At 52.1% G+C, this 57235-nt stretch carries 56 protein-coding genes (2 of these 56 cut by a window edge); 35 read left to right on the forward strand and 21 right to left on the reverse strand.

Annotated features, from left to right (window positions below):
• Both SYC_RS07600 and SYC_RS07605 read left to right on the forward strand, forming a co-directional pair.
• A protein-coding gene (locus tag SYC_RS07600; protein ID WP_011243745.1) for a DegT/DnrJ/EryC1/StrS family aminotransferase crosses the window boundary here: on the forward strand, positions 1–1124 show its 3' portion. 76 nt of this gene lie to the left of the window's left edge; only the last 1124 of its 1200 coding nucleotides appear in the window; its start codon lies off the left edge, out of view; its stop codon occupies positions 1122–1124.
• A 1-nt stretch (position 1125) separates the two neighbouring features.
• Positions 1126–1686, forward strand: a complete 561-nt coding sequence (locus SYC_RS07605; RefSeq protein ID WP_011243746.1) for an Npun_F5749 family FMN-dependent PPOX-type flavoprotein — start codon at positions 1126–1128, stop codon at positions 1684–1686.
• A gap of 2 nt (positions 1687–1688) precedes the next feature.
• On the opposite strand, the gene SYC_RS07610 is transcribed toward SYC_RS07605, so the two are convergent.
• On the reverse strand, positions 1689–1985 hold the full coding sequence (locus tag SYC_RS07610; protein ID WP_011377428.1) for a hypothetical protein: 297 nt from the start codon (positions 1983–1985) through the stop codon (positions 1689–1691).
• Positions 1986–2119: 134 nt separating this feature from the next.
• On the opposite strand from SYC_RS07610, the gene SYC_RS07615 reads away from it, so the two are divergent.
• The 17 genes from SYC_RS07615 (at position 2120) to SYC_RS07695 (ending at position 18458) form a co-directional block, all read left to right on the forward strand.
• Positions 2120–3073: an ABC transporter ATP-binding protein gene (locus SYC_RS07615; RefSeq protein ID WP_011243747.1), complete on the forward strand. Its 954-nt coding sequence runs from the start codon at positions 2120–2122 to the stop codon at positions 3071–3073.
• A gap of 4 nt (positions 3074–3077) precedes the next feature.
• Positions 3078–3887, forward strand: a complete 810-nt coding sequence (locus SYC_RS07620; RefSeq protein WP_011243748.1) for an ABC transporter permease — start codon at positions 3078–3080, stop codon at positions 3885–3887.
• Between the two features lie 4 nt (positions 3888–3891).
• Positions 3892–5406: a GldG family protein gene (locus SYC_RS07625; protein ID WP_011243749.1), complete on the forward strand. Its 1515-nt coding sequence runs from the start codon at positions 3892–3894 to the stop codon at positions 5404–5406.
• Between the two features lie 116 nt (positions 5407–5522).
• Positions 5523–6077 (forward strand): translation initiation factor IF-3, encoded by a 555-nt coding sequence (gene infC, locus SYC_RS07630; protein ID WP_011243750.1) that lies wholly within the window; start codon positions 5523–5525, stop codon positions 6075–6077.
• A gap of 116 nt (positions 6078–6193) precedes the next feature.
• Positions 6194–6361, forward strand: a complete 168-nt coding sequence (locus SYC_RS13595; RefSeq protein ID WP_011377426.1) for a DUF2887 domain-containing protein — start codon at positions 6194–6196, stop codon at positions 6359–6361.
• Positions 6358–6798 (forward strand): protein-tyrosine phosphatase family protein, encoded by a 441-nt coding sequence (locus SYC_RS07635; protein WP_011243751.1) that lies wholly within the window; start codon positions 6358–6360, stop codon positions 6796–6798. The genes SYC_RS13595 and SYC_RS07635 overlap by 4 nt, the downstream gene beginning before the upstream one ends.
• Positions 6799–7821: 1023 nt before the next feature.
• Complete coding sequence (rfbF, locus tag SYC_RS07640; RefSeq protein ID WP_011243752.1) at positions 7822–8595, forward strand: glucose-1-phosphate cytidylyltransferase; 774 nt, start codon at positions 7822–7824, stop codon at positions 8593–8595.
• The gene (gene rfbG, locus SYC_RS07645) at positions 8592–9698 is read left to right on the forward strand and encodes a CDP-glucose 4,6-dehydratase (RefSeq protein ID WP_011243753.1); all 1107 of its coding nucleotides are present in this window, start codon (positions 8592–8594) and stop codon (positions 9696–9698) included. Before rfbF ends, rfbG begins: the two co-directional genes overlap by 4 nt.
• Positions 9699–9951: 253 nt before the next feature.
• Positions 9952–10197, forward strand: coding sequence for a hypothetical protein (locus tag SYC_RS07655; RefSeq protein ID WP_011377423.1), 246 nt, complete (start codon positions 9952–9954; stop codon positions 10195–10197).
• A gap of 20 nt (positions 10198–10217) precedes the next feature.
• A complete protein-coding gene (gene rfbC, locus SYC_RS07660) occupies positions 10218–10763 on the forward strand; it encodes a dTDP-4-dehydrorhamnose 3,5-epimerase (RefSeq protein ID WP_011243754.1) in 546 nt (181 codons plus the stop codon).
• 41 nt (positions 10764–10804) lie between these two features.
• The gene (locus SYC_RS07665; protein ID WP_231621369.1) at positions 10805–11992 is read left to right on the forward strand and encodes a class I SAM-dependent methyltransferase; all 1188 of its coding nucleotides are present in this window, start codon (positions 10805–10807) and stop codon (positions 11990–11992) included.
• Positions 11993–11995: 3 nt separating this feature from the next.
• The gene (locus SYC_RS07670; protein ID WP_011243756.1) at positions 11996–13123 is read left to right on the forward strand and encodes a DegT/DnrJ/EryC1/StrS family aminotransferase; all 1128 of its coding nucleotides are present in this window, start codon (positions 11996–11998) and stop codon (positions 13121–13123) included.
• Between the two features lie 217 nt (positions 13124–13340).
• Positions 13341–13841, forward strand: a complete 501-nt coding sequence (locus SYC_RS07675) for a GNAT family N-acetyltransferase (RefSeq protein WP_162010026.1) — start codon at positions 13341–13343, stop codon at positions 13839–13841.
• 32 nt (positions 13842–13873) lie between these two features.
• Positions 13874–14641 carry a cephalosporin hydroxylase family protein gene (locus SYC_RS07680; protein ID WP_011243757.1) on the forward strand — a complete coding sequence of 256 codons (768 nt, stop codon included), beginning with the start codon at positions 13874–13876 and terminating at the stop codon, positions 14639–14641.
• A 70-nt stretch (positions 14642–14711) separates the two neighbouring features.
• Positions 14712–15860 (forward strand): glycosyltransferase family 2 protein, encoded by a 1149-nt coding sequence (locus SYC_RS07685; protein ID WP_011243758.1) that lies wholly within the window; start codon positions 14712–14714, stop codon positions 15858–15860.
• A gap of 173 nt (positions 15861–16033) precedes the next feature.
• Complete coding sequence (locus tag SYC_RS07690) at positions 16034–16552, forward strand: class I SAM-dependent methyltransferase (protein ID WP_011243759.1); 519 nt, start codon at positions 16034–16036, stop codon at positions 16550–16552.
• A gap of 4 nt (positions 16553–16556) precedes the next feature.
• A complete protein-coding gene (locus SYC_RS07695; RefSeq protein ID WP_011377420.1) occupies positions 16557–18458 on the forward strand; it encodes a tetratricopeptide repeat protein in 1902 nt (633 codons plus the stop codon).
• On the opposite strand, the gene SYC_RS07700 is transcribed toward SYC_RS07695, so the two are convergent.
• Positions 18448–20994 carry a glycosyltransferase gene (locus SYC_RS07700; protein WP_011243761.1) on the reverse strand — a complete coding sequence of 849 codons (2547 nt, stop codon included), beginning with the start codon at positions 20992–20994 and terminating at the stop codon, positions 18448–18450. The two genes, SYC_RS07695 and SYC_RS07700, sit on opposite strands and share 11 nt — an antisense overlap.
• Before the next feature lie 85 nt (positions 20995–21079).
• On the opposite strand from SYC_RS07700, the gene SYC_RS07705 reads away from it, so the two are divergent.
• The gene (locus SYC_RS07705) at positions 21080–21514 is read left to right on the forward strand and encodes a type IV pilin protein (protein WP_050738287.1); all 435 of its coding nucleotides are present in this window, start codon (positions 21080–21082) and stop codon (positions 21512–21514) included.
• Between the two features lie 188 nt (positions 21515–21702).
• Complete coding sequence (locus SYC_RS07710) at positions 21703–22137, forward strand: type IV pilin protein (RefSeq protein WP_050738288.1); 435 nt, start codon at positions 21703–21705, stop codon at positions 22135–22137.
• A gap of 45 nt (positions 22138–22182) precedes the next feature.
• On the opposite strand, the gene SYC_RS07715 is transcribed toward SYC_RS07710, so the two are convergent.
• The 4 genes from SYC_RS07715 to SYC_RS07730 all read right to left on the reverse strand — a co-directional run bounded on the left by SYC_RS07715 (position 22183) and on the right by SYC_RS07730 (position 29569).
• Entirely contained in the window at positions 22183–24549 is a 2367-nt protein-coding gene (locus SYC_RS07715; protein ID WP_011243762.1) for an exostosin domain-containing protein, read from the reverse strand.
• 7 nt (positions 24550–24556) lie between these two features.
• Positions 24557–25900, reverse strand: a complete 1344-nt coding sequence (locus SYC_RS07720) for a class I SAM-dependent methyltransferase (RefSeq protein ID WP_011243763.1) — start codon at positions 25898–25900, stop codon at positions 24557–24559.
• 236 nt (positions 25901–26136) lie between these two features.
• Entirely contained in the window at positions 26137–27492 is a 1356-nt protein-coding gene (locus tag SYC_RS07725) for a tetratricopeptide repeat protein (protein ID WP_011243764.1), read from the reverse strand.
• 94 nt (positions 27493–27586) lie between these two features.
• Complete coding sequence (locus SYC_RS07730) at positions 27587–29569, reverse strand: FAD-dependent oxidoreductase (protein WP_011377415.1); 1983 nt, start codon at positions 29567–29569, stop codon at positions 27587–27589.
• Between SYC_RS07730 and SYC_RS07735 the strand changes: the two genes are divergently transcribed.
• Positions 29568–29933 (forward strand): hypothetical protein, encoded by a 366-nt coding sequence (locus SYC_RS07735; RefSeq protein ID WP_011243766.1) that lies wholly within the window; start codon positions 29568–29570, stop codon positions 29931–29933. The two genes, SYC_RS07730 and SYC_RS07735, sit on opposite strands and share 2 nt — an antisense overlap.
• A gap of 39 nt (positions 29934–29972) precedes the next feature.
• Positions 29973–30209 (forward strand): 50S ribosomal protein L28, encoded by a 237-nt coding sequence (rpmB, locus tag SYC_RS07740; protein ID WP_011243767.1) that lies wholly within the window; start codon positions 29973–29975, stop codon positions 30207–30209.
• Between the two features lie 109 nt (positions 30210–30318).
• Here rpmB and SYC_RS07745 read toward each other — a convergent pair whose 3' ends face one another.
• From SYC_RS07745 to SYC_RS07760, 4 genes are all read right to left on the reverse strand, one after another.
• Positions 30319–31623 (reverse strand): SLC13 family permease, encoded by a 1305-nt coding sequence (locus tag SYC_RS07745; protein WP_041677000.1) that lies wholly within the window; start codon positions 31621–31623, stop codon positions 30319–30321.
• 433 nt (positions 31624–32056) lie between these two features.
• On the reverse strand, positions 32057–32473 hold the full coding sequence (folB, locus tag SYC_RS07750; RefSeq protein WP_234701758.1) for a dihydroneopterin aldolase: 417 nt from the start codon (positions 32471–32473) through the stop codon (positions 32057–32059).
• A gap of 45 nt (positions 32474–32518) precedes the next feature.
• Positions 32519–33934: an NADP-dependent phosphogluconate dehydrogenase gene (gene gndA / locus SYC_RS07755; RefSeq protein ID WP_011243770.1), complete on the reverse strand. Its 1416-nt coding sequence runs from the start codon at positions 33932–33934 to the stop codon at positions 32519–32521.
• A gap of 174 nt (positions 33935–34108) precedes the next feature.
• Positions 34109–34585, reverse strand: a complete 477-nt coding sequence (locus SYC_RS07760) for an NUDIX hydrolase (RefSeq protein WP_011243771.1) — start codon at positions 34583–34585, stop codon at positions 34109–34111.
• Between the two features lie 152 nt (positions 34586–34737).
• Here SYC_RS07760 and SYC_RS07765 point away from each other — a divergent pair, with 152 nt between their 5' ends.
• Positions 34738–34941 carry a hypothetical protein gene (locus SYC_RS07765; protein WP_011377411.1) on the forward strand — a complete coding sequence of 68 codons (204 nt, stop codon included), beginning with the start codon at positions 34738–34740 and terminating at the stop codon, positions 34939–34941.
• Here SYC_RS07765 and SYC_RS07770 read toward each other — a convergent pair.
• Positions 34938–35690 carry a hypothetical protein gene (locus SYC_RS07770; protein ID WP_162010027.1) on the reverse strand — a complete coding sequence of 251 codons (753 nt, stop codon included), beginning with the start codon at positions 35688–35690 and terminating at the stop codon, positions 34938–34940. The two genes, SYC_RS07765 and SYC_RS07770, sit on opposite strands and share 4 nt — an antisense overlap.
• A 257-nt stretch (positions 35691–35947) precedes the next feature.
• On the opposite strand from SYC_RS07770, the gene SYC_RS07775 reads away from it, so the two are divergent.
• From SYC_RS07775 to SYC_RS07780, 3 genes are all read left to right on the forward strand, one after another.
• Positions 35948–36706: a hypothetical protein gene (locus tag SYC_RS07775; protein ID WP_011377409.1), complete on the forward strand. Its 759-nt coding sequence runs from the start codon at positions 35948–35950 to the stop codon at positions 36704–36706.
• A gap of 851 nt (positions 36707–37557) precedes the next feature.
• Entirely contained in the window at positions 37558–37890 is a 333-nt protein-coding gene (locus SYC_RS13600) for a nucleotidyltransferase family protein (RefSeq protein ID WP_011243774.1), read from the forward strand.
• Between the two features lie 34 nt (positions 37891–37924).
• Complete coding sequence (locus tag SYC_RS07780; protein WP_231621370.1) at positions 37925–38215, forward strand: HepT-like ribonuclease domain-containing protein; 291 nt, start codon at positions 37925–37927, stop codon at positions 38213–38215.
• A gap of 110 nt (positions 38216–38325) precedes the next feature.
• Here the strand turns inward: SYC_RS07780 and bioA are convergent, their stop codons facing one another.
• The 5 genes from bioA to SYC_RS07805 are packed head-to-tail and all read right to left on the reverse strand — an operon-like array spanning position 38326 to position 42880.
• Positions 38326–39600 carry an adenosylmethionine--8-amino-7-oxononanoate transaminase gene (gene bioA, locus SYC_RS07785; RefSeq protein WP_011243776.1) on the reverse strand — a complete coding sequence of 425 codons (1275 nt, stop codon included), beginning with the start codon at positions 39598–39600 and terminating at the stop codon, positions 38326–38328.
• Positions 39593–40225 carry a dethiobiotin synthase gene (gene bioD / locus SYC_RS07790; protein ID WP_011243777.1) on the reverse strand — a complete coding sequence of 211 codons (633 nt, stop codon included), beginning with the start codon at positions 40223–40225 and terminating at the stop codon, positions 39593–39595. Before bioD ends, bioA begins: the two co-directional genes overlap by 8 nt.
• Positions 40226–40230: 5 nt before the next feature.
• Entirely contained in the window at positions 40231–41052 is an 822-nt protein-coding gene (locus SYC_RS07795) for a methyltransferase domain-containing protein (RefSeq protein WP_011243778.1), read from the reverse strand.
• Positions 41049–41717: an alpha/beta hydrolase gene (locus tag SYC_RS07800; RefSeq protein ID WP_011377407.1), complete on the reverse strand. Its 669-nt coding sequence runs from the start codon at positions 41715–41717 to the stop codon at positions 41049–41051. The genes SYC_RS07795 and SYC_RS07800 overlap by 4 nt, the downstream gene beginning before the upstream one ends.
• Positions 41714–42880, reverse strand: a complete 1167-nt coding sequence (locus SYC_RS07805) for an aminotransferase class I/II-fold pyridoxal phosphate-dependent enzyme (protein WP_011243780.1) — start codon at positions 42878–42880, stop codon at positions 41714–41716. The genes SYC_RS07800 and SYC_RS07805 overlap by 4 nt, the downstream gene beginning before the upstream one ends.
• Positions 42881–43004: 124 nt before the next feature.
• Here SYC_RS07805 and SYC_RS07810 point away from each other — a divergent pair, with 124 nt between their 5' ends.
• The gene (locus SYC_RS07810) at positions 43005–43982 is read left to right on the forward strand and encodes an aldo/keto reductase (protein ID WP_011243781.1); all 978 of its coding nucleotides are present in this window, start codon (positions 43005–43007) and stop codon (positions 43980–43982) included.
• Here the strand turns inward: SYC_RS07810 and SYC_RS07815 are convergent.
• A complete protein-coding gene (locus SYC_RS07815; RefSeq protein WP_161565872.1) occupies positions 43942–45585 on the reverse strand; it encodes an alpha/beta hydrolase in 1644 nt (547 codons plus the stop codon). The two genes, SYC_RS07810 and SYC_RS07815, sit on opposite strands and share 41 nt — an antisense overlap.
• 107 nt (positions 45586–45692) lie before the next feature.
• Here SYC_RS07815 and SYC_RS07820 point away from each other — a divergent pair, with 107 nt between their 5' ends.
• From SYC_RS07820 to SYC_RS07835, 4 genes are read left to right on the forward strand one after another with little or no spacing between them, the layout of a single operon-like run.
• Positions 45693–46883, forward strand: a complete 1191-nt coding sequence (locus SYC_RS07820; protein WP_011243783.1) for a DUF4336 domain-containing protein — start codon at positions 45693–45695, stop codon at positions 46881–46883.
• A gap of 59 nt (positions 46884–46942) precedes the next feature.
• The gene (gene cax / locus SYC_RS07825) at positions 46943–48007 is read left to right on the forward strand and encodes a calcium/proton exchanger (RefSeq protein ID WP_011243784.1); all 1065 of its coding nucleotides are present in this window, start codon (positions 46943–46945) and stop codon (positions 48005–48007) included.
• 7 nt (positions 48008–48014) lie between these two features.
• Entirely contained in the window at positions 48015–49184 is a 1170-nt protein-coding gene (locus SYC_RS07830) for a pentapeptide repeat-containing protein (protein WP_011377404.1), read from the forward strand.
• Between the two features lie 5 nt (positions 49185–49189).
• On the forward strand, positions 49190–49930 hold the full coding sequence (locus tag SYC_RS07835; protein ID WP_011243786.1) for a cobalt-precorrin-6A reductase: 741 nt from the start codon (positions 49190–49192) through the stop codon (positions 49928–49930).
• A 41-nt stretch (positions 49931–49971) separates the two neighbouring features.
• On the opposite strand, the gene SYC_RS07840 is transcribed toward SYC_RS07835, so the two are convergent.
• Together SYC_RS07840 and sir are read right to left on the reverse strand one after the other, a co-directional pair.
• Positions 49972–50574, reverse strand: coding sequence for a hypothetical protein (locus tag SYC_RS07840; protein ID WP_011243787.1), 603 nt, complete (start codon positions 50572–50574; stop codon positions 49972–49974).
• A complete protein-coding gene (gene sir / locus SYC_RS07845; RefSeq protein WP_011377403.1) occupies positions 50575–52449 on the reverse strand; it encodes a sulfite reductase, ferredoxin dependent in 1875 nt (624 codons plus the stop codon).
• A gap of 222 nt (positions 52450–52671) precedes the next feature.
• Here sir and glyS point away from each other — a divergent pair, with 222 nt between their 5' ends.
• Entirely contained in the window at positions 52672–54858 is a 2187-nt protein-coding gene (gene glyS, locus SYC_RS07850) for a glycine--tRNA ligase subunit beta (RefSeq protein WP_011243789.1), read from the forward strand.
• 12 nt (positions 54859–54870) lie between these two features.
• On the forward strand, positions 54871–55434 hold the full coding sequence (locus SYC_RS07855) for a bifunctional 4-hydroxy-2-oxoglutarate aldolase/2-dehydro-3-deoxy-phosphogluconate aldolase (protein ID WP_011243790.1): 564 nt from the start codon (positions 54871–54873) through the stop codon (positions 55432–55434).
• A 25-nt stretch (positions 55435–55459) separates the two neighbouring features.
• On the opposite strand, the gene SYC_RS07860 is transcribed toward SYC_RS07855, so the two are convergent.
• Together SYC_RS07860 and SYC_RS07865 are read right to left on the reverse strand one after the other, a co-directional pair.
• On the reverse strand, positions 55460–56044 hold the full coding sequence (locus SYC_RS07860) for a hypothetical protein (RefSeq protein ID WP_011243791.1): 585 nt from the start codon (positions 56042–56044) through the stop codon (positions 55460–55462).
• Positions 56045–56435: 391 nt separating this feature from the next.
• Positions 56436–56639, reverse strand: a complete 204-nt coding sequence (locus SYC_RS07865; RefSeq protein WP_039755514.1) for a hypothetical protein — start codon at positions 56637–56639, stop codon at positions 56436–56438.
• 176 nt (positions 56640–56815) lie between these two features.
• Here SYC_RS07865 and SYC_RS07870 point away from each other — a divergent pair, with 176 nt between their 5' ends.
• A protein-coding gene (locus tag SYC_RS07870; protein ID WP_011243792.1) for a Fe2+-dependent dioxygenase crosses the window boundary here: on the forward strand, positions 56816–57235 show its 5' portion. Its footprint extends 252 nt past the window's final position; only the first 420 of its 672 coding nucleotides appear in the window; it begins with the start codon at positions 56816–56818; its stop codon lies off the right edge, out of view.

A 57235-nucleotide genomic window follows, 5' to 3' on the forward strand; every position in this document is an offset into this window, starting at 1 on the left:
CTGAGCTAGAAACTGCGACAGCCAAGGTCTTAGCCTCGGGGGGCTACATCGGCGGACAGACTGTTGCGGACTTTGAAGCGGCTTTTGCAGCGGCCATGGGTGTGACGGAAGCCGTGGGCTGCAATTCGGGCACCGATGCGCTGCATCTAGCACTGCGGGCATTAGACATCGGGCCTGGGGACGAAGTCATCACTTCGCCGTTTACCTTTTTTGCCTCTGCAGAAGCGATTAGTTTGGCGGGGGCCACACCCGTCCTAGTCGACATCGAACCCCAGTTCTTCAACCTCGACTATCGCCAGATCGAAGCAGCGATTACCCCGCGCACCAAGGCGATTATTCCCGTTCATCTGTTCGGCCATCCGGCGGCGATGTCGGAGATTATGGCGATTGCCCGAGCCCACAATCTGCGCGTGATTGAGGATTGTGCCCAAGCGACGGGAGCAACTTGGCAGGGTCAGCCGGTTGGCAGCTTTGGCGACTGTGGCTGCTTTAGCTTCTATCCGACCAAAAATTTGGGGGCCTGCGGCGATGGCGGCCTCGTCACAACCAAGAATCCTGAAGTGGCCGATCGCCTGCGATCGCTGCGTCAGCATGGCATGCGGGTGCGCTACTACCACGATGAGATCGGCCTGAATAGCCGTTTGGATGCGCTGCAGGCGGTGATTCTCTCGATTAAGCTGCGCTACTTGGATGAGTGGAATCAGCAGCGCCAAGCGATCGCGCAGCGCTATGGCGAAGCGATCGCCGCGATTCCCGGTCTGGTCGCCCCCAGCGTGCACGCCGATGCCGTCCATGTCTGGCACCAATACACGGTGCGGGTGCAGGCCTGTGGCGATCGCAGCCGCTGTGTCAGTCATCCCTGCGATCGCCAAGGACTTTGCCGCGACTGGCTGCAACAACAACTGCAAGCCCAAGGCATTGGCTCGATGATCTACTACCCCGTGCCTGTGCATCTGCAGCAGGCCTACAGCCAGTTAGGCTACAAGACTGGCGACTTCCCTGAAGCCGAGCGTGCCGCCCAAGAAGTCCTGTCGCTGCCGATGTTCCCGGAACTCAACGAGGATGATCAGGCTCGGGTGATCACGGCTCTGAAGGATCTGGCGATCGCAGCCGTCCAGTCCTAGCATGCTGGCTCCTTGGCGATCGCCCCTGGCGCGGGCGTTGCATCGCAATCGGGCTCAGCCCCAAAGCCGCTACTTTCAGCTAGCCACTGTGACAACTGAGGGCAAAGCTGCCAACCGCACCGTGGTCTTTCGGGGATTTCTGGAGCCAAATCGGCTGCAGCTGTTCACCGATGCGCGATCGGCCAAGCTGATGCAGTTAGCAGCGGGCTGTGAGATCTGCTGGTACTTCGCCAAGACCCGCGAGCAATTTCGAATTCAAGGTGAGATCGCCGCTGTGACTGCCGCAGATTCAGGCGATTTGCAAGCCGCCCGACAGCAACTCTGGCAGCGTTTGAGTCTGGCAGCGCGACAGCAGCTCTACTGGCCACAACCTGGAGCTGTGTGGGAAGAAGCCGCGATCGCCTCTGAAGTTGAGGATCTCGATCAGCTGCCAGAGAACTTTGTCTTGCTGGTAATTCGCCCGATCGCGGTCGATCATTTGCAACTGGCACCCGACCCCCAAGAACGCTGGTCTTACTGGCAGCACGAATCAGACTGGCGGCGGCAGCGCTTGAATCCCTAGCCTCAGGGAATTGAGTGAGGGCGCGGGGCAGTCAGTGTTTCGTAGGCGGCGATGCCTAGATCGGCGGGCATCCCGCAGGAGAGTGCTACTTCCCCCAAACAATCGAGGGGCGGTCGCTGCTGACTGCTGGCAAATTGTTGCAGGCGATCGCAGAACTGATAGCCCATCTGAATCAGCCGCTGGATTTCGCTGAGGGCGAGCAACGACTCCACCTCAGCTGCGCTAATCTGTTGCCCCACTTGTCGCAGGCGGGCATTGAGCACCCGTTCCACGAAGCGGCATTCCTGTTCCTGCGACATGTCAACCTGCCCCCGCCAGCAATTGGCGGTGATCGGTGCGCGTTCAGCTGCCTGAGAGGGGACTTCACAGCGCTACACTGGCCAGCGTCAGGGGCTCAGTGCTGACTGGCAGACCGATCCCCAGCGTCCTAGGCATGATTGAAGTCGAACAACTGACTCAGCAGTATGGTGCCCGCGCTGCCATCCAAGACCTTACTTTTCGGGTTGAAGCGGGCGAAATCTTGGGTTTTTTAGGCCCGAATGGCGCAGGTAAGACGACTACGCTACGCATTTTGGCGGCAGCACAACCCGCCAGCCGAGGCACAGCCCGCATTGCCGGCTGGGACGTGCATCGACAAGCGCAGGCAGTACGGCAACGGATCGGCTACCTGCCGGAAATTCCGCCGCTCTACCCTGAGATGACAGTGCAGGCTTACCTTAGCTTTGTGGCGCGACTCAAGGGTGTGGTAGCCGGCGATCGCCCGCAACGGTTAGCCGAGACCCTGCAGCGCTGTGGTCTCAACGATCGCGCTCAAACGCCGATTCGCAAGCTCTCCAAGGGCTATCGGCAACGGGTGGGCTTGGCTCAGGCGATCGTCCATGATCCGCCGGTGATTTTGCTAGATGAACCAACTGTTGGCCTCGACCCCCGCCAGTTGCAAGAGGTGCGATCGCTGATTCGCAGTTTGGCGGGCGAGAAGACCGTGATTTTCTCGAGCCATATCCTGTCTGAAGTCAGTCAAGTGAGCGATCGCGTCGTCATCCTCAACCAAGGGCGCCTAGTGACAACCACGGCAACACGGGAGCTGCTACAGCAAGGCGGCTGGCACTATCGCCTTGAAGTCAGTGGCGATCGCAATCCCTTGGCAGTTTTACAAAGTCTGGATGGGGTGCAGTCAGTCCAGATGCAAGCCCAAACTGGCGATCGCTGGATTATTAGCCTCACCAGTCAGGCCGACCAAGAGATTGGCGCAGCGATCGCAGCCACCATCCAGCAGCAGGGTGGGCAACTCTGGGAACTGCGGCGCGATCGCCCCAGTCTGGAAGAGATTTTCCTGCGGCTGACTGCCCCAGTCCCGCTGAACCCGTCCGAGGAACCGGCAGAATAACAGCATGCAACGCCTTCATCTGCTGCGCGATCGCGCCGGCGTCGTTCTCTACGAACGAGAGCTACGCAGTTATTTTGGATCGCCGTTTTTTTATGGCATTGCCGGCGCTTTTTGGCTGCTGGCAGGTTTTTTCTTCAACGTGCAACTGCAGAGCCTGCTCAGTCAGCTCGCTGCTTTTGACCAACAGGGCGGTGCCACTATCACCCAGCCGATCGATGCCCCTTATCTGCTGATTCAGAACTTCATGGGAGTGCTGGGCTTTCTGCTGCTGTTGCTGCTGCCGATGCTGTCGATGGGGCTCTACACCGAGGAACGCAAACGCACCACCTTGGAATTGCTACTGACGGCTCCCGTGCGGAATTGGACGGTGGCGATCGCCAAGCTCCTAGCAGTGTTGACGGCCGTTGTGGGCCTCCTGCTACCAATCGCCCTCTACGAAGCGATCGCCCTTGGATCCTCTAGCCCGGCGCTTTCGCCTTGGATCTTCCTCTCGGGCTATGTCGGCTTACTACTCCTCGCGGCGGCTGTTCTGTCCTTAGGCATGTTCCTGTCCTCGTTGACCGACAGCACGGTTTTGGCTGCCATTTTGAGCTTCCTGCTGGTGCTGGCGCTCTGGGCCCTGGATAGCTTGGGCGGCAGCGTGAGTGGCGCGATCGGGGATATCAGTCGTCATCTGTCACTGTTGCAGCAATACAGCCAGTGGGTGGAAGGGCAGGTGAGTAGCGCCAGCGTCATTCTCTTTGCCAGCGCGATCGGCTTGGGCTTGTTCCTAACAGCTCAATCCGTGGAACTGTTGCGCGTGCGGCGAGGTTAAATCCATGCAACTTTGGGGTCGCCGCCTACGGCACTGGGGGCCGGGACTGGGGATTGGGCTAGCTGTGGCGGCTCTTGGCTTTGCTTTCATCCGCGGCGTGCAGCCCGGCGCGATCGCCCTTTTTCTGCTTGGCAGCGCGATCGCCCTGTCTAGCTGGCTTTTCAGCCTGAATTGGCAGCAACGCAGTCTGCGATCGGGGGCAACCGCAGCGGGCACCACGGCCTTGATCCTACTGCTGCTCATCCTGCTCAATTGGGGGGCCGTACGTTGGGATCGCCGCCTTGATTTGACTGAAGCGCAGCTCAACAGCTTGGCGCCAGAATCCCAGCAAGTTGTCTCGCAACTGCAGCAACCACTGACGCTCTGGTTCTTCTCAGCACAACCCGATCCGAGTCTTCAAAAGCTGGTCCAGCTCTACCAGCGCCAAAGTCCACAACTGAAATTTGAACGGGTCGATCGCCAGCAACGACCCGATTTGGCTCAGCGGTTGGGGGTCAAAGATGAAGGTGACTTGATTCTGGAGCAGGGCGATCGCCGTCAGTTTCTGGTCAATCAAGCAGTTACGCCTCTGAGTGAAGCTCGTCTAACGACCGCGATCGCGAACCTCCAGCAAACCTCAATCACACCGCTCTACTGGTTGCAAGGCCACGGAGAACCCGCGCCGGAAGCCTTAGCTGCTGCCAAGCAAGCTTTGAGCGATCGCGGCTACACCGTGCGCCCGCTCAACCTCGCCAGTCAGCTCGCTACAGGACAGACTGAGATTCCTGAGGATGCAGCGTTGGTGGCAATCGTCGCACCAGAGCGGCCCTTACTCGCGACCGAAGTCGCTAGTCTGCAACGCTACATCGATCGCGGCGGGCGGTTAGCTGTGTTTGCACCGCCTGGCCCCGATAACGGTCTAGCACCGCTACTCCAACCCTGGGGACTGACGCTCGATCCGCGATCGGTAATCGACAGCAGTTCAGGTGCGATCGCCGGATTTGGTCCCGAAGCACCCTTGGTCGATCGCTATGGCAACCATCCAATCACCCAAGCTTTTGGCAATGGCGTTTCTTTCTTCCCCAAAGCAGGCGCGATTTTGATTGCAGAAAAACCCGAGATCCAAGTCGATCCGCTGCTGATTAGCAACGATCGCAGTTGGGCAGAGGCGGATTTGAGCGACACCGTCGGCTTTGATCCGGCCCGTGATCTCCGGGGACCGCTTGCCCTTGCTGCGGCTGCTAGTCGCAAGACAGGCAATCAAGAGGCGCGGATTGTGGTTTTTGGCAGCAGTCAATTCTTGCAAGATCGCCTATTCAATCAGCAGCTCAATGGCGATGTCTTCCTGAATAGCGTCGGCTGGTTGAGCGATCGTCAAGCCGAAACCTTGAGCATTCGTCCGCGCCAAAGTCGCGATCGCCGTCTGCTGCTGACGGGCTGGCGGGCCACGCTGGTGACTTGGCTTTCCTTAATCCTCGTGCCTCTCGCTGGTTGGGGGGCTGCGGGTTGGCTCACTTGGCAGCGGCGACGCGCTCTATGAATTCTTCCGCAATGTTTCTGACGTTCCTTCCGCTCCTCGGTAGAATTGGAGAGCGTTTCTTTACCTTGTTGAAGAATCGCGCGTTGCTTTCAACATTTCCCGTCTCCCGGTTCTGAATGGCTCTACCTCCCCAACCGAACAGCGCTCGCAACCTTCGCAATCTCCCCCAGATCAACGAACGCATTCGCTTCCCGAAAATTCGTGTCGTCGATACTGATGGGGCCCAACTCGGAATTTTGACCCCTGCAGAAGCGCTACGGATTGCCGAGGAGAAAGAACTCGATTTAGTACTGGTCAGTGATAAGGCCGACCCACCGGTTTGCCGGATTATGGATTACGGCAAGTATAAATTTGAGCAAGAAAAACGCGCTCGAGAAGCGCGCAAGAAGCAGCATAACGTCGAAGTTAAAGAAGTGAAGATGCGCTACAAGATCGACGAGCACGACTATCAAGTGCGCGTCAATCAGGCTCAGCGCTTCCTCAAAGCCGGCGACAAAGTCAAAGCCACGATTACTTTCCGGGGGCGTGAAATTCAGCACACGGACTTGGCTCAGCAGTTGTTGATGCGCCTTGCCAGCGATCTCAAGGAGCTGGGCGAAGTCCAGCAAGCACCGAAGAAAGAAGGCCGCAACATGATGATGATGCTCGGGCCGAAGAAAGCGGGTAGCTAGTCAATCTTGCGTCATTGAACTCAACAAAGAGTGAGTAGGAAGTGATTTCTACTCACTTTTGCTATGGCGCGATCGCCAGTCATCCCAAGCTTGCTTCCGATGTCTAGCCCGAGTTCATGAAAACCGACAAGCTGTTCTACGCGATCTTTGCGACTTTGCCGGATTTGGTAACGGAGCTAGTGGATGGCATTCCCCCTGCAGCTCGCTATCGCTTCGCTGCCCTGATAGTTAAGCTCGTCGGTCAAGCACCCCCTCCTCAACACAGCTCACCATTGACTGGGTGATTCCGGGACGACTGGCAATCGGCCCATTGCCCCACGAGCAGCAGCGATCGCAGTTTGAGCAGGAGAATATCCAGGCGGTTCTTTCCCTTTGCGCTCCCCAAGAAGGTCCTATCCCAGAATGGATTCAGATTCGGCAATGGCAGCGCTGCATCTTACCCGACAGTTATTGCAACAAGCTGATCAGTGTTGAGCAAATAACTACTGCCGTTGAGCAGCTCCATCAGTTAATCCTCACGAGCCCACCGGTCTACATTCACTGCATTGCCTCAATTGAGCGATCGCCTTTGATCACGCTGGCCTATCTCTGTCGCCATCGAGGATTGGAATTTTGGGAAGCCCTGAGTTATTTACAGCAAGTTCATCGAGCGACTCGGCCGACTGATACTCAGATAAGAGTGCTCCAGCAGTATCTTCGCCGTGGATCGGATCAGGCTTAGGACTGGGTTTGAGGGGGTAAAGTGCAAGGGCAATCGCGTTACCACTGAAACTGATGGCTGAGACCTGCTTTCACCCTGGACAGCCTATCTGGAGACTACCTAGGCCGCAGTGAGGGATCTAGGAACAGGCGGAGTGGAGCAATTAGAAAAAGAGTAGGATTGCTGTCGCATCTGTTAACAGTAATAGGCTGGCGACTGCGGAACACCGCCCGATCGCAAAAGCGAACGTTAGGCACTGAGGCGATCAGAGTAGATGTTGCGCCTTTAGCCAGCGCTACACTGTAGAGCTTTGAGCAGTCTGTAGATATCGAGGGCGGCGCTCATGATGCTGTTGTTGAGGAGAAGGTAGGAGTCAGAGTCACTGAGGCGATCGCTGACGACATAGTCGGCGAGGATGCGACTGGTGTCGAGACTGCTAGGGAACCAAACGAGGTTGGTTTACAACAATGTAGCGGTGCAGGTAACGAAGCCTTAGCTTTTGCTGCTTTGTTTGGTGCAGCGTTGGCGTTGCTTAAGCGTCAGGCTGAGTAGAGGTTCGAAGACGGTTTGCAGTTCCATGCAAAGCTCACGTAGTCGGTCGGGTTTCTCTGGAGTGAGAGGGGATGCTGGGGACATACATAGAATTACTTCGACTGTGTACAACTAGGCTATGGGAAGTTGCCGCGAACTACATCTGGGATAACAGAGGCGATGGGTATTGAGGTTGATGAAGCTAAAGCTTTAGGTTTTCTTTGAATTGGTGTGGCCGGGTATCGTTTGGGTATAGCTGGGTCATGTTTAAGGGTCGTTGGACAATGTTCGGAAGTAGCAGAGTGATTTTTTAGGGTGAGTGGATATGGTGCGAGAGCAACTAACTAGCCTTAAAGAGAGAAGCAGCGATTAAAAGGTGATTCCAAATACTGTCTTAGGTTGCAAAGTTAATGTTATTTAACAAAGCTATTACGTCAGATAGGTTTGTGTAAAACTTGTCGATGTGATACTTGTTAAGCTCATTAACTAGGCTGTTAATCATCACTTGTTGGAATGAAAGCTGTAATTTTGGCAGGTGGTCTTGGTACAAGACTAAGTGAAGAGACTCACCTAAGACCTAAGCCAATGGTAGAAGTTGGTGGCAAACCAATTCTTTGGCATATCCTTAAAATCTATAGTCATTTTGGCATTCAGGAATTTATTATTTGCTGTGGTTATAAGGGCTATTTAATTAAAGATTATTTTGCCAACTATTTTTTGTATACCAGTGATGTAACATTTCATATGGATATTGATAACCATATGGAAGTTCATCACCGAAAAAGCGAGCCGTGGAAAGTTACGCTTGTAGATACTGGCGAGATGAGTCAGACAGGAGGGCGGTTAGGCCGAGTTCGCCATTATCTAAATGACGAAACCTTCTGTTTTACCTATGGAGATGGTGTTGCAGATGTCAATATTCATGCACTTGTTCAACACCATCAAAAGGCAGAATGTCAGGCAACACTAACTGCTGTCCAGCCTCCTGGCCGTTACGGTGCCCTGAGTCTGGAAGGTGATACGGTATTGCAGTTCCAAGAGAAACCTGAGGGTGATAACGCTTGGATTAATGGTGGCTTCTTCGTACTTGAACCCAATGTTTTGGACTTGATTGCAGACGATAGCTGTAGCTGGGAGGGAGAAATTTTGCCTCAACTTGCTGCTGCTGGTCAGCTCTCTGCTTATCGGCACCGAGGTTTTTGGCAGCCAATGGATACCTTGAGAGACCGGACTCGTTTAGAGGAGCTATGGGCTAATAATCAGGCCCCCTGGAAGCTTTGGGAATGAACTCTAGCTTTTGGCGCGATCGCCAAGTGCTGATCACAGGGCATACGGGCTTTAAGGGAAGCTGGCTAACGCTTTGGTTATTGATGCAAGGGGCTGATGTTTGGGGGTATGCCCTACCTCCAGAATCCGAGCGATCGCTGTTTACAGCCTTGGACTTGGCGAACCAGCGGCAAGCGGGTTGGGGTTACTTTCAGTATCGGCTCGGAGAGATGAATGATGCTGAAGCTCTGAGGCAGTGGGTAGAACAAGCACAACCTGAGGTGGTGTTTCACCTAGCGGCTCAACCTTTAGTCCGTCGAAGCTATGCCGATCCCTTGGGAACTTGGCAAACGAATGTTCTCGGTAGCCTGCAACTGCTCGAAGCCCTAAAAAGTTTGCAGCACCCTTGCGCCATGGTGATGGTGACAACAGATAAGGTTTACGAAAATCGTGAGTGGGTCTACGGCTATCGGGAGACTGATTGCTTAGGAGGGCATGATCCCTACAGTGCCAGCAAAGCAGCGATGGAGTTAGCCGTGGCTAGTTGGCGATCGAGCTTTTGTGGGGATGCGGCTCATCAAACGCCGTATTTAGCGATCGCGACGGCGCGGGCAGGCAATGTGATTGGCGGGGGAGACTGGGCAGTCGATCGCATCGTGCCAGATGCGGTTCGGTCTCTATCAGCCGGTGCTGCTATTGCTGTTCGTAATTCCCACTCAACTCGACCTTGGCAGCATGTTTTGGAACCGCTAGGAGGATATCTACTGTTGGCGCAGCGACTGCTTGGACATCAGCAGTCTGCGGAGAAAACGGTGAATCCGTTTGCGCGAGCTTTTAACTTTGGCCCAGCAATAGAGTCCAATCGTTCTGTGAAAGAGCTGATTACGACAGTGCTTCAGCATTGGCCGGGACAGTGGTTCGACCAATCCGATCCAACAGCTCCGCACGAGGCTGGGCTATTGCATCTCGTCAGTGACCAAGCACGTCAGCTCCTGGGCTGGCAGCCTCGCTGGGATTTTGAAACAACCGTCAGCAGAACGATCCATTGGTATCGACCGGTCATGATGACAGGAGGCTCAGCATTGGAGGCTTGTCTTGAGGACCTTGCTACTTACGGGCAGTGATACTGATGGAGCTCACTCGCCATGCAATCGATAAATTAGAGACCTATGGCATTCAGGGTGATCGTTTTCAGAGTTGGTTAGCGGCGCTCCCAGCCGGTGAAGTCTTTCAAGATTTAACGAGTGGTGCCGTCGGATTAGTGGTTCGATGGGAAGAGCGACCTTGGATTGTGATTCTGAGTGAAGATAGAGCCAAAGTCGTGACAACGTACCCGACAGACGAGCGCGCAGTAACCAATCGTCGTGGAGGTGGTCGATGGATTTTTCTCAACAGCTGACAGAACAGATCAAGGGAATGGAGCGCTTGATTGATGCAGAGAGTGGAGCGATTTTATTCCGACATCCTAGTTTGAGAGGCATCCCCGATTTAGTGGTAGAGGGGGATGGATACCAGCTGGAGTTTATTGGGTCAACGCTACTGTGTCTTGATATTCAAGATCCTGTTGCGATCGCTCGTTTGCTAGCTGAGCCAGTAAAGTCACAGTTGCCTGTTGGCGTCTGACTCTTGGGATAGAACGGCTGATGCCAACTGAGTTACGAGCAACGGCGATCGCAGGCGTGCTGGAACTCATTAGTCAGCCTTTTCAGGATCATCGAGGTGCTTTTCTCAATGCTTTTCGGGAACAAGAGCCTGCGTTTGCAGAAGCTTGGGGAGACCGCAGGATTGCCCAAGTGAATCTGAGCCGAACTGACAGAGTTGGAGCGATTCGGGGGCTACATTTGCAAGCAGCACCTCACAGTGAAGCAAAGCTCGTTCGTTGTCTACGAGGACGGGTGTGGGATGTTGCAGTTGATCTGCGGCAGGATTCTGCAACCTATGGCCAATGGCAAGCAGTAGAACTATCTCCTGAGCAAGCTAATGCACTACTGATTCCTGAAGGCTGTGCTCATGGTTTCCAGGTGCTCGAAGCCAATAGCGAATTACTCTATCTGCATTCTGGGACTTGGGTACCAGAAGCCGAGACGGGCATTCGTTGGGACGATCCTCAACTGGCGATCGCTTGGCCGCTGCCGATGTCTGAACTAAGCGATCGCGATCGCGCTTTACCGTTTCTCTCGGGATTATGAGTCATTCCTGCCGCCACTGTGGATCGCTCCTCCAGCAAGAGGTGATCGATCTGGGGCACCAACCACCCAGCAATGCTTACCTAACGGCAGAGCAGTTGTTGTTGCCCGAGCTGACCTATCCGCTCAAGGTCTATGTTTGTACGGACTGTTGGCTTGTACAGTTACCGGCGCATGCGGCGGCTGAGGAACTCTTTACAGCTGACTATGCCTATTTTTCGAGTACGTCTGAGAGCTGGTGTGCCCATGCTCAGCGGTTTGTGGAGCAAGCAGTTGAGCAACTAGAGCTAGGACCCAAGAGTTTGGTAGTGGAGATAGCCAGTAATGATGGCTACCTACTGCAGTATGTGCAGCAGCGGGGGATTCCTTGCTTGGGTATTGAACCAACGCAAGCAACTGCCAATGCTGCTCGCAATCGGGGGATTGAAACGATTGAGCGCTTCTTTGGAACAGCACTGGCCGAGGAACTCACTGCCGAAGGCGCTCCGGTGAGTGGCGGGGCCGATTTGGTAGTAGCTAACAACGTCTTGGCGCATGTGCCCGACATTAATGACTTTATGGCGGGGATTGCAAAGCTGCTAAAACCTCAAGGCCGGGCTTCGCTGGAGTTTCCACACTTGCTGAGGCTGTTGGAAGGTAATCAGTTTGACACGATCTATCACGAGCATTACAGCTACCTAAGCCTAAAGGTTGTGCAGCAGATTGCTAATCTTGTAGGCCTAGTGATTGCAGATGTAGAGCAGCTAGCAACACATGGAGGGAGTTTACGAGTTTGGTTGGTCCATCAAGGAACCACAGAACCCAGCAGATCTGTTGAGGAATTACTGGCAATTGAGGCAATAAGCCAGCTCGAGCAGATTGAGACCTATACTGATTTTCAGAAGCGGGCAGAGGCTGCAAAAGACGATTTGTTAGGTTTTTTACTACAGGAAAAGCAAAATGGAAAATTTGTTTTAGGCTATGGCGCTGCAGCTAAAGGAAATACCTTGCTGAACTATGCAGGAGTCAAAGTAGATTTACTACCTGCTGTAGCGGATCGAGCGATGAGTAAGCAAGGAAAATTTCTACCAGGTAGCCATATTCCCGTCATCAGTCCAGAGGAACTTATCAAACAACAGGTTGATTGGCTGTTGGTATTGCCATGGAATCTTGTTCATGAAATTAGAAAACAGTTACCTGAATATCCATTGGTCACGGCAATTCCTGAATTAAAGACTTGGAGTTCTCAATAATTTATGGCTAAGCAATCCTATCGGAAAATTCCTTACACCAAGCCTTCAATTACTGAGCTGGAGATTCAATATGCAACTGATGCAGCCCGAAACGGCTGGGGTGAACATTGCTATGACTACATCATCCGCTTTGAAGAAGCATTTAAACAACACCTAGGTGTGCAATATGCCATTGCAACCAGTAGCTGTACTGGTGCTTTGCACATGGGTATGCATGCTTTAGGGATTGGTCCTGGTGATGAGGTGATACTGGCCGATACGAATTGGATAGCTACTGCAGCTCCAATTATTCATCTCGGGGCTATACCAGTCTTTGTGGATATTTTGCCGGATAGTTGGTGTTTAGATCCTGAGCAAGTTCAAGCTGCTATTACACCTAAGACAAAGGCAATCATAGCAGTGCATTTATATGGAAATCTTTGTGAGATGGATGCTTTGCTGGCAATCGGAGAGCGATACAGCATTCCTGTTATTGAAGATGCAGCCGAGGCAATTGGGTCGGTCTATCACGGTAAGCGGGCAGGTAGCATGGGTCGCTTCGGAGCATTCTCATCTCATGGTACCAAGACCATTACAACTGGTGAAGGCGGGATGTTTGTCACCAATGATCCGGAACTATATGAACATGTTCTAACGCTTTCTAATCATGGAAGAGCTCGCGGGCAGACTAAGCAATTTTGGCCTGACATGGTCGGCTTTAAGTACAAAATGAGTAATATCCAAGCTGCAATTGGCTATGCTCAAATGCAACGCATCGAGATTCTTATACATATGAAACGTAAAATCTTTTCGATGTATCAGAACTATCTTAAGGATCTCCCAGTTCAAATGAATCATGAGCCTAGAGGCTGTACGAATGGGTACTGGATGCCAACATTTGTGGTTAACGAAAAAGTTTCTTTTAATCGCAATAAGTTGATTAGCAAGCTGAAATCAAATGGGGTGGATGCTAGGGTGTTTTTCTGGCCTCTTAGCTCAACATCAACCGGAGGCCGTAAAGCCTTAGATAAGCCTTACCTTTCAGAAAGCATTCATCTACATGCACTAAATCTTCCTTCTCACTACCAACTTAGCAATGAAGAAAGTATGTTTATTTGCACTCTTATAAAGAATACATCCTTTTCTGGGTAATCTAGAGAATAGTTTACTGCATACTTGAAACAAAATGAATACAAACTGCATTAGGAATCTCATTCATGATCTCAAGTCAAGTGACCACACTAGCTTCTCGAAGATGAGAATACAAATACTCAATGATGATGGCGAAAGAGTTGGTTATCTTATACCAATAAATAAGCATCTGGCAAGTAATCCTTTTGTCATACAGAAACTGACTAAGTGGCGAAAGATGTTTAAAAAATACTTTCTAACTCAATTCACACCTACAGAAAACAGAACAAAAAGCTGGCTAGAATCTGTAGTTCTACCAAGCGGCAACAGAGTATTGTTTTTGATATATACATCTAGTAATGACATCATAGGTAATTTCGGAATTTGCGATTTAAGCGAAGAAAAAGCAGAACTGGATAACTTAATTCGCGGAGAGAAAGGAGGCCACCCACAGCTAATTTACTTTGCTGAACTATCTCTCCTAAGATGGCTTTTTTATGACCTTTGTATTCCCAAGGTGTGCTTGCATGTTTTCTCGAATAACTACAAAACAATTTCACTCCATGAGAGTGTAGGTTTTCGCACAACTGCGAGTTATTCCCTAGCTAAAGAAGAGCATTTAGATGAAATCAAGTATACTCCTTGTGAGGTTTTTGATAGTAATTTTAGCGAGTTCTCCTACTTAGAGATGACCCTTATTGCTTCGGAGTTCAAAAAAATCCATGAGTGTTTAAGATAAAGTGCTAATCGTTACAACCTCCCCATTACAGGATGAAAACTCCTCAAGAACTTGCATTTCAAGCTGAGAAGGCAACCTTAGTGGCACAGCAGGGCGAGAACCAAAAAGCTCGTGAGCTCGCCTTAGAATTTCTAAATGAAACTGGAAATACAAAATATGCCTACCACTTTTCTTGGATAAACAGGCCAATAGTACAGCTACCTCAAGACATTGTCGCTTTTCAAGAAATTGTTTCCTCTGTTCAGCCAGACATTATCATCGAAACAGGGGTTGCCCATGGTGGCTCCCTCGCTTTGTCGGCTTCACTGCTATGCCTGCTAGATGTTATGGAAGGCTTAAACCCGCGTCAGTCTAGCCGTAAAGTCATTGGTGTTGATATTGAGATTCGTCCCCACAATCGCAAGGCATTAGATGAGCATCCCTTACGATTCAAGATGGAGCTCATTGAAGGATCGTCGATCGATCCCAAAATTATTCAACAAGTAAAGAGTCATGTACAAAGCTCAGAACGGGTCTTAGTATCGCTCGACTCAAACCATACTCATGAGCATGTGATGGCTGAGCTAAATGCCTACGCTAGTTTAGTCACTGCAGGTAGCTATTGTATCGTTTTTGATACTGTAATTGAAGATTTACCAGCAGGCTCTTTTCCCGACCGGGCTTGGGATGTAGGCAATAATCCTAAAACTGCTGTGCACGAATGGCTGAAGAGTCATCCTGAATTTGCGATCGATAAAGATATTGATAACAAACTACTGATCAGTGTTGCTCCAGATGGATATCTAAAACGGATTTTTTGAACGTATGTAAAATTTAAATTTCTTGAAATATTAACTGTTAAACTCCTACAAGAACAACGAATGCAGTTAAATGACAAAATTTTCTATTATTATTCCCACACGAGAAAGGGTAGGAACCCTTCTCTATACTCTTCCTGCTTGCCTCAGAGTTGAGCGCGACGATATTGAGTTCGTCGTTTGTGATAACTATAGTCAAGATGGCACAGCAGATTATTTAAAGTCTATTCAAGACCATCGCGTCAGGATATATCGTACTAATCAACGACTTTCTATGAAAGATAACTTTGAGCATGGGCTTGCGCGTGCTCAAGGTGAATATATTTGTTTTATGGGCGATGACGATCTAATTATCCCAAGTCTTTTTCCACTTGTCGAAAAAGAACTAGAAAATGTAGAAACTGTTTGCTGGAATCGCTGGGTTTATTATTGGCCTGACTCCTATGAATCACCTAATATGCTGATAGTTAATAATAATAATTTTAGTGTTATCTTAAGCTCGTCAAGGGCTTTAGATTTTGCCCTGCGATACTTCTTAAACTATCAGAACTTACCATCTCTCTACAACTCATTTACCCATCGAAAAATCGTTCAAAGAGTTATTAATTATAACTGTCTAAACTTAGAAACTGAAAAATTTTATCCTCAAGATGCAATTTCTCCTGATGTATTTTCTGCTTTGCAAATACTCAAATTTACCAATAGTTTTGCTCATATAGGACTACCTTTAACAGTTTCAGGCATATCTAGTTCAAGTAATGGAGCAGGAGTTAGGAATAACTCTGAGGAATCAAAAAAGTTCATTCAAGAGTTAAAAGTCGAGAAGCTTAGTGATTTATTGCACGTTTCTTTGTCAGCATTATTAACCCAGAAGATATCATATTACATAACTAATTTAAGTGATTATATAAGCTTTATCATAAACTATATACCAGAAACCTTGCAAGAAGATATATTTCTTGATCTGATTGCATCTGGATGTAGAACATTATTTGATATCGGGGATATTGATGCCGATACAGCAACTCAGTTTATGGCTGGTTATGATATTTCCCCGTGGGTGGTAAATGGGAGGCTCAACTTGATGGATCAGGGATTTTATACCTTGTTTAGAGTTCCTATGTTCAATAGAGTAGTTATTAATGGTGATGAACATAGTCTTAGTAACTCTCTTAATGCATCAGTATTCTTAGATGATTATTTCAGCTCTTTAATATATTGAATAATTACCAACAGATTAGTTGGCACAAAATTCATCTTTTACTAATCTTTCATGGGTCGACATCATTAAATAAATGCATCAATTTTTAAGGTTATAGGGATTTTATTGTGGTTCGGTTGAAAGCATCTAATTGTGGAACAATATAAATAAATCTTTTTGGGAGTAGCTAAAAAATGAGATTACATATTGGTGGAAGAGAAAAGCATCCGGATTGGAAAATTTTTGATGCTCTAGAACGACCAGAAGTTAACTTTGTTGGTAATGCAGCTGATTTAAGCCAGTTTGCAGATGACTCGATCGAAGCAATTTATGCAAGCCATGTGCTAGAGCATTTTCATCATTCACTAGGAAATGAGCTAGTTTCAGTCTTGCTAGAGTGGAGACGGGTCCTACTACCAAATGGAAAGCTATATATTAGCGTACCAGATTTACAGACCTTAAGTTGGCTCTTTTTAAGCCCAATGGCCGGATTTCAGCACCGCCTACAGATTATGCGGATGATGTTTGGAGGACAGGTTGATCAATATGATGTTCATAAAGTTGGGTTTGACTGCGAGATTCTATTTACATATCTGCAAGCAGCTAAGTTTTCGGACTATGAGCGAGTTGAGAACTTTGAACTCTTCCAAGATTGTAGTAATTTAGTATTTTTGGGGTACCCAATTAGCCTTAACGTCGTTGCAGTTAAATGAATCTATGAGTACTCAGGACAACAGTTTGGCAGAAAATTATTACCAACAAGCGATCGAGCAATGGAAGTCTAGAGATCAGAAACAAGCACTTCAATTTTTTAAAAAAGCAGTGAGAGCAAAGCCAAGTAATGCTCATTATTGGTATGCACTGGCTGGAACATACCATATACAGAACAAGTTTCGTGCAGCTCGCTTTTGTTTTGAAAAGTCACTTAATTTAAATCCTAATCAAGATGAAATCAAAATTTTTCTGTGCGAAATATGTTATTTACTAACAGATTATAAATCTGTCGCTTATTATGCTGGACAAGTAGATTTGAGTAAAATTCAAAATTTAGAGATCTTATATAAAGTTGCGTGCTCTTTTAAAGAACTTGGTCAGCTGGAGAAAACTGGTCAAGTCTGCTCTCAAATTTTGTCATTAGATGATAACTTTTGGCAGGCAAAACTACTTGCTGCTGAGATACTAAGAATAAAGGGTTATTCAGGAGAAGCTAAAGTATTAGTTTTAGAATTAATAGACCAACAACCTACCGTCGGTAAATTTTGGAATGAACTCGGTATTAATGAAGTTGATCTAGCTCATGAAGATGAAGCTTTATCCGCATTTTCTAAAGCTGAGCAATACGTATCTGGACCGGAGAAACTAATTATAGGAAGTAATTATTTATTTGAATTTTCTAGTGGGCTTAGAACAGCTAAAGATATTTTAGATGCACATTTACTTTGGAATAAAAAATATTGTAAAGATCAAGGTGGAAGTTTTCAATCAAGCAAGTTCAATTATTTAAAATCAAATGATAAAAAAAACATTGCCTATCTCTCGGGTGATTTTAAAACACATTCCGTAAGTTATTTCATTGAAGGAATTTTGGAGAATCACTCACGGGATGCGTTTAATATTATCTTGCTCTCGAATACTCAAGAGGATGAAAAGACAAAAAAATTTAAGGAGTTAGCAGATATCTGGATTGACTTAAAGTTAACTAATTTTGAAACAGCTGCTCAGATTGTTAAAAGGCTAAATATTGATATTCTTATTGAGCTTTCTGGACATACAAATGGTAACAAACTGAATCTTTTAAGTTCAAGACTAGCACCGGTTCAAGCTACTTATCTTGGCTACTTTGCTACAACAGGATTATCAACAATAGATTATTGGATAACAGACAATGTTGTTCACCCTGCTCACACTGTAGAGTTAGCAACAGAAACTATTTTTCGACTACCACGGTGCTACTTGGCTTACACGCCACCACCTCAATCACCTAGTATCGCAGAGTCTCCAGTTATTAAAAATGGATATATTACATTTGGCTCTTTCGTTGCAAGTCGAAAGATTAGTGACTATTCAATCCTACTGTGGTCTTCTATCTTAAGTGAGATTCCGAATAGTCAGCTTTTAATTAAGAACCGAAGTTGCGTTAGCCCATTGTACCGCTCTGAGCTAATAGAAAAGTTTTCACTCTGTGGCATTAGTTCTCAGCGAATTAACTTCAACGAGGCTAAATTGAACTTAGAAGATCATCTTGCACTGTATAACAAGGTTGATATTGCACTTGATACCTATCCAGCGAGTGGCTGTACAACCACTGTCGAAGCACTCTGGATGGGTGTCCCAGTCTTAACTCGCCTTGGTGAATTAATGGTTAGCCGTAATAGTGCTTCTTTGCTCCATGCACTCAATCTCCAAAATTGGATTGCAGAAACAGATGAAGAATACATTGATAAGGGTATCAAATTTACTCAATCCATCGAACAGCTTGCCCTGTTAAGACAGGGTATGAGAGAGCGATTTATGCAGTCTGAACTCTATGATTCTAGGGGTCTCACCCTCCACCTAGAAGACTTTTATCTAAAAGCCTTACAGGAGAAGTTGAGCGCCAATAAAGAAGTTAGATTTTGATATGATGAGCAATCGCACCCATCATTTTTTTGATTTGTATTTCCCAAGACATTGTTTGGTGTATGGAAACAGAGTGGCTTAATGCTTTAGTTTTCTGTTCTTGGTAATTCTGATAAACCTTCTCTAACCATGCAACTACTTCTTCTGGGTCAGATTGTCCCCAACCTTCCGTGCCAACATAGGGATAGTAAGGTTTGACAGGGTTTTGAGTTTCCAGAGCGTCAATCCCAAATAAGTGGATGAGGTCTAGATGACCTGTATTTTTGGAGAGTAAGGTTGGGATTCCACAGGCGATCGCCTCCATCGCCACTAAGTTGGTTCCACCCTCTGCCCGATTCGGGAAGATGGCAGCATGGGCTTCTCGAAAGACATGGGGCATTTGAATATTGGGTGTAAAGCCTAAGCAGTAAAAAGAATCTTCTGGCAAGCCATTCTCAATCAGCCATTGACTAATGTTTGATCTGAGGTCACCTTCTGTTTTGGGTAAGCCCTCTACATAGCCAGCATGTTGAAGGCCATTCATATATTGAGGCAATGCAGTACTCCAATTACAAAGCAATAAAGCCTCTGGGTGCTGTTGTTGGAAGTGTTTAAAAGCTTTAACAACAATATCCTGTCCTTTGCGATACTCTAGTTTGCCGCCTGAAAAGATGACAAACCGATCGCCAAAATAGCCAGCTGCTTGACTTGGCTGAAAGAGCGTAGGGTCTACACCTTGAGGAATACCATAGGCATTGCCTTGATAATGTGCAGCGACTAGATCATTACACCATGTTGAACCAGAGATAATCACAGGCAAACGGTTAGCTCTCTCTTTTCCTGAGGGTGTTATATACGTGTCTTCCATAAAAATTAAGCCAGCCCTATGAGTAAAGGGAAATTCATACTCCCTAGACTGGAAATCATTCATCATTGCCTGCAAGATCAGCAATTTCTGATTAAGTCCCTGATTGAGTCGCTTTAGTACATAATTATCATTCTCAGGATCTAAAACTGGGAGATCTAAAACTTGTGGATCAACTAGTGGATGGAAATCTTGGACATTTAAGTAAGGACTTTTGAGACAAATAGGAAACCATGACCCCTTTTGACGATAAATCTGAAGGATAAAATTAGTTCCGAAGACTCCCCAGCCCGTATAAGTTGAGATTAGCCAATCAAACGCGATTCCTCTTTGTTTCTTCTTGTTACAGTTACTTATAACTCTCTCTAAATCAGAATCTGGCTGAACATTATTGAGGATATTTGTCTGATCTTTTTCAAAAAGAGTAATAAAGTTCTTGACAGAATTTTCAGCAAACCGAATCTTATTTAACAAGAAATTAATTTTGGTTAGTCTCAGATTACTTTCAAGCTGTAAGTCATCTGAGTTATTGTTTTCTAAATTGGCAGCTTCTGCAAGTGGACTTTGAAACTTGCGCAGTTGTCGGTCTAAACTATTGTTCGGATAGCGCTGGTATTGTACTGTTTCAACATCAATTTGAACACCATTGCAAAATCGATAAAGACAATCTCTCAGTGCAATATCCTCTGTACATCTGAGCCGTTTATAAACTAACTGAGAAGGAAATCCCTCAACAAACTGAAAGACTGATCTTCTAACTACTAAATTGATTGGTAAAGAGTCTATGATTCGCTGATGCCACTCTGGCAATATCTCTTCGTCTACCTTGACCCCTAAGCTTACAAAGCCATAGGGCGGATGACCATTAATATTTCGGATGAACTTGGTAACGTCTTGATCGAGTGAAATGCCCGCATATTCAAACAGCCGATCTAAAATCTGAGGCTCGTCGAGTGAAATCTCCAAGGCTAGCACGCCTAGAAGGAGATGTTTTTCTAAGAAGAGATCATCCCCATCGCAGAAAAAGAGAACTTCACCTTGGCTAAAATTGACGCCAGTGTTTCGTGCGATGCCAGCTCCCCGATTGAAGCGATGACAAACAAGCTGAAAATGAGTTTTGTTGTTAATGTAAGCTTGAATAACAGCAACCGTGTTATCCGTCGAAGCATCATCAACAATGATGACTTCTATGTTATACAAGCTAGAGAAAGGCAAATTATCTTGGAAAAATTGAATCGACGCTTCAATACTTTTTAATGTCTGCTCAATTTTAGAAGCACAATTATAGGTTGGAACAATGACAGCTAGCGACTGGGCTGAAGGTTGCCAATGTTGTGGAAACTGGTGTAGGCAATTGATTAGCTGGGTTGCTAATGGTTCAGGGATACGCTGTAAATCAGTATTCTGCTTTACAGTCTGCAAACAAGATTGATTGCGCTCTAGCAACGCACCGAGCAACCCAGTCTGACAATCTGTGCCATGGCAGGCAATTTCTTCAATATTAACGCCATTTTCGCTGGCTGCCCAAGCCGCTTCAATCAGCGCTGTGTTGACTTGTTCTTCCTCAGTACCTGCCGTATCAATCAACAGACTGGCTGTTTCCTGAGTGACTTGTTGCAGTGCTGCACTGATTTGCAGGACTGCTTTTTGATCAGGAGAAGCCCAATGCGGACGGAGCCAAAGAAGAGCCATGCGGAAATTTTCAGGAACCTGAAATAAAAGCCTGCTGTAGGGGTAAGTTACTTCAAGAACAGCTCTCTTGCTGAGGATCTCCTGAATGTCTGACTCCCTCCGTCTTCGTTATCTACAATATCTTGCCCAGCGTAAAGACGAACAAGGTGAAGAAGAAAAAGGTTTTACCCTTGTCGAGTTGCTGGTCGTTATCATTATCGTTGGCATCTTGGCAGCAGTTGCATTACCGAACCTGTTGGCTCAAACAGATAAAGCCTATGCCTCTGAAGGCAAATCAGCAGTCGGTGCTGCTCTTCGTACCCTTAGTGCGGCGACACTAGATCCTAACTACGTCACCAATGCGTCTTGTACACAGCTTGGTATTGGTAGCAGTGCAGGTAACTTTAACATAACTTGCGGCAATGCTAGCCAAGTAACGGCTGCTGGAAGTGGTAAAGCAGCGAATATTAACGTGACTGGCACAATCGGGACAGACGGTAAATTTACCGTTATTGCAACCAAAGGCAGCGCAACTCTTTAACAGAAGAGTTAATAATATCGAATTTATCTAATCAATAGACCTTTTCAAGGTAAAGCCTGTGAAAAGATCTATTGATTAGTCATGAAGTTATTATCTCATTTCTCTAAGTAGAAGTCTAAATCTAAAAAGTGAGAGTGATCTAGATATAATTTGTATAAGCTATCTCTATATTGAGAGGGTCACTCAAAATGTCTGAATCGCTCCGTCTACGTTATCTGCAATATCTTGCCCAGCGTAAAGACGAACAAGGTGAAGAAGAAAAAGGTTTCACCCTTGTCGAGTTGCTGGTCGTTATCATCATCGTTGGCATCTTGGCAGCAGTTGCATTACCGAACCTGTTGGCTCAAACAGATAAAGCCTACGCCTCTGAAGGTAAATCAGCAGTCGGTGCTGCTCTTCGTACCCTTAGTGCGGCGACACTAGACCCTAACTACGTCACCAATGCGTCTTGTACACAGCTTGGTATTGGTAGCAGTGCAGGTAACTTTAACATAACTTGCGGCAATGCTAGCCAAGTAACGGCTGCTGGAAGTGGTAAAGCAGCGAATATTAACGTGACTGGCACAATCGGGACAGACGGTAAGTTTACCGTTATTGCAACCAAAGGCAGCGCAACTCTTTAACAGAGTATTTAACAGTTTTTAGGAATTCGGGATATTCCCAAATTCCTAAAAACTTGAAAGCAGATGGGCAAAGTAACAAAGCTCTATAGAAGAGTACCAAGTTAATTCCAAGTTTTGCTGCCATCTCCAATCTGGTGGGTAAGCAAGAAGAACTTTTGCTGGTGTTCCCATTGCCCCTGCCAAATGCACGATCGCAGTATCCACCGTCACCAGTAGATCCAATTCCATCAACACCCGAGCCGTTGCTGAAAAATCCACCAAGCGATTGCTCCAATCCTGAATCCCTTCCGGTAACCTACCCTCATACCCCAACTGCAGACTCACCACTTCCAGATCTGACCTCTGCATACTTTCTCGCACCAGCTCCAACATTGCTTCTAGCGAACAGCTGCGCCGATCCGCTGTCGCACTCTTTTGTATTCCTGCCCGCTGACCCGCCAGCCAAACAATTCCAACCCGAAACTTGTGGTTTTGATCCTCACGAGGCGGTGGCAACGGACAAGGCAACCAACCCTCGCGATAGGGAATATCTTTTAAGCTCGGCCACACCAACCGAGGCAACGACAGCAACGGCACCTGAAAATCAAATAATTCTTCCGTTATCTGTGCCGGAATCACCTTAATGCCCAAACTTGCCAGCGGCTCCGCAAACAACGGCACTAGTACCGCATCCGTCTGGAACTGAATACGAGCCTGCGGATAGCGATCGCGCAGCACCCACAAGTAGCGACTGAACTGAATTTGATCGCCATAGCCCTGCTCTCCCCACACCAATAGCGATCGCTGACCCAGCTCTACCCCCTGCCATCGTGGTTGCGGATAATGCGCCGCCAACGCTGCCAAACTCGGCTCCGCAGCAAAGCGAGCTTCATAGATATCCCAACCTTCTGCCTTGCCCTGCCGCAACAAAATTTCTGCGATCGCCAGCTGAGCATTTGCTCGTTCTGGTTCTCGCGCCACCACCTGCTGATATAGCGATAGCGCCTGATCATACCGACCTGCCAAATTGAGCGTATCAGCTTGTAGCAGTAGGCGATCGATCGCTGCCGGTACCTCTTCTAGTAGTGCTTGACTAAGAGCTAATGCCTCTTCCCACTGTTCCTGCTGCCGCAACGCCACACAAAGATTGGTGCGCAATTTTGGATGGTGGGGCTGTGCCTGCAATCCCTGTCGATAGATTGCGATCGCCGTATCCCATTCCCCGAGTTGCGTTTGCGCCACCCCCAGCAAGTTGTAATGCTCTCCCTGCTCTGCCTCCGGCATCACCATGGAATCCAGTAAGGCCAATGCTGCTTTGGGTTGCTGTTGCGTCAACGCTAAGCGTGCTTGCTCTAAAATCCGAGCTGGCGACCGGGGCAGTGTTGCCAAATAAGTTGCGGCTGCTTCCAGATCTCCCTTAAGTCGATACCGTTCCGCCTGAGACAACAACACCGCCTCAATCTCTACCTCTGACGCAGAAGGATGAAGCGATCGCTGATCCAAGATTTGCCACAGCGTCTGCACCTGTCGTGCCAAAGAATAGAAATAGTGCTGATAAACCTGTTGCAAATGCTGCTGCATCACCTGCCATTGATCCGTTGAAATCGCTTGAAGGAGCTGCGGTAATTCCCAACAGCGATCTTCAGCAACAGATAGCGAAAACTCTGACCAATCCAGCAACTCCGAAAACGGTAGCACCCAATCATCAGCCAAAATGACCGGAATCGCCCCGCCTGCCATCACCTCTAGCAAGCGATAGGAAAAAATATCATGGCCACGTGGAGCTACAGAAAAGCGCGATCGGGCAATTAAATCTGTATAGACTTGTTGCTCAGCGCTTAGTCCCTCAGCCTCATCCACATAATTCAACGTCCCCCAATAGCTTTGCTGGATCAGCTCAGCTGCAATCTCGGGTGGCTGATGAAGCCGTTGTAATTGCTCCCGCACCGGATGACTATTAGCTCCCCGAAAACTGAGTAAAGTTGAGCGATCTCGGCTTGGATAGCAATGCTGATCTAAGAGTGGCATCGGAGGAAAACTCACATCAATGCCAACGCGATAGTTTCCCAGTGTATGGCAATGACTCACCACCACCACATCCGGCAATACCTGTGCGATCGCTGGCCACTGTGCCAATGGATTCATATTGATTAGCACCAAGGGCTTGCCATAGCCACTGACCGGATGATCAAACAGAAACGCTAAAATTTCTTCATCTGTTGGAAAGCGATCGCCCTTTAAAATCGCCTTACGTTGCGATCCGTAATACGGCCAGTTGGTCTCTAGGGCAAAATCTGCATCCAGAAAAATATAGTCTGCCTGCTCAACCTTTTCAGTCCGTGCCGGATGATGTTTGAGAACAGTAAAGAAGCGATCGTGCCAAACCGTTCGAAATGACCAATCCCCAGCTTCAGCTAGATAAAAATAAGCCATGCAGCCATCAAGCCTGAGTCAGAAACAGGCACTGATCGCGTTCTAACTCAGCTAAGAAATTCCAAACCAACTCCGCTACTGCTTCCAACTCCCAAAGCTCACCCGTCACATAATCCAACGGTTGCAACTGTTGGAAGCGCTGTACCAACTCCTGCACAGACAGCACCTTCTCAAACAGGGGCTTAATCAACGCCCCAAACAGCGGCTCATAGGTCAACAGCCCCAAAAACTCCCCATGCAACGCCCGCGCCAAACTAAAGCGCTCTCGCAACTTCAGCTTCTCCTGCAACTGCTGCTCAATCCCCGATGTTGCCAACTGAGGATGCAACTGAACCTTTAGCCCCAACCGTTGCTCTAGAGGTAAATTCTCCCAAGCTTGGGTAGGGGCTAACGGCTGCAGACTACACCAGAAATCAAACAGGCGATTGACCGGATGCAACAGGTCGTACAAATAAGCCTGATCCAGCAAACTCGCTTCCTGGATGCCTAATGCCCAAAACGCCGGAATTTGATCGCGATCGCCAAACAACTCACTCAGCCGCCACAGCGGGGCTTGCACCATACCCAAAAATTCCAGCCCCGCAGTCTCCAAATACTGCCGCAGGTCTGGAACGCCATAACCCTTATCCGCCTGCAACAACAGATTTGCTAATAGCCATTGTTCGAGTTCATCTTGTTTCTCTTCTTTTTGCAGTTGTAGGGGCAGGTTCCAGACCGCAGCCCGACTCAAAACCCCTGGTTGCAGCGCATTCATTAACTCTGTCACTGCTTCCATTTCTGCCGCCTCTGGATTGCCATCCAGAAATCCTAGAAACTTGAACAGTTCCTGTAAGCGGTAATGAGCAATTCGTTGATTCTTAGAGTGTAAATTGGCGCGAATAATCCCATCAGGCTTTAGCACCGCTTTCATTTGCCCCAGCGCTGCTGCAGGATCATCAAAAAAATAGAGCAGCTCATCACAATTGATATAGTCAAATGCGATCTCGAGCTGACCAATCTCATCCAGCCCCAGCGCATAGAACTTGACTTCGGGGAAGCCCTGAAACTTGAGTCGCTCCTGCGCTAGCTCCACCGACTTCAGCGATAGATCCACCCCAATAATTTCAGCGCCTGGATTGGCTAGCGCCAGCATCAACGTCTTGTAGCCGCTGCCACAACCCACATCTAGAATGCAAGCGCCTTCGGTTGCTTTCAGACTGCGATCGCGCCGATAGAAAGCCGAACGAATATCGTGAATCGCCAGCGCCCCATAGTTTTCCTTGGGCGTTGCCTCCAACGGCACCCGTGGATAGGGCCCATAGTCAAACTGCGCACGGATCCGTTCCAAAGCCTCAGATGACAGTGAAGACATAGGCTCCTAAGTGGCAGCGATCGTATTTTGGCAGCCTACCCTGTCTAAGTCAGCTTGTTATCAAGCAGCCTAGCGGTCATTCGCAGCCTAATTGCTTCAAACCTACCCACCATGCCCATCTAGAGACACCATAAAGCCCCTTAGCCTGCTCAGTTTTCTACGTTTTGCTGGAGCTGCAAAGAAAAAAGGACTAGCAGTCGCAGCAGAATAGTCCTACAACTCAGTAAGGATTCAGTCTAGTAGGGTCTAGAATTCAAATCCTGCTGCAGTTGCTCAAAGACCGATCGCCAATCCCCAGCAATCGCCTGCCGATAGAGCCGCATTGATTGATACCAAGGGGTTTCTGACCCAGTCAGACTCCAGCGCCAATCTGCGAATTTGGGCAGAAGCAGCCAAGTCGGAATCTCCAAAGCACCTGCCAAATGCGCGATCGCAGTATCCACTGTAATCAGGAGATCCATCTGATTGAGTACAGCGGCAGTATCGGCAAATGAGTGCATTCGATCAGCGAGATCACAGTCTGCCCAATCCCAGTTCTGGAGGAGTGATTGACGAGCCGGGCCTACTTGCAGGCTCCAAAACTGACAATGATTCACCTGCAATCGCAACTGAAGAAATTGCTCTAGCGGCACACTTTTACTAGCTTGTCGCCATTGATAGCGGCGATCGCTGGTCTCTCCAGCCTGCCAAACAAAGCCAACCTGCAGCTGACGAGGATTGGCTTGGAGTCTGATCTCAGATTGCAGCGATCGCGGCAGATATCCCTGAGCGAGTGGAATTACGTCAGCCGTGGCACCGAGTCGTTCAGGCAATGACAACAGTGGCAGATGAAAGTCGTAGGCTGATTCAGTCTCAAAAGTGAATTGGGTAGCAACTTGTAGATTAGCGATCGCCAATTGTCGGAATAAATCGACCAATGGCTCACTAACGAGTAATAAGAGCGGTGTTTCTGGCCAGCGATCGTGCAAGACAGATAAGTAGCGGACAAACTGAATTTGATCGCCGTAACCTTGTTCGCCCCAAATCAATAGCGTTTTATTAGTGAGATCCTCGCCTTGCCAGAGGGGGCAACCAAAACTGGGGAGGCGATCGCGTAGCTCTGAAAACACCAGCAACCGACTCTCATACTCTGGCGAACCTTGCGACCAATCGCCCAGACCTAACCGCAACTTACTGCGCAGGAACTGCGACTCAGCGGCTGTCGGATCGAGTTGCAAAGCGCTATCGCAACTCGTTAAAGCCTGTGGCCAGTCCCCCAAACTCTGTAAGGCAACAGCTCGCTGATGCCAGAGGTCTGCCGTTTGTTCTGAAGCCTGATCGAGCAGAGCGATCGCTTCAGCAAATTGACCTTGCTCATTGAGAACAGCCGCCCAAGCTGCGATCGACTGAGGGCAACCGGGCTGGAACTCTAGTACTGCTTGATAAGCCGCGATCGCTTCTTCAGGTTGTCCAGCCGCTGCTAACCAATCTCCCCACCGGCACAAAATCTGAGGATTGTCGGGTTCCTGCCAAGCGGCCAATTCAATCAGTTGCAGCGCTGTTGACCAGTCTTGTTGACTCGCGGCCTGTTCAGCCCACTGCTGCAACTGCACTACAGATGCGGTTTCAAGATCACCAAGAGCAAGCTCTATCAATTGCAATCGCGGTTATTTCAACCTTTTCATCTTGGCGGATGCCAGTCAGGGTTCAAGGGCGTAGCCAATTGCGATCGAGCAGGGTAGTTCCCGGAAAGGCGATCGGATTGCCCGCATTCACCAGCCGTCGCTGCAGGGCTTCGAGTTGTGGTTCTTGGCGCGGTAAATCATCGACTAACTCAGCAGGGGTGATTTTCTGTTGCAGCACAAAATCAGCCACAGTTCCTGCGGCTACGCCTGACGACCACTCAAAGCTATGGACACGGTAGGCCGCCGCCACGCTGTAACTAAAGGCGATCGCTTTGCCGGTGACGAGCAGATTATCGACCCGTTGCGGAATCATGGCCCGCAAGGGAATTTGTCCTGGATACGCTAAGCCCTGCGGTAGCCGAACACCAGCTCGTTCAGTATTGCCGGGTTTTTCGGGGGGGGACTGGGTCAGACAGGGATGAAAATCGAGCGCGTACTGGGTGATGCCAACGGAATCGGGGAAAAGGCGCGGCCGCGGCACGATCGGTAGACTTGCTTCAGAATTCCTTTGCAAGATGGCTTCTCGTGCCAGACGCTGCCGCAAGGCTGCATAGTCTTGGGGCGACAGGGTCTCTTGATAGAGCGGATCGGTGTAGTCGGGTCGGGCAATATCGGTTTCAACCAAGGAAAAGCCTTGGGGATAGGTCGGGGAAGATCGACCGATGAGCCGCCGGCCTTCACGGATGTAGGGATATTTGGAGAGCCCATTCGCCGTTCCCATCGGTTGATCGATCCCTTGTAAGAGTCGATAGAAGGGAAAGGGCTGTTTGACGTTCGGCCCCAATTGAGAATCGGTGTTGCCTTGAGACAGCCAATAGAAAAAGGACAGGGCATGTTCTTCGCCCCGCTGCAGGGTTTCGGTGCGCAGACCACCCAGCCAGCCACCCAGTTCTAGTTGACCACTGGCCCGCAATTGCTCGGCACTGAGGATGAGATTATCGCCGGATGTTCCCGGTCGATAATCATTGCCCCACGTCCAGTTCTGCATGGACCAATCACCGGGCTGCGGAAGGGTGACATTGCGTCCGGGCTGCAGCTGTGGCGATCGCGGTTGGGGTGCCCAAATTCGCCGATAGGTAAACAGCGTGTCAGGGTTGGCAAAACGCGACAGTTCATAACTGAAGTAAGGCGCGTAGCGATCGTAGAAAGCGGGTCGCTCCGGTTGATAAGCTTCAGGTGTTTGCTCCATGGCAAACGTGTAGGTAAAGCCTTGGGTGCAGTAGGGGTCGGGCTGAGTCACCGGCGAGGACGGATTCCCCGGCGATCGCGGATCGAGGCCTAGGCGATAAGGGACATCCGCCAGCGGTAACAGTTCTCCTGTTTCGGTGGCTTCAATCACGAGCCAGCGCTGCGGCTGACCAGCAGGCGGTTGCAGTTGCAGGACGTTCTTCTCCAGCAGCTTGGAATCTTCGAGGCGATAGGCATCCTCGATCCAAGCGGAAAGCGGCAGGGTATTGAGGGGCGGGGCTCCGGTAGCCGGTCGATGCTGAATCGCCGTCACCGACTCAATCCAACGGCGATCGCGATCGAATTGCAGAGATTTAACAACAGTATTCGGCAGCCAATGCAGTTTGCCTTGACCGCGTTGCTCGGCCTCACGCAATTGTGCTTCCAAGAGTTGAGCCGCATCACGGGGTAAAAAGCAGATCTGGCTGACCCAACAATCACCGGGATTCTCGCGACCATAGAACTGGCGGAGGCGATCGCGAAAGCGTTGGTAGCCTTGGGGATAAACTTGCAACGTCTGCTGCAGACCGGCTTCATCCAGCGCGGAGGTGCCCTGCGAGGAGACTTGTCCACCCAGCCAATCGGTGATTTCGGTCAGACAAACTGTGCGACCAGCCAACAGTCCTGCTTCGGCAGCAGCCACCCCGGAGAGCCCACCCCCCACGACTAAAATTTCACAGGTGAGGGTGGACTGCGTAGCAGCATTGGCGATCGCGGCAGAACCCAGACTCACTGCCAGTCCGATACTGCCGATCCAGAGCCCGATTGCTCGACCCATGCCTGCACTCCCCTGCCGCCAAACCGCCTCGATTCTGCCACTGCAGTGGCAAAACTGGCTGATCGGTGCGATCGCGGTTCTCTTCTTCTGGCTGGGGCTGATGCCTCAAGCGATCGCGGCTCCTTGTCGCACGATCGCGGGCGATCGCATTTGCATCGAACAAATCACACGCAGTGCCAAAAATCACTGGGAATATCGCCTGACGCTGAGTCGCAATGGCCAACGGCAAACACCAGCGATCTACAACTGCCGCGATCGCCACTGGCAGCAAGCCGGACAGAGCCAGGCTTTTGTCGAGGATGGCCTTGGAGATTGGCTCTGTCGCACCCTTGCAGGTCGAAGCTCGGAGGGCAAGAGGGTATGATGGTGAATTGCATGCAATCGAAAGTCTCCGGAGCCGTTCATGTCTCGCGTCTGTCAATTGACCGGCAAAAAGGCCAATAACGCCTACGCCATCTCCCACTCGCACCGCCGCACCAAGCGCTTGCAAAACGTCAACTTGCAAGAAAAGCGCATCTGGTGGCCGGAAGGGAACCGCTTCGTCAAGTTGCGGTTGTCGACCAAAGCGATCAAAACCCTGCAGAAGAAAGGTCTCAGCGCCTACGCTCGCGAGCTGGGCATTGACCTCAAGCGCCTGTAAGCTTGGCCCAGTTTCTGACCTCTCCGCTAGCCCGCTGTTCTGACGAGAACGACGGGCTTTTTCATGTTTGAGGAGACTTGTCTGCTGCACCACAGAGCTGAGGCTAACTTCAGGAACGCCACCAGCAGTAGAGCAGCGCAGCAGACAGTTGCAAAATGACCGTCGGGACGCCGTAGGGCAGCCAGTCACGGAAGTGAATCGGAGTGTCGTGCTGGCGAGCAATTCCAGCACCGACTAAGTTGGCAGAGGCGCCGATCAACGTAGCATTGCCCCCCAAGGTGCCGCCAAACATCAGGGCAAAGAACAGCGGATAAGCCTGCGGGGCGATCGCATCAGGCGCGATCGTGAGACCGGCTGTCTGGCAATAGCTAATCAAGACCGGCGTTAGCGCTGCCACCAAAGGAATGTTGGGAATGAAAGCCGAGAGCACGCCCGTCAGCAGCAGCAATAGCAAGCTCCCCTGGAGAATATTGGTCCCGATCAGGGTCGTCAGGCCTTGAGCCAGCAAGACCATAGCGCCACTCGTTTGCAGACCACCAATCAACACGAAGACCCCCATGAAATAGACCAGGGTTGACCAATCGATCGCAGCGAACAGACGATCGACCGTGATCAGGCGACTTTGATGGCAGATGGCGAGTGCTGCAGCTGCTCCAGCCAGCGCCGTTGCATCAGGACTCAGCGGCACAGGCAACATCTCGCCGACGGTGAACGAGACCAGCATCACCACCGTCACGCCTAAAAGCATTCGCATGGCCTGTCGATGATGGGGGCGGGGCGGAGTCAAATCAGGCACTGGAAAGCGTGCCGTCCAAATGCTGCGATAGAGCCAAGGCAAGGTCGGCACTATCACCAGCAAGCTAATCAAGCCACCCAAACTGAGCTGTGAGAAATATTGGCCAAAGCTGAAGCCAAGACCCGTCGCCACGATATAGGTCGCGGGATCTCCCACCAAAGTCAGAAGCCCAGCACTGTTGGCCGTCAGCACCAGCAACAGTAAGAGCGGGCGTGGGTCGAGCTTCAACTCCTTCGCCAAGGGCGGCAACAACGGTGCCAACAGCATGACGGTGGTTGCGTTGGGCAAGACCGCGCAAATGGGGCTGGTCAGCAACATAATCCCCAGTAAGAGACGGCGGCCATCCCCCCGTGAGGCTAGGACAACGCGATGGGCGAGACCATTAAAGGCTCCCGTTGCCTCTAGGGCTTGCACCAACACCATCATCCCGAACAGCAGGGCCAAGGTCCCGTGTGCCTTAGCAATACTCGCTACAGCCTCGGGCATCGTCAGCTGCCCCGTCAGGACGAGTAGCATCGCTCCGACCAGGGCGACTACCGTGAGATCGGTCAGTTCAAAGGAGGCAGCCAGAATCACCGCCACAAAAATTGCGATCGCCAAGACTGCAGCGAGGCTCATAGCAGAACGACCTAGAGAATGAGGACAGCTGGAACTACGACAAGCCTTTGCTTCGGTCAAGACAAGCAACAATCCATCTCGCTTGCGAAGCTGCATGAGGATTGAGGATTGCGATCAGACGCTAGCACGAATTTTTAGAGTTGACTACAAGCAAATCGAGTGTCATAGGAATAGACGGGTTCTATGGATTTGCGATCGCGGCTAGGTCTCAATTGATCACGATAATCAGAGCCAACCCGAATTCAATTCGGATTGACTTAAGTTCCAAAGTGAATCCTCAAACTTACAGTTTGGAACCCTAAAAAGAGCTATTAGAACTCAGGATTATATCCCCAAATCTAACGATCGCGAGTCAACTTTTATCTCTTGATTGAAGTCTATAAAACAGTCTCGTCAGCTCTCCAGAACGAGCATCTTCGACCCCTTGCTAGCATCAATCCGCACCCGTTAACTTCCGCGATCGCCGCAGAACCAAGCTGACATCACCACTAAAGTCAGGAATGGGAGGGGCCAGTTTCCGCAACGTCAGTTCCAATTCCGGTAGGGCTGGAAACTGCTGAAACAGGCGATCGCAGAGATCAGCCGCCAATCGCTCGATCGTGCGAAAGCGACTCTGGCGAATCCCCGTTTGCACGACCTGTACCGCTTGGCTGTAGTCGAGGGTGTCGCCGAGCTGATCGCTGTCCCCAGCAGGCTGAAGATCGACCCAGACGCGCAAGTCCACCTCAAACCACTGGCCCAGTTCTTGCTCGGCATCAAAGAACCCCGTGTAGCCGTAGGCGCGAATGCCGCGCACCACCAACACATCCATCACGCTCTCCGATCGCCTTGCCAGTCCTGATTCTGCCAAAGGAGTTGGTCCGTCTGACCAGCGCAGCGACCGGAGTTTGTCGCCCTAGAACCACTGGGCATGGAAAGAGCCAGAGCGATCGGTGCGTTCGTAGGTATGAGCGCCGAAGTAGTCGCACTGAGCCTGGGTGAGGTTTTGGGGCAGGCGATCGCGCCGGTAGCTGTCGAAGTAATCCAGGGAAGCACTGAAAGCCGGAACCGGAATTCCTCGTTCTGCCGCGATCGCAATCACGCGCCGCCAAGCCAACTGGCGATCGAGAATCGTCTGCCGGAATTCGGGTGCCAGCAACAGATTCGCCAGCGTTGGGTCAGCATCATAGGCCTGCTTAATCTTGTTGAGGAAACCCGCCCGAATGATGCAGCCGCCTTTCCAAATCCGCGCCAGTTCACCTAAATTCAGACCGTAGTTGTAGACCTGGGAGGCTTTGGCTAGCAGCGCCATGCCTTGGGCATAGGAGCAAATTTTCGAGCAGTAGAGCGCATCGCGCACACTGTCGATAAAGGCTTGGCGATCGCCACTGAAGGGCTCGGTAATCGGTCCTGAAAGAATTTCAGAAGCTGCCTGACGCTCGGCTTTGATCGAGGACAGGATGCGGGCGTTGACAGCAGCAATGATGGTTGGAATCGCAACGCCAATTTCCAGTGCCGTTTCCACCGTCCAGCGACCGGTTCCTTTTTGACCAGCGGCATCTATAATCAGCTCGACCAAGGGCTGACCAGTACCCAAGTCATCGACTTTGGTGAAAATATCCGCCGTGATTTCAATCAAGAACGAGTCGAGTTCCGGCGTTTTGTTCCAGGCGGCGAAGACATCATGCAGTTCACTGGCATTGAGGCCTGCCACCGATTTGAGGAGGTCATAGGCTTCGGCGATCAGCTGCATATCGCCATATTCAATGCCGTTGTGCACCATCTTGACGTAGTGCCCAGAGCCACCAGGACCGATGTAGGTAACGCAGGGGCCATCGTCGACTTGGGCAGCAATGCTGCGCACGATCGGCTCCACGGCTTCGTAGGCCGCTTGGGTGCCCCCCGGCATCAAACTGGGGCCATTCAAAGCCCCCTCTTCGCCACCACTGACGCCCATCCCCATGAAACCCAGACCTAGCGCTTCTAGATCTTTGACGCGGCGCTCGGTGTCGGTAAACAGTGAGTTGCCCCCATCGATGATCAAGTCACCGGGATCTAGCAGGGGTTTGAGCTGCTCGACCACGGCATCCACCGGGCCGCCCGCTTTAACCATCACCAAAATGCGGCGCGGACGTTCCAAGCTGGCAACAAAGTCTTCCAGACTGTAAGCCGGCACAATGTTCTTGCCTTGGGCGCGATCGGCCATGAACGCTTCAGTCTTTTCGGCCGTGCGGTTATAGACCGTCAAGGAAAAACCGTTGCGCTCAATGTTCAGGGCGAGATTCTCACCCATCACCGCCAGCCCGATGAGGCCGAACTGTTGCAGTGCCATAGGAAAATTCCTGCTAGGACAACGAATGACCTCAGGTTAGCCTGCCAATTTGGGGTTCTCTGGCAACCTCTTTAGACTTTCTTTGCGGGGATCACGGCGGCGATCGCGGATTTATTTACAGATCAGAGAAAAATTGAATGCCTGGGGGTGGATTCTTGACGGCGATCGCACCGGTCAGGCCCTGATGACGGGGGCAAGCTTGTGCGAATACTCCCCTTGGAAGCGCAGCAAAATCTGCTGGTGGGGCGCACCGATCGCTCGTTCCTGCTGTAAACGGGGCGAGAAAACTCGACTTTGGGCGATCGCGGCGGCGTCGACGAGGCAGAAATCCTGCCCTTCGCCGAGCCGCAAAGTCGATAGTTCACAGGTCAAAGGCACATGGAAGAGGTAGCGAGTGACCCTTTCTTCTGTTTCCGTCCAGAGTGGGGTTGCGGCGGAGGGGTAGTAGCCAATCTCTTCTTGGAGTTCGCGATAGAGGGCGGCAAGGGGAGTTTCATCCGGTTCTAAATGGCCGCCAAATAAGCCCCACTTCCCCGGATAGAGGATCCCATCTAAGTCATCACGCAGCTGCAATAACCACTGTTGACCTTGGGTGATGATTGCGAGAGCCACCTCTGGGGTAGACGTCGTTGCAGCAGGCTGAATCAACATGGCGATCGCAACCGTTTAGGAGCCGAGGATAAAGCTCTACAAAAGTTTAGCGTTGTGCTGACTGACTCTGGTTCAGAGCAAAATCGTGCCCTAGGTAACGATTTGTTAGCCTTGTTGTCGCTACTTTAATCGCACAATCATCTGTCTTTCTTATGGAAACGCAACGACAACATATCGGTCGCTGGATCGTCATTCTCAGTCCTGCAGTTGCCAATATTGAAGATCATCAAGTTCGTGTTTTGGATTGCCGGAGCGATCAGCTTTCGGTGAAGTCTTTCCCTCAGCTGGAATTAGCTCGTCACTATTTCGATCAACTCCTCCATCTCTATCGCTGCTGGGATCGACAGACGGCTTAGGCTGGCTGGGACTGCACAGGTTGGCGGGCCAAAGTGGAATCTAGGGTTGACGCCAAAGTCGCAAAAGCTACTTGTTCGAGGTTGGCGAATGACCAGCCTGCGGCCCGAAACACAGGCCGATGATCGGGCCAAATGGCGCGTAGGGTTAGCCAGAGGAGGCTGCGCTGCAAGGCATGACTGAGGCGGCGACGCCATGGCGATCGCTCGCGACGGAGGTGTTGCAACTGCACAGCTTGGAAGCGGAGATGCTGACTCTCATCCCATTCAATTTGGCGGGCGATGGTTTGAAGCAGGGGTGAGGCGATCGCCTGTTGTAGAGCTTGGGCGTAGAGTAGACTGACAATTTCGGCATTGAGCAAGACAGTCAACGCTGTTTCGAGGTTGAGGTTCTGTCGCCGCAACCGCCGAAAAGTTTGATCGAGCCAGTGCGATCGCAGGCAGGGTTGCTGAATAGCCTTGAGGAAGCGACCCAAATCAGCGGCGTGGCGCTGTTCCTCGCGAATGAACCACTGCATTGCTGATGCTAAGTCGGGGTCACCGCCATTGGCAATCCAGCGATGGGTTGCCCGCATCAAGTTATGGCCTTCGGAATATTCACCCAGTTGAAACATGGCAATCGATCGCCAAAAAGCAGGCGGATAATCTGCAGCGGTTATTCCGGCTTCGGCAGGCAAAGGCAGTAATTGGGCATGATTACGCTGAAAGTAGGCTAACCAGTCTGCAGCCGTTTGCCGCTTGTCTTGCCACAAAGGGTTGGGGGGGGTGAAAGCTGAGGAGGCATAAAAACACTGCTGGGCAGTGAGGAAAATTGCCAGAGCTGATGAGGAAACTAGCACTCTTTCTTGGGGAACACCACGCTTATGAACTTTTCTGAAAGAAGGGAGCAAGATTGAGGAGAGAAAACAGTCATCACTGTTAATCACTACGCGATCGCAAAGAGTGATTGGTTGTTAATAGCACTCTGAGGAAATTAGATGTCTTTAGTCACTCTTAATAGTCAGTGGCTATGGAACTAAAGCGACTGATTGCAGCACTTACAGTTCTGCTGTTAGCGGCTTGTCAACCGGATAGCCGCCTCAGTGAAACGCCACCAGTGGCAGAGCTGGCAACAGTGATTTCCGTAACGGTGGGTCCTTATCACTTGCGTCTCCCTTTAGTGGCAATCACTTGGGCAGGAAGATCTAAAGTGTCGCAGCCTTGTGAGGAAGAAAAATCCCAGCGATTGTGTTCTGTGCCGATGGAAACACTTGTGGAATCTGCACAAAAGGAAAGGGCGATCGCGGCAAGCAGCCTTGAGATTCTGCTGGATGACTACAGCACCTTTAAGAATTTGAAGCTCGATCGCTGGTTTGATATTCCACAACTTTGTGAACAACTCACTCAGCGCTGGGCACGTCAGCAGTGCACTGGGCCGTCTTTGTTTCAGGACAACCTGCGAAGGTTCACTCTCATTAAGCAGGAGTCGCTACCAAGGGTTAACAGTCTAGGTTTGATTGGGGGACAGAAGGAGCCGATCAGACAGGTAGTTCAGAGGATGGAGTTTATTGGCGATGATCCGACGGCTGATTGTGCAGATGATGGTCAGGGTCTCTGCACAGTAGCTATGCAACTTGAAGGAAATGTCCTCGCCATCTGGGTTGTTGCGATCGCGGATGTTAATTCAATTCAAAGACAAGCGATCACAATTCGAGCTTTTTTGAAGTATGCGGCAGGGAAAGAAGAGAACTACAAGATATTAGAAGCAGCGTTATCTATCAATAATTAAAAGCATAAAAAAATTAATATTTACTTGAAATTTTCAATGAAGATAAGCGGCATCATTAACATAGCTTTTAATCACGGCGACCAAGAATATTTTTCTCAATTTTTTCTTTTATTCGACTTTCATAAAAGCTAGAGTATGGATAGATTACAAGACTAATAATTGCACAGGCAGCCCCTAAAACTGCTGAAAGAATCCAAATATCAGAGTTTGAAGATAGAGTGCCTGACTGCACAATGAAGAAGGGGAGTACCGCACAGATAAGGATTATTATCCCTATTAGAAAATTAGCAATTAGCCCTAAGAAGCCAGAATAAGAAGGCGTATACGACCAAAACCAAGAGAGCAGCACCAATGCCTACTAGGTAATTACTAGATTGCAACAAGTCAACTTCAGACATATCCGATTACCAAGTACTCAGAGAAAAACCACAGAAAGTGCAGAAGAAGCATAAAGGCATTTACTGTGTTTTAGTAGAATAAGATTTCAACTACTGACAACCTTGATTTTTTTAGATTCTCTTTAGGAGTCAGATTCTTTTATGAACTCGGAACAGAAGAGTTACATCCCATGTAGAAGGTTCGCGATCGCAGCATAAATCTCTTGCAAATCAGTCGGTGCTAGACAGTAAGGCGGGAGCAGATAGAGAGCATTACCGAACGGACACAGGAACAAGCTAAGGGCGATCGCTCCTGCTTTAGTTTTAAGTAATGTCCAAAACTAAAAGCCTCTTCCTAGGGAATACACAACTCATCTTTGATGGTTGTGAGTGATAGTTGGCGATAGGCTGGGTATAGTAGGAGCTAAGTCGGTCAGTTAATTAAACTTCAGTAGCACTAGAGATACCAATCAAATGACTGTTCAGGCGAACGAATTACCAATTGAGAAAGTCACTGAGTTTTGTCATAAGTGGAAAGTGACTGAGCTTGCTCTATTTGGCTCTGTTTTACGTCATGATTTTCGTCCTGATAGTGATATTGATATAATGGTTGATTTTCATCCTGATTTTTGTCCGACTTTCCAAACGTTAGATCTTATGGAGGCAGAACTTAAAACAATATTTCAGCGAGAAGTTGATCTCATTACTCGTCAAGGAATTGAATCGAGTCTAAACTACTTACGCCGTCACGAAATTCTTTCTTCCGCTCAGATAATTTATGGGACGAGATCTTCAGTATCTGCTTGATATACTGCAATCCGCAGAATTGATCCTGACATACATGAATCAGTGCTCTCGCGAGGATTTTACGACCAACCTTCAACTACAAGACGCAGTGATTAGACGCCTTTTGATTATTGCCGAAACAGCGAAGCGTATCTCAGAGCAAGCTCGACAGTCATTACCGACTATTCCTTGGCAGGAAATCAACGGAATGCGGAATCGATTAGTGCATGAATACGATGATATTAATTTGAGTATTGTTTGGAATGTAGTTGAGACTGAGCTACCTGTTTTAATTCAAGAGCTAAAAGCTTTGATCCCTCCAGAGACAGGAACGACACCCCTCTGAGCTGGATGGAGAGAAGCTGCAGAGCTATTCGGTTCAACATCACTTCTAGATGAACCTACTAGCACTCAGTTTGATGAGGATGAATGGCAGTAGGATAGCTATTTCAGTTTTTAAATTTCATCTAAAAGATCGGCGATCGCAGCATAAATATCCTGCAACTCAGTTGGTGTTAGACAGTACGGCGGGAGCAGATAGAGAACATTGCCGAGTGGACGCAGGAGCAATCCACGGGCGATCGCAGCTTGACGAACGCGCAAGCCAATCGGGTCGAGATAGCCCCCGCGATCGCTGACTAAATCACAAGCGGCAATACCGCCAGTCAGCCGTGGCCTAGTCACTTTTGGATGCTGAGCTAATAGCTCTAAGCCGGGTAGATGAGCATCTTCTAGTCCTTGCACGATCGCCTCAGAATCTAGCAGTAATTCCAAGCTGGCGATCGCGGCTGCACAACCTAAAGGATTCGCTGTATAACTGTGGCCATGATAGAAAGTATGGTCAGGATTGCCACTGCAAAACGTGTCGTAAATCACTTCCGTTGCCACCGTAATCGACAGCGGCAAAAAGCCCCCGGTTAGCCCTTTCGAGAGGCAGATTAAATCCGGCTGAATGCCCGCTCGTTGGCACGCAAACCAAGCCCCCGTTCGGCCAAAGCCGGTCATCACTTCATCAGCAATCAGCAGTGACCCTGCCGCTTGCACCCGTGCCGCCAGTTGTTGCAAAAACTGCGGACGCGCCATCCGCATTCCACCCGCACCTTGCACCAGTGGCTCAATGATCACCGCCGCTACATCGCCCGCCGCTAGTGCTTGCTCTACTGCCGCGATCGCCGCTGCCTCTTTTGCCTCAACGGTTTCATCGCCCCACCAAGTCTCGGGATAGGGCAAAAACTCGACGCTGAACAGCAGCTTTTCAAACGGCGCATTAAAGAGCGATCGCTCCCCAACCGACATCGCCCCAAAGGTGTCGCCGTGATAAGCCCCGTCAAACGCTAAAATGCGCGATCGCGGCTGATCCAAGTTGTGCCAATACTGCAGCGCCATCTTCAGCGCCACTTCCACCGCCGTCGAGCCATTGTCCGAGAAGAAAACTCGCGTTAGTTTCTCCGGCAGAATCTTGCAGAGTTCCATCGCCAGACGTTCGGCTGGCTCATGGCTAAAGCCTGCAAAAATCACATGCTCCAGCGTCGCTGCTTGCTGGGCGATCGCTTCCACAATCCGCAGGTGAGCATGACCGTGCAGATTCACCCACCAACTCGAAATGCAGTCGATTAGCTCGCGCCCATCAGCTAATGTCAAACGCGCACCTTTGCCCGAAACTACTTTGAGCGGATCCGGCGCATCTTTAACTGATGTAAAAGGGAACCAAAGGTGCGGATGGCTAGGCATGGAAAAGCTGGTTGAAGGTGTCTTTCAAAACTTGCGGATTTAGTGCGGGTAACGGTTCTAGCTCCGCCAAAATCGGCACTTGGCCATAGTGAGCGATCGCAGCGCAGTTCTCAGGATTGCGTGGGCCATTGACGATCACGCCCAGAATCGGCACCTCAGCTGCCCGCAGCGCCGCGATTGATAGCAGAGTGTGATTGATCGTCCCCAACTTGCTCCGCGCCACCAAAACAACCGGCAACTGCAACTGGCGAATTAAATCGAGAATCAAGTCCTGCTCATTCAAGGGCACCAGTAAACCGCCCGCCCCTTCGACAATCAGCGATCCCGAGACTTCCGGCAGTTGAAAATCCTGGAGGTTAATCTGCACCTGCTCCAAGCGCGATGCCAAATGGGGCGACAGTGGGGCTTCGAGTCGGTAGCGCTCGGGAATGACGCGGTCGGGCGTTAGCCCTGCCCAAGCTGCCACGCGATCGCGATCGCCACCCAAGCCTTCCAGCCCACACTGCACCGGCTTCCAGTAGCTTGCGCCCAAACCCGCTGCCAGCAAAGCCGAAACCACGGTTTTGCCGACATCCGTATCGGTGCCAGTCACGAAAAAGCGATCGGGAAATGCGAACTGAGGCATGCAGGTTAAGTCAGCAGAGAACAACGGGGATCAGGGCAGCTCACCGGCGCGATCGCTGCAGGTACAGGCGATTTTTGCCACAGCCCCCACCAAAATTCTTGCTCAATCGGTTGCGATCGCTGATCCCAAGCTTGGAGTAAGCGCCGAAATTGCTGGGGTGGCAGAGGATCGGCCGCTGTTGCCGTCGCTCCGAGGTCTTTGAGTTGCCGGAAAAAGTGGCGGGCGTTGGTGATCGGTAACGTCAGGCGATCGCAAGATCCCTGCTGGAGTTGTCCCGATCGCGACAAGACGGCCTGAATCTCAGCTGCCTCCGGCAGTGGATGTCCCGTAAAGGGAATCTGCAACTGCTCACAGAGCTGTCGCCAGACCTGAAAACTGCCTGCTGTCGGCACTGCTAGTAAGAGCCAGCCGCCCGGAACTAAAGCCGCTTGCCAGCGCTGCAAACTCGCTAGCGGATCTGGCAGCCATTGCAGGGCAAAACTACTGGCGATCGCGGCATAGGCGGGTTCTGGGCGGACGGTCGCTCCATCCAAAACCTGAAACTGGAGCTGAGGCGATCGCGGTAAATTCTGCTCACAGGCAGCCAGCATCGCCGGTGAAAGATCAGAGCAAATCAGGGAGCGATCGGGCCAAGTCTGGTGCAGTTTTCGACTGAGTAAGCCTGTGCCACAGCCGATTTCAAGGATCGGTCCCGCTGGCAAGTCAATAGCTCTAAAAGCGGTACTCAAGCGATCGACAGCGACTTTCTGGGCGATCGCCACCGATTCATAGGTTCTGGCAGCAGCGCCAAACTGCTGACCAATTTTGGCGGGGGTTAGCGCACTCATGCCGCCAATACCTCTTGGAGCCAAGCCTGACAATCGGCGATCGCGGTGACTGGCAGGGCGTGACCTTGGCGTGGCCAAAATTTCCACGCTGTCGGCTGCAACTGGTCAATGAGAGTCTGCGCCCGTTCAATCGGCACAATGCGATCGCTCTCGCCGTGCAGCACCAGCCGCTGAGGAATCCGCAGCAAAGGTTCAATGGCAAGCTGACTGCGATCGAGCTGTTCCAAATCTGCCAACAAGCGATCGCGATCGGGGGCGATCGCCGGTAATTCCGGCGCAGTTTGCGGTCGATAGCACTGGCGATAGAAACCCTGCAAACCAGCGAGTGGATCAGATGCGATCGCGTCTCGTAATTGCCCTAACGCCTGCTGAGACTGGGTTTTCGCCGGTTCTAGCTCCGGATGATAAGCCGTGAAACCGCCCCAACAAATCAGACAATCTGCTCGCGCCACCAAGTCTGCTGGTAGCCAATGCAATCCCCAAGAATGGGTCAGCAACCAGAGGCGATCGCCTAACGCTGGCCAATCCAACTGGGGCGACCCCCAATAGCCGCGATCGCCGGCCCAAAAGTCTGCGCCCTGCGCCCGAAACCAGTCCTGCCAAGGCTGCCAGCTTGCCGCAGACCAGCCCCAGCCATGAAAAGCCAGCACCGACCAACGACTCATACCCAGCCCTCACTCAGCACTGTTACAAGCTGGTGCAGGTGTTGCGGTTGATGATCGCTGCGCAAGACCAGCCGCAATCGCGCCGTCCCCTCGGGTACCGTCGGCGGCCGGATCGCTATCGCTAAAATTCCTGCTGCCTCCAGTCGCTGCGCCAAAGCCAAAGCTTGCTCAGACTCCCCCACCAGCAGCGGCACAATCTGCGTTTCTGAGGGGCCACAATCCCAGCCGCGATCGCGACAACTCTGCCGCAATTCCGCTGCGATCGCCTGCAGATGCTGCCGTTCTGGTTCTAGTTCCGGTAATAACTGCACGGCAGCCAAAGCTGCAGCCACGACCGGCGGGGCGATCGCCGTCGTATAAATCAGCCCCGGACAGGTGTTGATCCAGTAATCACAGAGCGATCGCGAAGCCACCACAAAAGCTCCTGCCGATCCACAGGCTTTGCCAAAGGTGCCAACCGCCACATCCACTCGCGGATGCCGCAACGCTAGACCACTGCCTTCTGTTCCCAACACACCCAGCGCATGGGCATCATCCAAGTAGAGAATGGCACCATAGCGATCGGCCAAATCCGCCAAGCGATCAACATCCGTGCGATCGCCATCCATGCTGAACACCGTTTCGCTGACGATCCCGAGCCGAACGCCTGCCGGTGCCTGCTGCAATAACTGTTCCAAATGGTCGAAGTCGTTGTGGCGATAGCGCCGCCATTGGGCTTTGCTGGCTTGAACCCCAAACAGCAAGCTGTTGTGCGCTAAGCGATCGACCAAGACCAGCGATTGGCGATCGAATAAAGTCGGCAGCAGCGTTGCGTTCGCCTGATAGCCAGAGCTAAACAGTAGCGCCGCTTCCCGCTGACTGAAGGCTGCCAGCGCTTCTTCCAGTTGCTGATGTAGCGGAAAACTACCGCAGACCAAGCGCGAGGCCATCGCACCTGTGCCGTAGCGCCGCATCGCTGCCGTCGCCGCTGCAATCAAGCGCGGATCCTGCGCCAAACCCAAATAGTCATTGCTGCTGAAATCCAGCAAGGGGCGATCGCCCTGCCGCAGATACGGCCCTGCCTCTGGCGAAAACTCACGTAGCGATCGTCGATTCGATGGCCCGCGCTTCTGGAATGCCTCCTCCACGAACGCCCATTTCGCTACCCCGCGATCGCTCACCATTGCTGCACCGACACCGATCTCTGATCGTAAAGCCGCGATCGCCTTTCCCTGTCACTGCGTCCGAGGCAACAGACAGCCTGCCATCCATGCCGTCTATCTTGAAAGGCAGATTCTCAGCAGCGCTATGACGATCGCCACGACCTGTCAACTCGGTCCCAACGGACCCACCGTTTCTGCTCTCGGCATTGGCACTTGGGCTTGGGGCGACAGTCTCTACTGGACTTACGGCCAAGACTACGACGAAGCGCAATTGCAGACGACCTTTGCCACTGCGATCGCCGCTGGCGTCAGTTTTTTCGACACTGCTGAAATCTATGGCTTAGGCGAATCCGAGCGGATTCTAGGGCGCTGCCTCCAGCAAGGTGATCAGCCTGCCCAGATCGCTACCAAGTACTTCCCAATCCCTTGGCGATTCGGCAGCAAAGCCGTACAAAAGGCGCTGGATCAGAGTCTGGAACGGCTGCAGCGCCAGAGCATCGAACTCTATCAAGTTCACTGGCCGCCCGCTTTTTTGCTCGGACAAACCAAGATCCTGAAAACCCTAGCAGCGGCTTATAAACGCGGTCAGATTCAAGCGATCGGTGTCAGCAACTACAACGCCCGACAACTGCGGCAGGCCCATGCGCTCCTGGCTGAGCAGGGCGTTCCCCTCGCCGTCAACCAAGTTCAATACTCGCTGTTGGAGCGTCGTATCGAAACCAACGGTAGCCTCGCCGCTGCCCGGGAACTCGGCGTCACGATTTTGGCCTACTGTCCGCTGGCCCAAGGCTTGCTGACGGGCAAATATCGGCCAGATGCGGACTCGCGCCCCACTGGTGCCCGCAAGATCAACCCGCAGTTCCGCTCGCAGGCGCTGGAAAAACTGCAACCACTGCTGGATCAGCTAGCAGCACTGGGCGATCGCTACGATCGCACCATTCCTCAAGTCGCCTTGAACTGGTTGATTGCCCAAGGCAACGTCATCCCCATTCCCGGCGCAAAATCGCCAGCACAGGCCCAAGACAATGCTGGTGCCCTCGGTTGGCAACTCAGCCCTGAAGATGTCGCGAGTTTGGCTCAGCTCAGTTCTGGCGGGCGATCGCTGGCGGCAGCTGCTCACTAAACAGCAGGGGCATTACCGGATTCGACAGCTGTTCCGCCGCCGCTGCAGTCAAACCAACTCGGGCTTGGCTTTGGCCCAGCAGGTAGGTCTGCAAAAAGGAGAGACTGACCTGTTGCAAGGCTCGTCGCCCCAACTCTGGCGAGGGTCCCAGCAATGCAGGTGGTAGGCGAGTCGCAGGCCCTTGACTCTCACCTAGCACCGAAAAGTGGGTGGCATTCACCGCAACGACCAGATGCTTGTTGGGGCTGCCCAGCCGTTGAAAGGGTTGAATGGCCTCGGCCAAAGTCGGCACGATCAAATCGGCACTGCCACTCCAGAGCAAGGTGGGGGTCTGCACTTGGTTGAGAGCAGCTGGCTCAAACACCTTGCTGGCAAAGGGGCTAATCGGCAACACAGCAACCACGCGCGGATCGCGCAGGTCGTAGCGATCGCGGGGTAAGCGCCCCAGACTGCACTGCAACGATGCGGAAGGCACAAGCATCAACCGTTCGACTGAGCTGCAAGCCGCACGAATCTTCTCGGGTTCAATCACTGCTCCTGCCAGCATCAAGGCTGTAAAACCGCCGTAGGAATGCCCCAGCACCGCCACCCGTCGGGTATTGACACGAAAGCGCCACTGGGGTTCCAGCATCAAGCGATCGAGCACAAAGCGGATATCTTGGGGTCGATCGATCGCCTCTTGGGGGCCAGGGGGGTTGGCAAAACCTGCCGCTGCCGAGGCAAACTGGCGCGAGGAACTGCCGACATGTTCCGGCAGGACAACAACAAACCCATGACTGGCCAAAAACTGGGCTAGGTAGGCAAAGTTGCCACGATCTTCCCCCAAACCATGGGAGATGATGACCACTGGCAGGGATAGCCCTTGGCGATCGGGCCAGTAGATCGTGGTAGGTACCCGACGCGTGCGATCGCTGTCGACCCAGTCCCAGTTTTGCTGCCGTACCGTGTAGGGGCCGCGCTGGGCAGGCCGGAAGTTACGGCTGGGCAGGGAGGGTTGCTCTTGCATTTGGGCTGCGATCGCTCGCAGCATTGCACCCGTTTCCGCCTCTAAGGCCCGAATCCGCTGAAACAGCTTGAGGCCAGTATCCAAGTCCAGCTGCATGAGCGGTCCAGGAAAGGCCTTGATCAGTCCAATCAAAGTCAGTCCCTGCGGCTGTTCGCTAGCCGTCAGCAGCGCCTGACGCAGAGCCGCTGCACCCGACTCACCGGGCTGGGGCCGAATCAAGCTGCCAATCTGCTGCAAAAAGATTTCGAGGGTGTCGGTGTTAGTCAACACCGGCCGCAACACCTCTGGCGATAGCGGCAGTCTTGCGCTCAGGGCAGTGCGAGCCTCCTTCAACGTCGCTTCTGGAACCAGCACATTCAAAAAGCCAAAGCCGCGATCGAAGCGGCCAGTTCTCTGGAAGTTTTCGAGAACTGAGACGGGCAGATCAAGATTGGTATCCGCCCAAGAGACCCGCAAGGTTTCAGCCGGACGACTGGGCAGGGCGATCGCCCCCCAAAGGCCAAAAGCAAAGCCGCTGCTCCACAGCAATCGCGTCAGACAAAAGTGAATGCGAGCCCTAGGGCGTAAGTAGCGAGGCGGCTGGTGCCGTGGTTTCACAGGACAGACCTTCAAACCCGCGACAGAGATTAGCTTCCATTTTGTCGTGTCGCTTGGGTGCATCTGTCGCTACTTCTACAATCGATCGGGCACCATCAAACGCTGGGATGATCACTTCGCACACTGCTGACCAGAACTGGCCGCTTTGGCCTCTGCTGCCACTCTATCCCTACGGGCGGCGCCAGACCCTCTGTCGGGAAATTCTGCCAAGTCAGCTGTGGGTGTTTGAGCAACTGCAAGGAGTGCTCTACGTCGCGGTGCCGATTCGGATGACGGTGGTGCGACTTCAACGGGGTGGCCTGCTGGTCTATGCACCAATCGCCCCCACCCGCGAATGCCGACGCCAGCTCCAAGCCTTGGAAAATCGCTACGGCGCAGTGCAGCACATTGTCTTACCCACCAGTTCAGGACTCGAACATAAGGTGTTTGTCGGGCCATTTGCCCGCGCTTTCCCCAGCGCTACGATTTGGGTAGCTCCGGATCAATGGAGCTTTCCGCTGCGCTTGCCGTTGCACTGGTTGGGCATTCCCCGCGATCGCACCCGCTTCCTTGCTGATGCGCAGGGAGAACTGGTTGAGGAGTTTGAGTGGGCGCGACTCGGTCCAATCGATCTCGGCCCTGGCCCCTTTGAAGAAATCGCGCTCTTTCACCGCCCTAGCCGCAGCTTGCTGCTCACCGACACACTGATCGCGATTCAACCGGAGCCACCGGCGATCGCCCAGATCGATCCCTGGCCCTTGCTGTTCCACAGCCGCGATCGCGTCGATCAAACTTGGAAAGATACGCCAGCGTTACGCCGTCAGGGTTGGCAACGCACCGTTCTATTTAGTCTCTACTTCCGCCCGAGTGCCCTCGAAGTCACCTCGCTTTGGCAGAGTGTCAAAGAGGCAGGACAAGCACCTGAGCGCTCGCGTCGGGCTTACTGGGGACTCTATCCCTTCCACTGGAAAGCCGACTGGCAGCAATCTTTTCAGAAGCTGCCTGCCGCTGGAACGCCTTTTGTGGCTCCCATTTCGCAAGAGCTGATTCTTTCGCAAGCCCCAAAAGCAACCTTGGCGTGGGTCGATCACATTTGCCAATGGCCGTTTGAGCAGATTGTGCCCTGCCATTTTGAAGCACCGATCGCGGCTGGTCCCGATGCAGTGCGCCAAGCCTTTGCCTTCCTCCGCGATCGCACTCAGCCGTTCCCTGAAGCCGATCTGGAATTGCTGCACAATCTCGATCGCCAACTTCAGCAACGGGGAATCACACCACCACGCTCACAAGAAAGTGAGATTAAGACTGGTAGCCAGCGCTAGTCCTCTTCGCAGAAGCGACTTCTACCGTCAGAATAAGGCGCAGCTACTTGGCTTGCTCCATGTCAATTAAGTCGCTGATCTCATTTGGTTTACTCGTGTTTGTGCCGATCTCGATCGCGGCGGAATGGCTGCACTGGGGGGAAGGCGCAATTTTTGTGACCTCGGCGCTGGCGATCGTGCCACTTGCGATTTGGCTGAGTACGGCCACCGAAGAAATCGCGGTGGTGGTGGGTCCTTCGATTGGCGCACTGCTTAATGCTGTATTCGGCAATGCCACGGAGCTGATCATCGCCGTCGTGGCACTGCGGGCGGGCCTCGTCGATATCGTCAAAGCCAGTATCACCGGCACGATCATCAGTAACCTGCTACTGGCGATGGGCCTGTCGATGCTGGTGGGCGGTATTGGTCGCCAAGAACAAACCTTCAAGCCAGTGGTAGCGCGGGTCAACGGTTCGGCTATGACTTTGGCAGTTCTTGCCATTCTCTTGCCGACGCTGGCGATCGCAACCGGTGGGGAAACGCCGCCCTCGGAACTGGGCTTTTCGCAGTTTGTCGCTTGGATTCTGCTGGCGGTCTATGGTCTAACGCTGCTGTTCTCACTCAAAACCCACCGCAGTCTCTACGATGTGGGCGTGACTGAACATGAGCACAGTGGCGATCGCCCTAACCTGCTGCTTTGGGTGGGTGTGCTGGCAGCTGCAACCCTCGCAGTTGCCTACGAGTCAGAAATTTTTGTCGGTGTAGTCGAGTCTGTGACCGAAAAAGTCGGCCTGTCACCATTGTTTACTGGCGTGATCTTGCTGCCTCTACTCGGTGGTGCGGCAGAATACGTCACTGCCGTCAGCGTGGCGCGCAAAGACAATATGGATCTGTCAGTTTCCGTGGCCCTCGGTTCAACCCTGTTGGTCGCTTTGTTCGTGGCACCACTGTTGGTGCTGATCGGCCCCTTGTTCGGCCATCCGCTGGATCTCAGTTTCAACCTATTTGAACTGGTGGCAGTCGTGGTCGCCGTCGCGGTCAGTAACTTGATCAGCATTGACGGGCGATCGGACTGGCTGGAAGGTTGTCTCCTATTGGCGGCCTACCTGATTCTGGGTGCTGCTTTCTACTTCCAATCCGCTTGAGCCTGCCATGACGCTACTTCCTGAAGATGCGCCGCGATCGCGGTCATCAGTGGACTGGACTCTCATGCAGCTGTCGGAGTCGATGCCCCTCTGGCCGCTGCTGGTGGGATCAGGGCTAATTTTGCTCAGCTTGCTAACGGGTTGGCGTTGGCTATTGGCGATCGCTTCGCTAGGAACCCTGGCGATCGCGGCCCTGCAACTCTTGCCGCCCCTCTGGCAGCGCTGGCGCTACCGCTTTGAGCAAACCGAAACCCGTGAAACCTTGGCACTGTTGGGGCTATTGCTGGCTGTCGTGGGCTTCAGCATCGTCTTCGATCTCTGGCGACCCTTCATCACGATCTACAGCAGTGGCGATTGGGATGCGATTGGCGCGATCGGGGAAGGCGTGATCGGAGCCTTTGGCCAAATTCTGTTGGCGCTAGTCGCCCTGGTCATTGCCTGGCGACAATATGCGATCGATAAGCGGTTAACCACTCAGCAAAACCAAATTACCCAAGCGCAGACCATCGATAGCTTCATTCAGGGCATCTCAGATCTGATTAGCGATGAAGAAGGACTGCTCGAAGACTGGCCGCTGGAACGAATGCTGGCAGAAGGTCGGACAGCTGCTGTCCTCAGCAGTATCGACGGTCAAGGCAAAGCCAAAATTCTGCGCTTTCTCTCCCATGCTCGCCTGTTGACGCCGCTGAAACGGGATCATCGCCTCGGGCGCGCCATCCTCGATGGCAGTGGTGGCTACGCTGAAGATCGACTGGAAGGGATTCCCGTGATTCAACTGCTGAGCATGTTGGCCGGGATGGATTTGCAGGCGACTGACCTCCGTAGCGTCGATTTCAACCGCGCCGATCTGCAGGAGAGTGATCTGCAAGATGCCGATCTCAGCCAAGCCAACTTAGCGGGCTGCAATCTCAGTGGTAGCCGCCTACGCGAAGCAACCGTGGCGCAAACCCGCTGGTTCTATGGACATTGGGAGACCGCAACCCCTGCTCAAGCCAATCTGACGCCGGACTATGAGACGGGGATTGGAACCGGCGCGATCGTTGAGGATGTGGACTTCTCGCAGATCCAATCCCTGTCGCCCGAAGCTCGCTACTACTGCTGCTCCTGGTGCGGATCGCGATCGCGATCGACGATTCCCGGCGGCTGCAAGGGTATCGCCAACCGTCTCGATCGCTGAAGCTCATGCCCCGTCTTCTGATTCTTGGCGGCACGACTGAGGCGACTCGGTTAGCTGCTGCTCTCCAAAACTGGTCGCAGCTTGAAGTGCAAACTTCTTTAGCAGGACGAACCCAGCAGCCCGTGTTACCAGCTGGATCCGTGCGGGTTGGCGGCTTTGGTGGCGTGGCAGGGCTAGTGGACTATCTCAAGACGGAAGGCATTGATCTGCTGATTGATGCCACTCATCCTTTTGCCGCTCAAATTTCTCAGAATGCGGCTGAGGCGGCGCACATTGCAGGCCTGCCGATCTTGAGTTTGCAACGACCGGCTTGGACTCCTCAGGCTGGCGATCGCTGGATCTCCGTTCCCGATTTAGCGACGGCGGCTAAGCAATTAGCAGACTTGGGCGATCGCATTTTTCTGACCATTGGTCGACAAGAACTCGCTGCTTTTGCCCACCTACGCGATCGCTGGTTCTTGATGCGCATGATCGATCCACCCGCTGAGGATGCTCCGTTACCACTTGGTGAAATTCTGTTAGAAAGAGGGCCATTCTCCGTCGAACATGAGCGATCACTGCTGATCCGATTTCAGATTGATGCGATCGTTAGTAAGAATAGTGGCGGTACTGCGATCGCAGCGAAACTTAAAGCGGCACGCGAGTTGGGCCTACCGATTGTGATGATCGAACGCCCGCCACAGCCTCAGGTCGAACAAGTCACGACTCTAGCTGCAGCTCTGCAATGGCTAAAGCTACATTGTTGAGGCTCACCAAAGGCTTGGCTAATTTTTTTGCAATTGAAATCTCAGGATTCAGTACAGGCCGTTTTTAGGATTTGCACCACTTGCTCAGGCTGCTGGGCGTAGGTGTGGGCTTCATATTCCACACGCCGATCGCCCGGATAGTTTTGGTAGAGCGGGCTTTGGTCAACCCGTCGCCGTACTTGGGGATCGGTCGCTAGCCCCAGTGGCACTGGACTGTAGCCCCACAACAGATTAGACCGACAGCTTTGAGCTACATGAACACTCTCGTGACTGAGGCTTTGCAGTAAAGCGGAAGGCGATCGCAGCAAGCGAGGATTGAGGCGAATCTGCCGCTGACTTGGTAACCACAGCCCAGCATAGCGATCGTGGGGGTCGGCTTCGAGTTCCACTGAGACCCGCAGCCGCTGCAAGCTGATCAGCAAAGGCTCCAATTGTTGCTGCTGGCGCGGCGTCAACCGCAAGGGATCAAGGCGGCGCTGCCAGTCGGCCAACGTCACTAGGCGATCGCTCGGCAAAGGTGCGGCGGTAATCCCCAGAGTGTCTGCCCAGCGACGTTGCTGCCATTGTTGCCAACCCTGTACACCAAGAACGATGAACAGAGTCGACAGCCCTAGGCCATAGCGCCAGCGGCGGTTGAGCCGCACTTAGCGCAGGTAGGCGGCGATCGCCTCACAGGCCAGGTCAGTCAGCGAGACGCCACGTTTGTCGGCTTCGGCTTTCAGACGACCGTGCACATCCGCCCGTAGACCTACCCGATAGCGGGGTTTGGCTGCTTCGTGCTGGTAGCTTTCACTAAACTGACGCAGGGCGTCGAAGCCGACGCGATCGCAGAAATCACCAAAACTTTCGCCCGCTTGCCGACTCTGTTTGAAGAAGACAAACAGCGGTCGTAGTTGGGTTTCTACATCGCCATCCGCTAAGCGATCGATGAAGGGTCGAGCCAAGCGGGTTTGATCTGGCGACCCCCCTAGCCAGAGCTGGTAGGTATTCGGTGCACTACCCACAAAGGCCAGTTCCGCCATGTAGGGACGAGCACAACCATTGGGACAACCAGTCATCCGCACCACGAAATGCTCATCGGGCAACCCTTGCTCTTCCAGGAGGCGACGGATCCGCACCAATAGTCCCGGCAAGGCTCGCTCCGATTCCGTAATCGCCAGACCGCAGGTTGGCAAGGCAGGGCAGGCCATCGCGTAGCGCTGCAGGGAGTCGATCGCCTCAACCGTATGAACTCCGCGATCGCGGAGGAGTTTATCAATCGCAGCGCGATCGCCAGGCTGAACATCGTAGATCAAGACGTCTTGGCTGCCGGTCAGCAACAGCGGTAGTTGCCAACGGCTGACGATCTCCCGCAAAGCCGATCGCAGTTGCCAATTACCGTCATCTTTAATCCGGCCACTGGTGATCGGTAGACCCAAGAACCACTTGCCATCGCCCTGCTCATGCCAGCCGAGATAGTCGCGATAGCGGAAGGGCGGCAGTTCGCGCACAGGGGCGATCGCTTTACCGAAAACGGATTCGACAGCTTCTTTAAATTTGGCGATGCCCCAATCGTGGATCAGGTACTTCATGCGGGCATGGCGACGGTTGCTGCGATCGCCGTAGTCCCGCTGGGTCGCCACGATCGCCTGCACAGCAGCATAGATATCAGCTGCAGGCACAAAGCCGAGGGGATCCGCTAGCCGCGCAAAGGTTTCCTCTTTGTTGTGGGTGCGACCCATGCCGCCACCGACGTAGACGTTGAAACCCTCTAGTTCGCCGCGATCATTGCCAATCACGACTAAGCCAATGTCCTGGGTGAACAGGTCAATTGAGTTGTCGCCGGGAACCGTGACCGCAATCTTGAATTTGCGCGGCAGATAGCGATCGCTGTAGAGCGGTTCGACAGAATCGGCTACACGGCCTTTAGGATTGCGGCGGGCTGCTAGTACCGCTGGATCCGGTTCACCACTCAGGACTTTTTCACCATCCAGCCAGAGTTCGTAATAGGCGCCAGACTCCGGCGTCAGCAAGTCAGCAATGTTGTTAGCGTAGGTGCGCGCCCACTCATATTCCGGGCGATCGCGGAAGGGTGCTGGCGGTGCCATGACGTTGCGATTGACATCGCCGCAAGCGGAGATCGTCGAGCCCAGGTTTTCGACAATCCGACGGATCACCGTTTTCAGGTCGCGCTTGAGAATACCGTGCAACTGAAAGGCTTGGCGCGTCGTTGCTCGCAGGGTGCCGTTGCCATAGTCATCGGCCAGTTGATCAAGGGTGAGATAGAGCTGTGGCGGAATGTAGCCGCCGGGACTGCGCAGGCGCAGCATGAACTGAAAGTCTTTTTCCTGCCCCTTGACGCGGTTGTCGCGGTTGTCTTGCTGATAGGAACCGTGGAATTTAAGGATCTGGATCCCGTCTTCATTAAAGTGAGTCGACTCTTCCTGGAGCTGGCTTAGAATCGGCTCCAGCAGGTACTGACTGCGTGCCTTGAGGTCTTCAACTTTAGAAAGCTTTTGGGGTGCAGCAGTCGGCGACATTGTTCTCTGTCCAGAAAAGAAAAGCACTGCCCCAGACAATGGCTTGGCAGTGAGACAAATCCAAGACCGGTAAGTCTCTGTGGATTTCGGTGTTTATTGTAACACTTTTCGATGGATCCACACCCCGCGATCGCCCAAAAGTCTTTAGGAAATGGAGTCAGAGGTGGGGGAAAGGGTGCGCGGTAGACTGATGAGGTTGTCTGTTCGCGCTATTGCTGCTCTATGCCGGCCTTTCTACTAGAAGTCGGAACCGAAGAACTCCCTGCTTCTTTTGTAGCCGCTGCGATCGCGCAATGGCAGAACTGGCTGCCGACTCGCTTGGCAGAGGCCCAGCTGACGACCACCCAGATTTCAGTCTACGGAACGCCGCGCCGCTTGGCCGTGCTGATCGAGGGCCTGCCCGATCGCCAGCCCGATCGCGAAGAAGAAGTGAAAGGGCCACCGGCCAGCGCTGCCTTTAAAGATGGCGAACCAACCCCCGCCGCGATCGGGTTTGCCCGTAAGCAAGGGGTTGAAGTCAGTGACTTCACGGTGCGGGAGACAGACAAAGGGGCTTTTGTCTTTGTCCAAAAGCGGGAAGTGGGGCAACCGCTGGCGGACGTCCTGCAATCGCTCGTTCCCAGTTGGACTCAAGACCTCGAAGGCAAGCGCTTTATGCGCTGGGGCGATGGTGATCTACGCTTTTCACGGCCGATTCGCTGGTTAGTTGCGCTGATTGATGACCAAGTCCTGCCCTTGGAACTGACCAGCGGCGGCAGCACCGTGCAGAGCGATCGCCTCTCGCGGGGGCATCGGGTTTTACATCCAGAACCTGTGGCGATCGCCCAAGCCAGTGATTATCTGGCGACGCTCGAAGCAGCCAGCGTCCTCGTTGATCCGGCTCAGCGTCAAGCCAAGATTGAAGCTCAAACGGCGGCGATCGCCTCTAAAGTCGGCGGTCAAGCTGAACTGCCAGAAGACTTGCTAGCAGAAGTGGTGCATCTGACCGAGTGGCCAACCGCCGTCTTGGGTCAGTTTGAAGAGCGTTTCCTCAGCCTGCCAGCCGAAGTTTCAACGATGGTGATGACCAGTCACCAGCGCTATTTCCCGATTTACCAAGCCACAGCGCAGCGCGATCCGGCGGCCATCGATGCGCGATCGGAGCTGTTGCCCTGTTTCGTCACGATTTCCAATGGCGATCCGGCGGCCAGTGAGACGATTGCTGCTGGCAATGCCCGCGTAATTCGGGCGCGGTTAGCAGATGGGGAGTACTTCTATCGCACCGATAGCAAGCAGCCGCTCGAAAGTTTCCTCAGTCAACTAGAAGCGGTGACCTTCCAAGAGCAGTTGGGTTCGGTGCGCAGCAAAGTCGATCGCATTGGGGCGATCGCCCACCGACTCTGCGATCAACTCAGCATCCACTCCAGCGATCGCCTGTTGGTTTCGCGGGCTGCTCAGCTCTGCAAAGCCGACCTCGTCAGCCAAATGGTCTACGAATTTCCGGAACTGCAGGGCGTGATGGGCGAAAAATACGCCCGCGTTAGTCAGGAGCCGGATGCGGTTGCTACGGCGATTCGCGAGCACTATCTGCCCAAGGGCGCGGGTGATCAACTGCCCCAAACCCTGACTGGCCGCATGGTTGCCTTGGCCGATCGCCTCGACACCTTGGTCTGCATCTTCGGTCTGGGACTGCTGCCCAGTGGATCTTCCGATCCTTTTGCCCTGCGTCGTGCCGCCAATGGCGTCCTCAATATCCTCTGGGATGGGCAACTGCGCCTTGACCTGACGGCCTTGATCCAAGGCATCGCTGCGGACTTCCACCATGCTTTCCCGAAACTGGCGGGCAATGCTGAAACCTTGATTCAACAGTTGACCGACTTCTTTGGTCAGCGGCTGCGCACCTTGCTCCAAGATGAGCAGGGCATTGATTACGACCTCGTCAACGCAGTGCTAGGCGACGGAGATGCTAACTATCTCCTCCGAGCGATCGCAGATCCTTTGGATGCCCTGAATCGGGCCAAACTACTGCAAACCCTGCGGCAGGACGGTCGTTTGGTTGCACTGTATGAAACGGTCAACCGCGCCACTCGCTTAGCTAGCAAAGGCGATCTTGATACAGCGACCTTAGATCCCACGGGCTTAGTCAACGCCGATCTATTCCAGCAGCCGAGTGAGGCAGCCTTCCTGTCGGCTCTGACGACGCTGCAACCTTTAGCGACTGCGGCTCAAGCTAGCCAAGCCTATGAACCTTTGGTGGAGGGTTTGCTGACGGCAGCGCCTGCGGTGCAATCCTTCTTTGATGGCGACACCAGCGTGCTGGTCATGGATCCTGATCCGGCCATTCAGCAAAATCGCCTCAACTTGTTGGGACTGTTGCGCAATCAGGCCCGTGTGCTGGCTGATTTTGGAGCGATCGTCAAAGGTGAGTAGCCGCGATCGCCCATGACGCCGGATTGGGTTGCGGATCTCCAACAAGCGCGGATCGTTGCTGTCTTACGATCGCCTGATTTAACTCAGGGTTTCGCGATGGCGGAAACGGCGATCGCCCGAGGATTACGTTGGTTAGAAGTGACTTGGACCAGCGATCGCCCAGCAGAATTACTGTCTCAGTTGCGGGACAAATATCCTGATTGTTGCTGGGGCGCAGGGAGTCTGCTGAGCCTGACGGATTTGGAAGAAGCGATCGCTGCCGGAGCGCAGTTTGGCGTCAGCCCGATCCTGTCCCTGCCGCTACTGGAACGGGCTCAAGCCCGGGATCTTCCCTTTCTGCCTGGTGCGTTAACACCGACAGAAATTATGACGGCTCATGCGGCAGGTGCGGCTGTCGTAAAACTTTTTCCAGCTAGTAGTGCTGGTGGTCCTGCCTACGTACGATCGCTGCAACAACCGCTCAATCATCCCAAGCTGTTTGCCTGCGGCGGCATTCATCCTGATGCCGTTCAGAGTTATCTCGATGCGGGTGCGATCGCAGTCGGCCTCGGATCTCAACTCTTTGCGAAGACCTAATTGATGTCCGCTCATCCAGTTGGCTTTACCGTTTTTCTTGCACCAGTTTCTTGAGGATCGCTTCTACCTCCCTTGGATCGCGAATATTGAAAAAGCCTAATTCGCGTCGTTGGCGATCGCCGTCACTATCTCGGGTCGTTTCGGCCGCGATAATCACGTCGCCAATCCCGTTATTCCCTTCCTTACGATAGAGATTATTGAACTGCTGTGGATAGTAACTACGAATTGTTGTCTTACCGGCCCCTTCAAAGGTAATCGCCCGTTGATTGGTAATGATATAGACCGTTTGAAAAGCCTGGCGCCAACTCCAAAAAGGACTCAGCAGCATGCCAATCCCAATGAGAAAAAATGGCAAGCCAAACATCGCAAACAGATATTGTGGCTGAAATCCTCGACTGAGATTGGGTAACTGGAAACCCAGCGCTGCCCACATCCAAAACACCGAAAAGGCTGTCCACGGAACTGCGAACAGCGCGATCGCGAGGGTCCCACCAGTCAAAATCATCAAACTGGGCGCCGGTTGCCCAATCCAGAGAATTTTTTCACGCAGATCCAGCTCGCGATCGATTTTTTGACGGAGTTGCGGTGAAATCTTGAGACCGGACGACATCGATGTTCCTCTGGCAGAGGGCTCATTCCGTAGGCAAAGCAGGCGGTGTCATTTTAGCCAGCCCTCGACGCTTCGTCTGTCTACACCCCGACTCTCAGCGATGGCAATCGACTCAAAACAGGATGATCCGGCACTGGTGGATCGCATCAACTACTTGAGCGCTCCGCGATCGCGGAGGTGACCAACGCTGTCGAAGAGTCACCGCGCCGAATCGCATAGGTCAAGCTTTCCGCAGGCGATCAGCTCCACCCCTCAAGGCTAGTGATGTAGCAAAAATGCCGATCGCGGCGGTAGGGAGTGATGGCGCACCCCCTATCTAACCGAGGTTTGAAACTTTGATCGAGTCCGACACAGACTGAAAGATCCTGACAAGCAAGGCTAAATCCGGAATCTAGCCTTCTCCACCCTCACCGCCTTCGCCGCCTTCACCCCCTTCTCCACCGTCAGGAGCTGCTTGCGGTGCAGGATTGGTAGGGGTCGTTGGTGTCACTTCAGGAGTTGTGGGATTGGTCGGCTCCGAGGCTTGTTGACCACAGGCCACAGCAGTCGTCGCCAGCCCAAGGGCCAAAAACAGCTCAACAGGTTTCAAGCGCACAGTGATGATCCTTATTAGGATTTTTTAGCATTAGGAATTATCCCATCACCCGCTGCAAAACCCTAGCCTGTTGCCCTCTCGCTAGATTTCAAAACCTACAGAACTGTGGGCATAAGGCTTGGCTGGCAGTCAGGGATCGCTATGATTACGATCGCTGCTCTTCCTTGTAAAAGCTAGTGATTATCACGATCGATGCCTTGCTCGACGCCGCTCAGCTCAACAAGATCCAAAGCAGCTTACAAACAGCTGAGTTTATCGATGGCCGCGCGACAGCCGGCTGGCATGCACAGCTAGTCAAGCAAAATCAGCAGCTCTCCCGCACCAGTACTTTAGCGAAGAGTTTGCAAGAGATAGTGCAAACGGCACTACAGAATAATGCCCTCTTTGAGGCAGCAGCCTATCCCCAGCGTGTTCACAGCCTGTTGTTTAGTCGCTATGAACCTGGCATGGAGTATGGTCGCCATGTGGATAATGCTCTGATGGGAAGTGGCGATCGCCGTGATCGGGCTGACTTATCCTTCACTTTGTTTTTGAGCGATCCCGACCGCTACATCGGTGGAGCTCTAGTGATTGAAGGGGCCTGCGATGAACAGGCC

Origin of the sequence: Synechococcus elongatus PCC 6301 (assembly GCF_000010065.1) — a bacterium.
Lineage (GTDB): Bacteria > Cyanobacteriota > Cyanobacteriia > Synechococcales > Synechococcaceae > Synechococcus > Synechococcus elongatus.

Bases quoted from the DNA above. Each gene is read 5' to 3' on its own strand.
- SYC_RS07780 (WP_231621370.1), top strand. From the start codon at position 37,925: ATGAATCAGTGCTCTCGCGAGGATTTTACGACCAACCTTCAACTACAA.
- SYC_RS07675 (WP_162010026.1), top strand. From the start codon at position 13,341: ATGTTTAAAAAATACTTTCTAACTCAATTCACACCTACAGAAAACAGA.
- SYC_RS13600 (WP_011243774.1), top strand. From the start codon at position 37,558: ATGACTGTTCAGGCGAACGAATTACCAATTGAGAAAGTCACTGAGTTT.
- glyS (WP_011243789.1), top strand. From the start codon at position 52,672: ATGCCGGCCTTTCTACTAGAAGTCGGAACCGAAGAACTCCCTGCTTCT.
- rfbF (WP_011243752.1), top strand. From the start codon at position 7,822: ATGAAAGCTGTAATTTTGGCAGGTGGTCTTGGTACAAGACTAAGTGAA.
- rfbC (WP_011243754.1), top strand. From the start codon at position 10,218: ATGCCAACTGAGTTACGAGCAACGGCGATCGCAGGCGTGCTGGAACTC.
- SYC_RS13595 (WP_011377426.1), top strand. From the start codon at position 6,194: ATGAAAACCGACAAGCTGTTCTACGCGATCTTTGCGACTTTGCCGGAT.
- SYC_RS07760 (WP_011243771.1), bottom strand. From the start codon at position 34,585: ATGTTGATTCAGCCTGCTGCAACGACGTCTACCCCAGAGGTGGCTCTC.
- SYC_RS07605 (WP_011243746.1), top strand. From the start codon at position 1,126: ATGCTGGCTCCTTGGCGATCGCCCCTGGCGCGGGCGTTGCATCGCAAT.
- SYC_RS07795 (WP_011243778.1), bottom strand. From the start codon at position 41,052: ATGAGTGCGCTAACCCCCGCCAAAATTGGTCAGCAGTTTGGCGCTGCT.
- SYC_RS07820 (WP_011243783.1), top strand. From the start codon at position 45,693: ATGATCACTTCGCACACTGCTGACCAGAACTGGCCGCTTTGGCCTCTG.
- SYC_RS07670 (WP_011243756.1), top strand. From the start codon at position 11,996: ATGGCTAAGCAATCCTATCGGAAAATTCCTTACACCAAGCCTTCAATT.
- SYC_RS07805 (WP_011243780.1), bottom strand. From the start codon at position 42,880: ATGGTGAGCGATCGCGGGGTAGCGAAATGGGCGTTCGTGGAGGAGGCA.
- infC (WP_011243750.1), top strand. From the start codon at position 5,523: ATGGCTCTACCTCCCCAACCGAACAGCGCTCGCAACCTTCGCAATCTC.
- gndA (WP_011243770.1), bottom strand. From the start codon at position 33,934: ATGGCACTGCAACAGTTCGGCCTCATCGGGCTGGCGGTGATGGGTGAG.
- SYC_RS07680 (WP_011243757.1), top strand. From the start codon at position 13,874: ATGAAAACTCCTCAAGAACTTGCATTTCAAGCTGAGAAGGCAACCTTA.
- sir (WP_011377403.1), bottom strand. From the start codon at position 52,449: ATGTCGCCGACTGCTGCACCCCAAAAGCTTTCTAAAGTTGAAGACCTC.
- rfbG (WP_011243753.1), top strand. From the start codon at position 8,592: ATGAACTCTAGCTTTTGGCGCGATCGCCAAGTGCTGATCACAGGGCAT.
- SYC_RS07715 (WP_011243762.1), bottom strand. From the start codon at position 24,549: ATGGCTTATTTTTATCTAGCTGAAGCTGGGGATTGGTCATTTCGAACG.
- SYC_RS07745 (WP_041677000.1), bottom strand. From the start codon at position 31,623: ATGAGCCTCGCTGCAGTCTTGGCGATCGCAATTTTTGTGGCGGTGATT.
- SYC_RS07775 (WP_011377409.1), top strand. From the start codon at position 35,948: ATGGAACTAAAGCGACTGATTGCAGCACTTACAGTTCTGCTGTTAGCG.
- SYC_RS07810 (WP_011243781.1), top strand. From the start codon at position 43,005: ATGACGATCGCCACGACCTGTCAACTCGGTCCCAACGGACCCACCGTT.
- SYC_RS07710 (WP_050738288.1), top strand. From the start codon at position 21,703: ATGTCTGAATCGCTCCGTCTACGTTATCTGCAATATCTTGCCCAGCGT.
- SYC_RS07615 (WP_011243747.1), top strand. From the start codon at position 2,120: ATGATTGAAGTCGAACAACTGACTCAGCAGTATGGTGCCCGCGCTGCC.
- SYC_RS07695 (WP_011377420.1), top strand. From the start codon at position 16,557: ATGAGTACTCAGGACAACAGTTTGGCAGAAAATTATTACCAACAAGCG.
- SYC_RS07705 (WP_050738287.1), top strand. From the start codon at position 21,080: ATGTCTGACTCCCTCCGTCTTCGTTATCTACAATATCTTGCCCAGCGT.
- rpmB (WP_011243767.1), top strand. From the start codon at position 29,973: ATGTCTCGCGTCTGTCAATTGACCGGCAAAAAGGCCAATAACGCCTAC.
- bioD (WP_011243777.1), bottom strand. From the start codon at position 40,225: ATGCCTCAGTTCGCATTTCCCGATCGCTTTTTCGTGACTGGCACCGAT.
- bioA (WP_011243776.1), bottom strand. From the start codon at position 39,600: ATGCCTAGCCATCCGCACCTTTGGTTCCCTTTTACATCAGTTAAAGAT.
- SYC_RS07690 (WP_011243759.1), top strand. From the start codon at position 16,034: ATGAGATTACATATTGGTGGAAGAGAAAAGCATCCGGATTGGAAAATT.
- SYC_RS07625 (WP_011243749.1), top strand. From the start codon at position 3,892: ATGCAACTTTGGGGTCGCCGCCTACGGCACTGGGGGCCGGGACTGGGG.
- SYC_RS07800 (WP_011377407.1), bottom strand. From the start codon at position 41,717: ATGAGTCGTTGGTCGGTGCTGGCTTTTCATGGCTGGGGCTGGTCTGCG.
- SYC_RS07765 (WP_011377411.1), top strand. From the start codon at position 34,738: ATGGAAACGCAACGACAACATATCGGTCGCTGGATCGTCATTCTCAGT.
- SYC_RS07830 (WP_011377404.1), top strand. From the start codon at position 48,015: ATGACGCTACTTCCTGAAGATGCGCCGCGATCGCGGTCATCAGTGGAC.
- SYC_RS07720 (WP_011243763.1), bottom strand. From the start codon at position 25,900: ATGTCTTCACTGTCATCTGAGGCTTTGGAACGGATCCGTGCGCAGTTT.
- SYC_RS07610 (WP_011377428.1), bottom strand. From the start codon at position 1,985: ATGTCGCAGGAACAGGAATGCCGCTTCGTGGAACGGGTGCTCAATGCC.
- SYC_RS07835 (WP_011243786.1), top strand. From the start codon at position 49,190: ATGCCCCGTCTTCTGATTCTTGGCGGCACGACTGAGGCGACTCGGTTA.
- SYC_RS07735 (WP_011243766.1), top strand. From the start codon at position 29,568: ATGCCTGCACTCCCCTGCCGCCAAACCGCCTCGATTCTGCCACTGCAG.
- cax (WP_011243784.1), top strand. From the start codon at position 46,943: ATGTCAATTAAGTCGCTGATCTCATTTGGTTTACTCGTGTTTGTGCCG.
- SYC_RS07655 (WP_011377423.1), top strand. From the start codon at position 9,952: ATGGATTTTTCTCAACAGCTGACAGAACAGATCAAGGGAATGGAGCGC.
- SYC_RS07685 (WP_011243758.1), top strand. From the start codon at position 14,712: ATGACAAAATTTTCTATTATTATTCCCACACGAGAAAGGGTAGGAACC.
- SYC_RS07700 (WP_011243761.1), bottom strand. From the start codon at position 20,994: ATGGCTCTTCTTTGGCTCCGTCCGCATTGGGCTTCTCCTGATCAAAAA.
- SYC_RS07620 (WP_011243748.1), top strand. From the start codon at position 3,078: ATGCAACGCCTTCATCTGCTGCGCGATCGCGCCGGCGTCGTTCTCTAC.
- SYC_RS07855 (WP_011243790.1), top strand. From the start codon at position 54,871: ATGACGCCGGATTGGGTTGCGGATCTCCAACAAGCGCGGATCGTTGCT.
- SYC_RS07860 (WP_011243791.1), bottom strand. From the start codon at position 56,044: ATGTCGTCCGGTCTCAAGATTTCACCGCAACTCCGTCAAAAAATCGAT.
- SYC_RS07730 (WP_011377415.1), bottom strand. From the start codon at position 29,569: ATGGGTCGAGCAATCGGGCTCTGGATCGGCAGTATCGGACTGGCAGTG.